54 protein-coding genes, 1 other RNA gene and 1 riboswitch are annotated in these 51,782 nt (G+C 63.5%); of the genes, 34 read left to right on the top strand and 21 right to left on the bottom strand.

Annotation, left to right across the window (positions count from 1 at the left end; genetic code table 11):
• The 3 genes from pgk to tkt all read right to left on the bottom strand — a co-directional run.
• The coding region (gene pgk, locus ACKUUH_RS07340; protein ID WP_407949237.1) for a phosphoglycerate kinase at nucleotides 1–411 on the bottom strand (411 nt) is incomplete at its 3' end.
• Nucleotides 412–430: 19 nt separating this feature from the next.
• Complete coding sequence (gap, locus tag ACKUUH_RS07345; protein ID WP_407949238.1) at nucleotides 431–1,438, bottom strand: type I glyceraldehyde-3-phosphate dehydrogenase; 1,008 nt, start codon at nucleotides 1,436–1,438, stop codon at nucleotides 431–433.
• A 23-nt stretch (nucleotides 1,439–1,461) separates the two neighbouring features.
• Nucleotides 1,462–3,495 (bottom strand): transketolase, encoded by a 2,034-nt coding sequence (gene tkt / locus ACKUUH_RS07350; protein ID WP_407949239.1) that lies wholly within the window; start codon nucleotides 3,493–3,495, stop codon nucleotides 1,462–1,464.
• A 322-nt stretch (nucleotides 3,496–3,817) separates the two neighbouring features.
• On the opposite strand from tkt, the gene ACKUUH_RS07355 reads away from it, so the two are divergent.
• From ACKUUH_RS07355 to ftsH, 19 genes are all read left to right on the top strand, one after another.
• Nucleotides 3,818–4,084: a DUF4164 family protein gene (locus ACKUUH_RS07355; RefSeq protein WP_407949240.1), complete on the top strand. Its 267-nt coding sequence runs from the start codon at nucleotides 3,818–3,820 to the stop codon at nucleotides 4,082–4,084.
• A 25-nt stretch (nucleotides 4,085–4,109) separates the two neighbouring features.
• Nucleotides 4,110–4,469 (top strand): cell division protein ZapA, encoded by a 360-nt coding sequence (locus tag ACKUUH_RS07360; RefSeq protein ID WP_407949241.1) that lies wholly within the window; start codon nucleotides 4,110–4,112, stop codon nucleotides 4,467–4,469.
• Between the two features lie 69 nt (nucleotides 4,470–4,538).
• A non-coding RNA gene (ssrS, locus tag ACKUUH_RS07365) (6S RNA) lies at nucleotides 4,539–4,695 on the top strand.
• 18 nt (nucleotides 4,696–4,713) lie between these two features.
• Complete coding sequence (locus tag ACKUUH_RS07370) at nucleotides 4,714–5,310, top strand: 5-formyltetrahydrofolate cyclo-ligase (protein ID WP_407949242.1); 597 nt, start codon at nucleotides 4,714–4,716, stop codon at nucleotides 5,308–5,310.
• The gene (locus tag ACKUUH_RS07375) at nucleotides 5,307–6,119 is read left to right on the top strand and encodes a YmdB family metallophosphoesterase (protein ID WP_407949243.1); all 813 of its coding nucleotides are present in this window, start codon (nucleotides 5,307–5,309) and stop codon (nucleotides 6,117–6,119) included. Before ACKUUH_RS07370 ends, ACKUUH_RS07375 begins: the two co-directional genes overlap by 4 nt.
• A 4-nt stretch (nucleotides 6,120–6,123) precedes the next feature.
• Entirely contained in the window at nucleotides 6,124–7,149 is a 1,026-nt protein-coding gene (locus ACKUUH_RS07380) for a glycosyltransferase (RefSeq protein ID WP_407949244.1), read from the top strand.
• A 361-nt stretch (nucleotides 7,150–7,510) separates the two neighbouring features.
• Entirely contained in the window at nucleotides 7,511–8,257 is a 747-nt protein-coding gene (locus ACKUUH_RS07385; protein WP_407949245.1) for a YebC/PmpR family DNA-binding transcriptional regulator, read from the top strand.
• 97 nt (nucleotides 8,258–8,354) lie between these two features.
• Nucleotides 8,355–8,882 carry a crossover junction endodeoxyribonuclease RuvC gene (gene ruvC, locus ACKUUH_RS07390; RefSeq protein ID WP_407949246.1) on the top strand — a complete coding sequence of 176 codons (528 nt, stop codon included), beginning with the start codon at nucleotides 8,355–8,357 and terminating at the stop codon, nucleotides 8,880–8,882.
• Nucleotides 8,879–9,493 (top strand): Holliday junction branch migration protein RuvA, encoded by a 615-nt coding sequence (ruvA, locus tag ACKUUH_RS07395; RefSeq protein ID WP_407949247.1) that lies wholly within the window; start codon nucleotides 8,879–8,881, stop codon nucleotides 9,491–9,493. The genes ruvC and ruvA overlap by 4 nt, the downstream gene beginning before the upstream one ends.
• On the top strand, nucleotides 9,490–10,539 hold the full coding sequence (gene ruvB / locus ACKUUH_RS07400) for a Holliday junction branch migration DNA helicase RuvB (RefSeq protein ID WP_407949248.1): 1,050 nt from the start codon (nucleotides 9,490–9,492) through the stop codon (nucleotides 10,537–10,539). Before ruvA ends, ruvB begins: the two co-directional genes overlap by 4 nt.
• The gene (locus tag ACKUUH_RS07405) at nucleotides 10,536–11,009 is read left to right on the top strand and encodes a YbgC/FadM family acyl-CoA thioesterase (RefSeq protein ID WP_407949249.1); all 474 of its coding nucleotides are present in this window, start codon (nucleotides 10,536–10,538) and stop codon (nucleotides 11,007–11,009) included. Before ruvB ends, ACKUUH_RS07405 begins: the two co-directional genes overlap by 4 nt.
• Nucleotides 11,010–11,246: 237 nt before the next feature.
• On the top strand, nucleotides 11,247–11,975 hold the full coding sequence (gene tolQ / locus ACKUUH_RS07410) for a protein TolQ (protein WP_407949250.1): 729 nt from the start codon (nucleotides 11,247–11,249) through the stop codon (nucleotides 11,973–11,975).
• A gap of 3 nt (nucleotides 11,976–11,978) precedes the next feature.
• Nucleotides 11,979–12,437, top strand: a complete 459-nt coding sequence (gene tolR, locus ACKUUH_RS07415; RefSeq protein WP_407949251.1) for a protein TolR — start codon at nucleotides 11,979–11,981, stop codon at nucleotides 12,435–12,437.
• A gap of 9 nt (nucleotides 12,438–12,446) precedes the next feature.
• The gene (locus tag ACKUUH_RS07420; RefSeq protein WP_407949252.1) at nucleotides 12,447–13,256 is read left to right on the top strand and encodes a hypothetical protein; all 810 of its coding nucleotides are present in this window, start codon (nucleotides 12,447–12,449) and stop codon (nucleotides 13,254–13,256) included.
• 140 nt (nucleotides 13,257–13,396) lie between these two features.
• Nucleotides 13,397–14,719: a Tol-Pal system beta propeller repeat protein TolB gene (tolB, locus tag ACKUUH_RS07425; protein WP_407949291.1), complete on the top strand. Its 1,323-nt coding sequence runs from the start codon at nucleotides 13,397–13,399 to the stop codon at nucleotides 14,717–14,719.
• 350 nt (nucleotides 14,720–15,069) lie between these two features.
• Nucleotides 15,070–15,567 carry a peptidoglycan-associated lipoprotein Pal gene (gene pal, locus ACKUUH_RS07430; protein ID WP_407949253.1) on the top strand — a complete coding sequence of 166 codons (498 nt, stop codon included), beginning with the start codon at nucleotides 15,070–15,072 and terminating at the stop codon, nucleotides 15,565–15,567.
• A gap of 186 nt (nucleotides 15,568–15,753) precedes the next feature.
• The gene (ybgF, locus tag ACKUUH_RS07435; protein WP_407949254.1) at nucleotides 15,754–16,647 is read left to right on the top strand and encodes a tol-pal system protein YbgF; all 894 of its coding nucleotides are present in this window, start codon (nucleotides 15,754–15,756) and stop codon (nucleotides 16,645–16,647) included.
• Between the two features lie 21 nt (nucleotides 16,648–16,668).
• Nucleotides 16,669–18,015, top strand: coding sequence for a tRNA lysidine(34) synthetase TilS (gene tilS / locus ACKUUH_RS07440; protein ID WP_407949255.1), 1,347 nt, complete (start codon nucleotides 16,669–16,671; stop codon nucleotides 18,013–18,015).
• 149 nt (nucleotides 18,016–18,164) lie between these two features.
• Nucleotides 18,165–20,090 (top strand): ATP-dependent zinc metalloprotease FtsH, encoded by a 1,926-nt coding sequence (gene ftsH / locus ACKUUH_RS07445; RefSeq protein WP_407949256.1) that lies wholly within the window; start codon nucleotides 18,165–18,167, stop codon nucleotides 20,088–20,090.
• An 86-nt stretch (nucleotides 20,091–20,176) separates the two neighbouring features.
• On the opposite strand, the gene ACKUUH_RS07450 is transcribed toward ftsH, so the two are convergent.
• A complete protein-coding gene (locus tag ACKUUH_RS07450; protein ID WP_407949257.1) occupies nucleotides 20,177–20,500 on the bottom strand; it encodes a 2Fe-2S iron-sulfur cluster-binding protein in 324 nt (107 codons plus the stop codon).
• A 23-nt stretch (nucleotides 20,501–20,523) separates the two neighbouring features.
• Nucleotides 20,524–21,792: a cytochrome P450 gene (locus tag ACKUUH_RS07455; RefSeq protein ID WP_407949258.1), complete on the bottom strand. Its 1,269-nt coding sequence runs from the start codon at nucleotides 21,790–21,792 to the stop codon at nucleotides 20,524–20,526.
• Nucleotides 21,793–21,963: 171 nt separating this feature from the next.
• Here ACKUUH_RS07455 and ACKUUH_RS07460 point away from each other — a divergent pair, with 171 nt between their 5' ends.
• The 3 genes from ACKUUH_RS07460 to glmM all read left to right on the top strand — a co-directional run bounded on the left by ACKUUH_RS07460 (nucleotide 21,964) and on the right by glmM (nucleotide 24,966).
• Nucleotides 21,964–22,596 (top strand): TetR/AcrR family transcriptional regulator, encoded by a 633-nt coding sequence (locus tag ACKUUH_RS07460; RefSeq protein ID WP_407949259.1) that lies wholly within the window; start codon nucleotides 21,964–21,966, stop codon nucleotides 22,594–22,596.
• A gap of 42 nt (nucleotides 22,597–22,638) precedes the next feature.
• Nucleotides 22,639–23,457 carry a dihydropteroate synthase gene (gene folP / locus ACKUUH_RS07465; protein WP_407949260.1) on the top strand — a complete coding sequence of 273 codons (819 nt, stop codon included), beginning with the start codon at nucleotides 22,639–22,641 and terminating at the stop codon, nucleotides 23,455–23,457.
• A 162-nt stretch (nucleotides 23,458–23,619) separates the two neighbouring features.
• Nucleotides 23,620–24,966 (top strand): phosphoglucosamine mutase, encoded by a 1,347-nt coding sequence (gene glmM / locus ACKUUH_RS07470; RefSeq protein ID WP_407949261.1) that lies wholly within the window; start codon nucleotides 23,620–23,622, stop codon nucleotides 24,964–24,966.
• 9 nt (nucleotides 24,967–24,975) lie between these two features.
• On the opposite strand, the gene ACKUUH_RS07475 is transcribed toward glmM, so the two are convergent.
• A complete protein-coding gene (locus tag ACKUUH_RS07475) occupies nucleotides 24,976–25,362 on the bottom strand; it encodes a hypothetical protein (RefSeq protein WP_407949262.1) in 387 nt (128 codons plus the stop codon).
• Nucleotides 25,363–25,427: 65 nt separating this feature from the next.
• Here ACKUUH_RS07475 and thiD point away from each other — a divergent pair, with 65 nt between their 5' ends.
• Nucleotides 25,428–26,243 carry a bifunctional hydroxymethylpyrimidine kinase/phosphomethylpyrimidine kinase gene (gene thiD, locus ACKUUH_RS07480; RefSeq protein WP_407949263.1) on the top strand — a complete coding sequence of 272 codons (816 nt, stop codon included), beginning with the start codon at nucleotides 25,428–25,430 and terminating at the stop codon, nucleotides 26,241–26,243.
• A gap of 3 nt (nucleotides 26,244–26,246) precedes the next feature.
• Here thiD and ACKUUH_RS07485 read toward each other — a convergent pair whose 3' ends face one another.
• Both ACKUUH_RS07485 and ACKUUH_RS07490 read right to left on the bottom strand, forming a co-directional pair.
• The gene (locus ACKUUH_RS07485) at nucleotides 26,247–26,720 is read right to left on the bottom strand and encodes a GNAT family N-acetyltransferase (RefSeq protein WP_407949264.1); all 474 of its coding nucleotides are present in this window, start codon (nucleotides 26,718–26,720) and stop codon (nucleotides 26,247–26,249) included.
• An 81-nt stretch (nucleotides 26,721–26,801) separates the two neighbouring features.
• Nucleotides 26,802–28,232, bottom strand: coding sequence for a PLP-dependent aminotransferase family protein (locus tag ACKUUH_RS07490; protein ID WP_407949265.1), 1,431 nt, complete (start codon nucleotides 28,230–28,232; stop codon nucleotides 26,802–26,804).
• A 142-nt stretch (nucleotides 28,233–28,374) separates the two neighbouring features.
• Here ACKUUH_RS07490 and ACKUUH_RS07495 point away from each other — a divergent pair, with 142 nt between their 5' ends.
• Nucleotides 28,375–29,166 carry a PhzF family phenazine biosynthesis protein gene (locus ACKUUH_RS07495; protein WP_407949266.1) on the top strand — a complete coding sequence of 264 codons (792 nt, stop codon included), beginning with the start codon at nucleotides 28,375–28,377 and terminating at the stop codon, nucleotides 29,164–29,166.
• Nucleotides 29,167–29,246: 80 nt separating this feature from the next.
• On the opposite strand, the gene ACKUUH_RS07500 is transcribed toward ACKUUH_RS07495, so the two are convergent.
• On the bottom strand, nucleotides 29,247–30,143 hold the full coding sequence (locus tag ACKUUH_RS07500; protein ID WP_407949267.1) for a DMT family transporter: 897 nt from the start codon (nucleotides 30,141–30,143) through the stop codon (nucleotides 29,247–29,249).
• A 218-nt stretch (nucleotides 30,144–30,361) separates the two neighbouring features.
• On the opposite strand from ACKUUH_RS07500, the gene ACKUUH_RS07505 reads away from it, so the two are divergent.
• Both ACKUUH_RS07505 and serA read left to right on the top strand, forming a co-directional pair.
• Nucleotides 30,362–31,537 (top strand): phosphoserine transaminase, encoded by a 1,176-nt coding sequence (locus ACKUUH_RS07505; RefSeq protein WP_407949268.1) that lies wholly within the window; start codon nucleotides 30,362–30,364, stop codon nucleotides 31,535–31,537.
• Between the two features lie 80 nt (nucleotides 31,538–31,617).
• Complete coding sequence (serA, locus tag ACKUUH_RS07510; RefSeq protein WP_407949269.1) at nucleotides 31,618–33,195, top strand: phosphoglycerate dehydrogenase; 1,578 nt, start codon at nucleotides 31,618–31,620, stop codon at nucleotides 33,193–33,195.
• Between the two features lie 49 nt (nucleotides 33,196–33,244).
• Here serA and ACKUUH_RS07515 read toward each other — a convergent pair whose 3' ends face one another.
• Entirely contained in the window at nucleotides 33,245–33,829 is a 585-nt protein-coding gene (locus ACKUUH_RS07515) for a hypothetical protein (RefSeq protein ID WP_407949270.1), read from the bottom strand.
• 167 nt (nucleotides 33,830–33,996) lie between these two features.
• Between ACKUUH_RS07515 and ACKUUH_RS07520 the strand changes: the two genes are divergently transcribed.
• Entirely contained in the window at nucleotides 33,997–34,494 is a 498-nt protein-coding gene (locus tag ACKUUH_RS07520; protein WP_407949271.1) for a PAS domain-containing protein, read from the top strand.
• Nucleotides 34,495–34,500: 6 nt separating this feature from the next.
• Here ACKUUH_RS07520 and ACKUUH_RS07525 read toward each other — a convergent pair whose 3' ends face one another.
• Genes ACKUUH_RS07525 through ACKUUH_RS07535 form a run of 3 tightly spaced genes read right to left on the bottom strand, consistent with a single transcriptional unit; the run spans nucleotide 34,501 to nucleotide 36,512 of the window.
• Nucleotides 34,501–35,166: a pentapeptide repeat-containing protein gene (locus tag ACKUUH_RS07525; protein WP_407949272.1), complete on the bottom strand. Its 666-nt coding sequence runs from the start codon at nucleotides 35,164–35,166 to the stop codon at nucleotides 34,501–34,503.
• Nucleotides 35,167–35,197: 31 nt separating this feature from the next.
• Nucleotides 35,198–35,587: an OsmC family protein gene (locus ACKUUH_RS07530; RefSeq protein ID WP_407949273.1), complete on the bottom strand. Its 390-nt coding sequence runs from the start codon at nucleotides 35,585–35,587 to the stop codon at nucleotides 35,198–35,200.
• A 7-nt stretch (nucleotides 35,588–35,594) separates the two neighbouring features.
• Nucleotides 35,595–36,512, bottom strand: coding sequence for a pirin family protein (locus ACKUUH_RS07535; protein ID WP_407949274.1), 918 nt, complete (start codon nucleotides 36,510–36,512; stop codon nucleotides 35,595–35,597).
• 188 nt (nucleotides 36,513–36,700) lie between these two features.
• Between ACKUUH_RS07535 and ACKUUH_RS07540 the strand changes: the two genes are divergently transcribed.
• Complete coding sequence (locus tag ACKUUH_RS07540; protein ID WP_407949275.1) at nucleotides 36,701–37,993, top strand: adenylosuccinate synthase; 1,293 nt, start codon at nucleotides 36,701–36,703, stop codon at nucleotides 37,991–37,993.
• A 197-nt stretch (nucleotides 37,994–38,190) separates the two neighbouring features.
• Here ACKUUH_RS07540 and ACKUUH_RS07545 read toward each other — a convergent pair whose 3' ends face one another.
• The 3 genes from ACKUUH_RS07545 to ACKUUH_RS07555 form a co-directional block, all read right to left on the bottom strand.
• Nucleotides 38,191–38,595, bottom strand: a complete 405-nt coding sequence (locus ACKUUH_RS07545) for an MAPEG family protein (RefSeq protein ID WP_407949276.1) — start codon at nucleotides 38,593–38,595, stop codon at nucleotides 38,191–38,193.
• Between the two features lie 121 nt (nucleotides 38,596–38,716).
• The gene (locus tag ACKUUH_RS07550) at nucleotides 38,717–39,133 is read right to left on the bottom strand and encodes an MAPEG family protein (protein ID WP_407949277.1); all 417 of its coding nucleotides are present in this window, start codon (nucleotides 39,131–39,133) and stop codon (nucleotides 38,717–38,719) included.
• Nucleotides 39,134–39,296: 163 nt separating this feature from the next.
• The gene (locus ACKUUH_RS07555; RefSeq protein ID WP_407949278.1) at nucleotides 39,297–40,361 is read right to left on the bottom strand and encodes an NAD(P)H-dependent flavin oxidoreductase; all 1,065 of its coding nucleotides are present in this window, start codon (nucleotides 40,359–40,361) and stop codon (nucleotides 39,297–39,299) included.
• 63 nt (nucleotides 40,362–40,424) lie between these two features.
• Nucleotides 40,425–40,536, top strand: a riboswitch (TPP riboswitch).
• 72 nt (nucleotides 40,537–40,608) lie between these two features.
• Here ACKUUH_RS07555 and thiC point away from each other — a divergent pair.
• From thiC to ACKUUH_RS07580, 5 genes are all read left to right on the top strand, one after another.
• Nucleotides 40,609–42,477 (top strand): phosphomethylpyrimidine synthase ThiC, encoded by a 1,869-nt coding sequence (gene thiC, locus ACKUUH_RS07560; RefSeq protein ID WP_407949292.1) that lies wholly within the window; start codon nucleotides 40,609–40,611, stop codon nucleotides 42,475–42,477.
• An 18-nt stretch (nucleotides 42,478–42,495) separates the two neighbouring features.
• Complete coding sequence (locus ACKUUH_RS07565) at nucleotides 42,496–43,467, top strand: hypothetical protein (protein WP_407949279.1); 972 nt, start codon at nucleotides 42,496–42,498, stop codon at nucleotides 43,465–43,467.
• Nucleotides 43,468–43,495: 28 nt separating this feature from the next.
• Nucleotides 43,496–43,870: a bleomycin resistance protein gene (locus ACKUUH_RS07570; protein ID WP_407949280.1), complete on the top strand. Its 375-nt coding sequence runs from the start codon at nucleotides 43,496–43,498 to the stop codon at nucleotides 43,868–43,870.
• Nucleotides 43,870–44,400, top strand: a complete 531-nt coding sequence (locus ACKUUH_RS07575; protein WP_407949281.1) for a mismatch-specific DNA-glycosylase — start codon at nucleotides 43,870–43,872, stop codon at nucleotides 44,398–44,400. The genes ACKUUH_RS07570 and ACKUUH_RS07575 overlap by 1 nt, the downstream gene beginning before the upstream one ends.
• A 190-nt stretch (nucleotides 44,401–44,590) precedes the next feature.
• Nucleotides 44,591–46,150 carry a phospholipase D family protein gene (locus tag ACKUUH_RS07580; protein ID WP_407949282.1) on the top strand — a complete coding sequence of 520 codons (1,560 nt, stop codon included), beginning with the start codon at nucleotides 44,591–44,593 and terminating at the stop codon, nucleotides 46,148–46,150.
• On the opposite strand, the gene ACKUUH_RS07585 is transcribed toward ACKUUH_RS07580, so the two are convergent.
• Nucleotides 46,147–46,917, bottom strand: a complete 771-nt coding sequence (locus ACKUUH_RS07585; RefSeq protein WP_407949283.1) for a sulfite exporter TauE/SafE family protein — start codon at nucleotides 46,915–46,917, stop codon at nucleotides 46,147–46,149. The genes ACKUUH_RS07580 and ACKUUH_RS07585 overlap by 4 nt on opposite strands.
• 68 nt (nucleotides 46,918–46,985) lie before the next feature.
• Entirely contained in the window at nucleotides 46,986–48,716 is a 1,731-nt protein-coding gene (locus ACKUUH_RS07590; protein WP_407949284.1) for an N-acyl-D-amino-acid deacylase family protein, read from the bottom strand.
• A gap of 169 nt (nucleotides 48,717–48,885) precedes the next feature.
• Here ACKUUH_RS07590 and msrA point away from each other — a divergent pair, with 169 nt between their 5' ends.
• Nucleotides 48,886–49,533, top strand: coding sequence for a peptide-methionine (S)-S-oxide reductase MsrA (gene msrA / locus ACKUUH_RS07595; RefSeq protein ID WP_407949285.1), 648 nt, complete (start codon nucleotides 48,886–48,888; stop codon nucleotides 49,531–49,533).
• Between the two features lie 54 nt (nucleotides 49,534–49,587).
• Here msrA and rpoH read toward each other — a convergent pair whose 3' ends face one another.
• The 3 genes from rpoH to ACKUUH_RS07610 form a co-directional block, all read right to left on the bottom strand.
• Nucleotides 49,588–50,529: an RNA polymerase sigma factor RpoH gene (rpoH, locus tag ACKUUH_RS07600; RefSeq protein ID WP_407949286.1), complete on the bottom strand. Its 942-nt coding sequence runs from the start codon at nucleotides 50,527–50,529 to the stop codon at nucleotides 49,588–49,590.
• Between the two features lie 350 nt (nucleotides 50,530–50,879).
• Complete coding sequence (locus ACKUUH_RS07605) at nucleotides 50,880–51,266, bottom strand: helix-turn-helix domain-containing protein (protein ID WP_407949287.1); 387 nt, start codon at nucleotides 51,264–51,266, stop codon at nucleotides 50,880–50,882.
• Complete coding sequence (locus tag ACKUUH_RS07610) at nucleotides 51,263–51,568, bottom strand: DUF6516 family protein (RefSeq protein ID WP_407949288.1); 306 nt, start codon at nucleotides 51,566–51,568, stop codon at nucleotides 51,263–51,265. Before ACKUUH_RS07610 ends, ACKUUH_RS07605 begins: the two co-directional genes overlap by 4 nt.
• Between the last annotated feature and the right edge of the window lie 214 nt (nucleotides 51,569–51,782).

Raw genomic sequence — 51,782 nt, forward strand, 5'->3', positions numbered from 1 at the left:
CTTGGCAAAGTCGGGATCGTTGTTTTCCTCGCCCTCATGGAAGCGGGTGTTCTCAAGAACGAGGATGGTGCCGGGGGCCATGGCGTCGCAGGCCTTCGCGGCCTTTTCGCCGATACAGTCCCCGGCGAAACCGACTTCGGTTCCCGTATAGGCGCCCAGCACGGCGGCCACGGGCTTCAGGGAATATTTCTCTTCCGGCTTGCCTTTCGGGCGGCCGAAATGGGACAGCACGATGACCCGCGCGCCCTTACCCGCGAGTTCCTTCAGGGTGGGAGCGACGCGCTCGATGCGCGTCGCATCCGACACCTTGCCGTCCTGCATGGGCACGTTGAGATCGGCCCGGACAAGAACCCTGAGGCCCTTCAAGCCGACAGCGGCAGCGAGATCGTCAAGCGTCTTGTGATCGGCCATTGATGTTCGCGGCTCCGGCTCAGAGCAGCTTGCCCATGGCGACTGCAGTGTCGCCCATGCGGTTGGAGAAGCCCCACTCATTGTCGTACCAGGAAAGCACGCGCACGAGCTTGCCTTCGATCACCTGCGTCTGCGTGAGGTCGAAGGTGGAGGAGGCGGGGTTGTGGTTGAAGTCGATCGAGACATTGGGCTCGTCGGTCGTCGCGAGGATGCCCTTGAGCGGGCCCTTCGAGGCGGCAATGATCGCGGCGTTCACTTCCTCGGCCGTGGTCTTCTTCTTCGCGGTGAAGACGAGATCGATGACCGAGACGTTCGGGGTGGGCACACGGATCGAGGTGCCGTCCAGCTTGCCCTTCAGTTCCGGCAGCACGAGACCGACGGCCTTCGCCGCGCCGGTCGAGGTCGGGATCATGGAGACGCCCGCGGCGCGCGCGCGGCGAGGATCCTTGTGCAGCGTGTCGACGGTGTTCTGATCGCCCGTATAGGCGTGGATCGTCGTCATGTAGCCCTGCTCGATGCCGCAGGCCTTGTACAGGACCTGCGCGACCGGCGCGAGGCAGTTCGTCGTGCAGGACGCGTTCGAGACGATCTTGTGGCTCTTCTTCAAAGCGCTGTGATTCACGCCGTAAACGACGGTGAGGTCCGAATCTTCGCCCGGAGCCGAGATCAGGACCTTTTTCGCGCCCGCAGTCAGGTGCGCGGCGGCCTTTTCGCGCGCGGTGAAGAGACCTGTGCATTCGAGCGCGATGTCGACGCCGAGGTCGCTCCAGGGAAGCTTCGCGGGATCACGCTCGGCGAGCACCTTGATGGGCCCGCGGCCGAGGTCCATTGAGGACTTCGTCGTCTTGATCTTGCCGGGGAAGCGGCCGTGGACGCTGTCGTATTTCAGCAGGAGCGCATTGGCATCGACCGATCCAAGGTCGTTGATCGCCACAACTTCAATATCCTTGCGGCCGGATTCCGCGATGGCGCGGAGCACCAGGCGCCCGATCCGACCGAATCCGTTAATCGCAACGCGCACTGCCATTTGCTTGTTCTCCTGAGCGTAAGTTAGGCCTTTTCCTCGAGGCGTGCCTTTGCCGCGGCCACTGCCGCCTCGGGGGTAATGTTGAAGTGCTTGTAAAGTTCCGGCGCCGGTCCGGAAGCGCCGAAGCCGGTCATGCCGATAAAGTCGCCATCCGCGCCGATATAGCGGTCCCAGCCGAAACGGACGCCGGCTTCGATCGCGATCTTCACCGTGCCTTCGCCAAGCATATCGGCCTGGAAATCCTTCGACTGCTGGTCGAAAAGATCGAGGCAGGGCATGGATACGACGCGCGCGGGTATACCGTCGCGCTCAAGCATCTGCTGAGCCGCAATCGCGATCTCGATTTCAGAGCCTGTTGCAAGCAGCGACACCTGCGCCTTGGAGGAGGCGGGGACAAGTTCATAGGCACCGCGAGCGCAGAGGTTCTTGTTCGTGTTCTCGGTGCGAACGGCGGGCAGGTTCTGGCGCGACAGAGCGAGGATCGACGGTGTGTTCTTCGCTTCGAGTGCGAGCTGCCAGCATTCCAGTGTCTCGACCGCGTCCGCCGGGCGGAATACATGGACGTTCGGCATGGCCCTGAGGCTCGCCAGATGTTCGACCGGCTGATGCGTCGGTCCGTCTTCGCCAAGGCCGATCGAGTCATGCGTCATCACATAGATGACGCGCTGCCCCATCAGCGCGGAAAGACGGATTGCCGGACGGCAGTAGTCCGTGAACACGAGGAAGGTGCCGGAATAGGGGATAAGTCCCTTGTGAAGCGCAATGCCGTTCATCGCGGCGGCCATGCCGTGTTCGCGGATGCCGTAGTGGATGAACGAGCCGGAGAAATCCTCCGCCGTCACCGCCCTCTGCTCGCGGGAGCGGGTATTGTTGGAACCGGTCAGGTCCGCCGATCCGCCGATGGTTTCGGGCAGTGCGGCGTTGATGACATTGAGCGCTTCTTCGGAGGATTTGCGGGTCGCCCATTTCGGCTTGTCGGCGACGAGTTTTTCCTTGAAGGCTTCGATCGCCTTGCCAAGACCGGCGGGAAGGTCGCCGGCAATGCGGCGCTCGAATTCCGTACGGGTCTCAACGGGGAGGGCAGCGAGTTTTTCTTCCCAGGCCTTGCGTGCCTTGACGTTACGAAGGCCGGCGATGCGCCAGGCGTCCAGCGTCTCGCTCGGCACCGTGAAGGGCTCGGCCTTCCAGTGCAGCGTCTCGCGGGCGAGTGCGATTTCCTCTGTGCCAAGCGGCGACCCGTGCGAGGACGATTTGCCCTGCTTGTTCGGCGAGCCATAGCCGATCACGGTGCGGCAGGCGATGAGGGTCGGCTTGTCGGACTTCTGCGCCTTTTCGATGGCTGCAGCGATCTCGTCCGGGTTGTGGCCGTCGATGCGGCTCGCATTCCAGCCCGCCGCCTCGAAACGTTTCAGCGCGTCGCCGGATTCCGAGAGCGACAGAGCGCCGTCGATGGTGATTTCGTTGTCGTCGTAGAGGACGATGAGCTTGGAGAGTTTCAGGTGCCCGGCAAGGCTGATTGCCTCGTGGCTGATGCCTTCCATGAGGTCGCCGTCGGAGGCAATCACATATGTATAGTGATCGACGATTTCCTTGCCGAAGCGGGCCGCCTGAAGACGTTCGGCAAGCGCCATGCCCACAGCCGTCGAGATGCCCTGACCGAGCGGACCCGTGGTCGTTTCGACGCCTTCGGCGTGGCCATATTCGGGGTGTCCGGCCGTGATCGAGCCAAGCTGGCGGAAGTTCCTGATCTGCTCGATCGTCATGTCCTCGTAGCCGAGCAGGTAGTTCACGGCATAAAGCAGCATCGAGCCATGGCCGGCCGACAGCACGAAACGGTCCCGGTCCGGCCAGCCGGGCTTCCGGGGGTCGATCTTCAAAAAGCGGGTAAAGAGCACCGTGGCCATGTCCGCCGTGCCCATCGGCATGCCGGGGTGACCGGAATTCGCCTGCTGCACTGCATCCATCGCCAGGGCGCGGATCGCATTGGCCATCGCATCGTGCGAGGCACCGGATGATTTCGCTTTTTCGGCGACGGCGGTTTTTTCAGTTGGCGTCATGTGTCACTCTATTGCCCAGACGGGCGCTGAGCGGGCAGGAGATTGCGGATTCTCCGCGCCGTGGGAGAGCCGCTCATTGCGCGTATCGGGGGCTCGTATCGGGGGCTCTTACCGGGGCCCTCCCGAGAGCGGCGCCACAATGACCACGGACCCCCCGGGAGTCAATGCCGGAATGGCCGGATTGAGCGGCGATTCAGCGCATATCGGATTGCCGTTTTGCGGGGGCCGGTTACCGGCAGCGTTGACCTCATTTCACAGGCCTGCCTATCTTGGCGTTGGATGTTCCGGCTGCTTCGGCCGGAACGGTCAGCCCGGGAACGACATGAGCAAACTCGATTCGTCTGTGGAGCGCTTTTCAGGCGCGCTGGACAGGCTGGAAGCGACCATCAACCGGCAGGTACAGCGGGCCCAGGCGGCCCGGCGGCTGCAGGAAGAGGTGGATACGCTGAAGGAGGACCGCTCGGAGCTTGCCGAGGAACTCGACCAGCTCAAGGCCGAGGCGCGGCGGCTGAACGAACTCAACGAGCGGGCCTCCGAAACGCTTGCCGACGCAATCGAAGGCATCAGGGAAGTTCTCGCCGAAGGCTGAAAGACCCGGCCGGAAAGGAAATTTCATGGGACAGGTCAAGGTCTCGATCAACGATCGCTCCTACACGGTTGCCTGCGGCGACGGCGAGGAGGATCACGTCCGCGAACTCGCTTCCTACATCAACAAGCACGTGACCGACCTTGCCCAGGCGGTCGGCCAGGTCGGCGATGCCCGGCTTCTCCTTATGGCGGGCCTCTTGGTCGCCGACGAGCTTTCCGAGGCCTATCAGAAGACGAAAATGCTGGAGCAGGAGATCGAGAATCTCAGCGGATCTCGCGCTTCGGCCCTCGAGCGCACGCGCGAAGCTGAGGATTCGCTTGCCGATGTGCTCGACGATGCCGCGCGCCGTATCGAGGATCTCGCCAAGCGGATCGAGGCGGCGTGACATTCTGCGCTCGCCCCTTTTCTTTATTTGCCTTGACCGGGGACCGTTTCGTCCCAGATAGAATGGGGTCGGGTACTGCCCTTCTCGTCAGGAATAATTACTCTCGGGGCCTTACGCTCCTCAAGGGAGCTGTCCCTGAGGGAGGCCGTGGCCTCCTTCAAACGGCGCCCACCTACGTTAGTAGGTCTCCGAGGAACGACATTCCGACGGTTGCGGTGGTCCCACTTTCCCCATCCTGTTTCGCATGAGTGCCGAAGCTAAACGGCGCGCGCGGGAAGCTGCGCGGCAACGGCGAGACAGTGCCCATGCGGCGCTAAGGGCGAGCGCGCCGGCGCTCATTGCATCCAATTTCCTCATTTCCATTCCCCTTGTGGAGGGAAGCTGCATAGCCGGATATGCGGCGATCGGCAGCGAGGCGGATCCCACCGAACTCCTTCTGCAGCTTTCAGGGCGCGGGCATCCATGCGTGTTGCCGCGCGTCGCGACGCGCGGCATGCCGCTCGTCTTCAATGTCTGGCGACCGGGCGACGAACTGGTGCCGGGCGATCACGGGACGCGCGAACCGAGTCCGGACGCGCCAGAAGCGCGGCCCGACGTCGTGCTGGTGCCGCTTCTGGCCTTCGACGCGCATGGACGGCGGCTCGGCTATGGTGGCGGATATTATGACCGGACGCTCGAAAGGCTCCGGAATGAGAGGCGCGGCGTCATCGCCGTCGGGGTTGCCTTTTCGGCGCAGGAAGCCCAAGACCTGCCGGAGGAGGACTTCGATGCCCGTCTCGACTGGGTCGTGACGGAAAAAGGCGCAAGGGCATTCGGTCCTGCGGCCGGAGGACAAGCATGAGACTGCTCTTCATGGGCGACATCGTAGGGCGGAGCGGGCGCGACGCGCTGGTTGCGGAACTCCCGGCCTTGCGGCGGGAACTCGGGCTCGATTTCGTCGTAGTGAATGGCGAGAACGCGGCAGGCGGTTTCGGTATTACCGGGGCGATCTGCGACGAGATTTTCGACGCAGGCGCCGACGTCATCACGCTTGGCAACCATTCCTGGGACCAGCGCGAGGCGCTGGTGCATATCGAGCGGGAGCCGCGTCTCGTGCGGCCGGCGAACTATCCGTCGGGTACGCCAGGCCGGGGTGCGGCGCTCGTGGAAGCAGCTTCGGGCGAGCGGGTTCTCGTCGTGAACGCGCTTGGCCGCGTTTTCATGGAAGCGCTGGACTGCCCCTTCGAGGCGATCGACCGGCAGATTTCAGCCTGCCCGCTCGGCGAGGCCGCCGACGCGATCATCGTCGACATGCATGCCGAGGCAACATCGGAAAAGATGGCGATGGGCCACTATTGCGATGGGCGTGTGTCGCTCGTGGTCGGCACGCATAGCCATGTGCCGACGGCCGACGCGCAGATCCTGCCCGGTGGCACGGCCTATCAGACGGATGCCGGCATGTGCGGCGACTACAACTCCGTTATCGGCATGGAGAAGGATGAGCCGCTGAACCGCTTCCTGACGCGCATCCCGAGCGGACGTTTCCAGCCCGCGCTCGGGCCGGCGACGCTTTGCGGCGTGTTCGTGGAAACGGACGGTTCCGGGCTTGCGCGCCGCGTGGAGCCGGTTCGGATCGGCGGCCGTCTCACCCAGGTTCTGCCGGAGGTCTGACGCCATGCGGATCGTGCTTGTCGGCAATTTCAACGAAAAGCGTGCTGGCGCGAATTTCTACGCAACGGTCCGCAAGCTTGCCAACGGCTTCATTCGAAACGGCCATCAGGTGATGACGTTCAGCGACCGCGACGTCGCGCGGGAAGTGCATAAGTGGGGCATCGGTCGCGGTGGCGATGCCCATGCGAACGAGCGGCTCGTCGAGCTCTGTTCGAACTTCCGCCCGGAGCTTCTCGTTCTTTTTCACGCAGACAAGATCGCCAACGATACGGTGCGTGAATTGCGCTCAATGCTGCCGTCGCTTCGTGTTTGCATGATTAACATCGACGCATTGTTCCTGACCGAGAACGTCGCGCGCATCCGTCGCTTTGCAGAGGTTGCGGATATGACTTTCATCACGACGGCGGGCGGCCGCCTCGACGAATTCGTCACGCCGACGCATTCGCTTGCCTTCATCCCGAACCCTGCCGATCCCTCGATCGATACGTTGCAATGCTTTGCAGGTAGCGACCAGCCTTTCGACTTTCTTTGCGCGGTCGGTGCCGAGACGTCGTCCACGTCTCGTGGGCGATTCCTGCGCGAGATCGAGGCACGCGTGCCTGAAGCGCGATGTGCCTTTTACGGGCTTGATGAGCGGCCCGCCTTGCAGGGCATGGCCTATTACGATGCCATCGCCTCCACCCGGATGGGGCTCAATCTCAACCGTGAAGAGGGATACCCTCTCTATTCCTCCGACCGCCTCGCGCAATATGCGGGCAATGGATTGCTCGTCTTCGTCGCGCGGTCGACCGGATATGACGAGATATTTTTGGACGAGGAATTCGCCTTCTACCGCGATCAGGACGAACTCGCGGACAAGCTTCGCCATTTTCTGAAGAACGATGGCGAACGTCGGCGGATCGCTCGCAATGGCCATGAGCGCTACCACGCCTTTTTCAGCGAGCGGCTCGTCGCGCGTTACATAGAGGACGTGATGGCGGGCGGCGCGCTTTCGCATGCCTATGCCTGGCCGACGGAACTCCACAAATAGAGCGGAAAGCAGAACCGCCCCGTCTTCCTTGCCGGCCGAGGTGGGTGAGGCGGACAGGAGGGCGGGGCGGTGTGCCTTCGCGTGGATTGCGTTGGCTTTTCCGGCTCGGGCTGGGCGGGGGCCGCGAGCCGGTCTTCTGCAAGTGCCGCCGTCTTCTAGAGAAAGCTGGGCAAACCATCCCGTCCGGCGACAGGGGAAGTCTGGCCGGGCAAATGTTAAATGCACGTTAAACGAGCATAAAAAAGTTAAAAACACGTTATGCGTGTATTTGGTTGTGTGCCCTGCGCTATGGATTTTGCTCGGGGCGCCTTCTATAAAGGCGCAAATTTCAAGAGCTATTCGAAAGGCTTTCGGAGGCGGAATGGCCGGCCACTCACAATTCAAGAACATCATGTATCGCAAGGGCGCGCAGGATAAGAAGCGCGCCAAGCTTTTCGCCAAGCTCGCCAAGGAAATCACCGTGGCGGCGAAAATGGGCTTGCCCGACCCCGAATATAATCCACGCCTGCGGGCCGCTATCCAGGCGGCGCGCGTGGAAAACATGCCGAAAGACAATATCGAGCGCGCGATCAAGAAGAGCACCGATCAGGGCGGCGAAAACTACGAAGAAGTGCGGTACGAGGGCTTCGGCCCCGGCGGCATCGGCGTTCTCGTCGAAACGCTGACCGACAACCGCAACCGGACGGCCGGCGAAGTCCGCTCCATCTTCTCAAAGAATGGCGGCAATCTGGGCGAGACGGGCTCGGTTTCGTTCATGTTCGACCGGCTCGGCCTGATCGAATACCCCGCCGATGTGGCGAGCGCCGACGATATGCTCGAAGCGGCGATCGATGCCGGCGCCGACGACTGCCAGTCGGGTGCGGAAGCGCATGAACTCTATTGCGCGCCGGATGCACTGCATGAGGTTGCCTCGGCTCTTGAGACGAAGTTTGGCGAACCGCGCGCGGCGCGAATCGTCTGGAAGCCGCAGAACACCATCGCTCTCGACGACGAGAAGGCGGAGACCGTCTTCAAGATGCTCGAAGCGCTGGACGACAATGACGATGTGCAGCAGGTTTATGCGAACTTCGAAATGTCCGATTCGGTCCTGGAGAAGATGTCCGCCTGACGGGCTGGCGCGGATATCGCTCTCCCGGCGGCGCGGGCATAAACCGGGCGGTTTCGGCCTTGTTCAGGGCGGGGCCGGGCACAAGGACTTCCCGCTCATGCCGGCATCGTTCAGATATCTCGGCATCGATCCCGGCCTCACAGCAACGGGATGGGGCGTGATCGGCGTGCAGGGGGCGAAACTCATCCATATTGCGAATGGCACGATTTCGTCCAATGCGCGGTTGAGCATTGCCGAGCGTCTGGTCGAGATCGAGGCGGGGCTTGTGCGTGTCGTCGCCGAACACTTGCCGGATGCCGCCGCTGTCGAACAGGCTTTCGTCGCGCGCGATGCGTCGGCGGCGCTGAAGCTTGGGCAGGCACGCGCCATTGCACTCCTCGTTGCCGCTCGGGCGGGCCTCGCCGTTGCAGAATATGCTCCCAATCACGTGAAGAAATCCGTCGTCGGTGCGGGCCATGCCGACAAGGCGCAGATAAGGCTCATGGTCGAAATGCTGCTGCCGGGCTCGAAAGCCGCCACCGAACACGCGGCCGACGCGCTCGCCATCGCCATCGCCCATGCGCATTCTGGGGCTGCGAATGAAAGGCTTGCGGCGGCGGTTGCGCGCGCCGGAGCGGGCCGATGATCGGGAAGCTCAAAGGCATTGTCGATTCTTCGGGCGAGGACTGGGTCGTCATCGATGTCGGCGGTGTCGGCTATCACGTCACGTGCTCGCGCCGAACCTTGCAGAACCTCCCTGCTTCCGGCGGTGCGGTCACGCTTTCCATCGAGACGAAGGTGAGCGACGAGGCGATCCGCCTCATAGGTTTCGAGAGCGATGCCGAGCGCGACTGGTTCCGCCTGCTGCTGGGTGTGCAGGGGGTCGGTACGCGCGTGGCGCTTGGCGTGCTCGGCACACTCGCGCCCGCCGATCTTGCCCGCGCCATTGCGCTCGACGACAGGAAGGCGATTTCCGCGGCGCCGGGTGTCGGCGCCAAGGTCGCTGCTCGCATCGCTGCCGAATTAAAGGACAAGGCGCCGGAAGGCGCCTCGCTTGCCGCCATGCTGGAGACGCCGGTCAACGGGACGCCCGTGCCGTCGGCAGCGCCGATGCGCGATGCGGTCTCCGCGCTCGTCAATCTCGGTTATCCGCAGGCGCAAGCCGCGGGGGCGGTTGCGGCGGCGGCGAAGGGACTCGATGAGGCGGCAACAGCCGAGCAGCTCATCCGGCAGGGCCTCAAGGAGCTTGCGCGATGACGGACAGGCTGATCGGTGCCGCAAAGCGCGAGGAAGACGAGCTGGAGCGCACGCTTCGGCCGCAGCTTCTTTCCGATTTTACCGGCCAGGCACGGGCGCGTGAAAATCTTGCCGTTTTCATCGAGGCGGCCCGCCAGCGCGGCGAGGCGCTCGACCATGTGCTCTTCGCCGGCCCGCCCGGTCTCGGCAAAACGACGCTCGCGCAGATTGTGGCGCGCGAGCTCGGCGTGAATTTCCGTTCGACGTCGGGGCCTGTGATTTCAAAGGCGGGCGACCTTGCTGCCCTGCTCACCAATCTCGAGCCGCGCGATGTGCTCTTCATCGACGAAATCCATCGTCTCTCGCCGGCAGTCGAGGAAATCCTCTATCCGGCGATGGAAGACTTCCAGCTCGACCTCATCATCGGTGAAGGCCCGGGTGCTCGTTCCGTGCGCATCGAGCTTGCGCCTTTCACGCTTGTGGGCGCGACGACGCGCACGGGGCTTCTCACAACGCCGCTTCGCGACCGGTTCGGCATTCCGGTGCGGCTCAATTTCTACGAGATCGGCGAACTCGAGAGCATCGTGCGGCGCGGCGCCCGCGTGCTCGGCATCTCGATGACGGCGGATGGGGCGCACGAGATCGCGCGCCGCGCTCGCGGAACGCCGCGTGTTGCCGGACGGCTGCTTCGCCGCGTGCGGGATTTTGCCGCCGTGGAAGGCGTGGGGTCCATCGATGCGAAGGCGGCCGACAAGGCTCTGCAGCGGCTTGAGGTCGACGAACTCGGGCTCGATGCGCTCGATCATCGTTATCTGCGCTGCATCGCCGTCAGCTTTTCCGGAGGGCCGGTCGGCGTCGAGACCATCGCCGCGTCGCTTTCCGAACCACGCGATGCGATCGAGGAGATCATCGAGCCCTATCTGATCCAGCAGGGGCTGGTGAACCGGACGCCTCGGGGCCGCGTTCTCACCGCTGCGGCCTTTGCCCATATCGGCGTGTCGCCGCCTGCCGCCGCGGCGGCAAACCAGTCCACGCTTTTCGGCGGAGAGGAAGAAGACGAGGCATGAGCGAGTGGCCAGACCTTTCCGGCCGGATCGAGGGCCGGACGCACAAGCTGCCCATCCGCGTCTATTATGAGGACACGGATTTTTCCGGCATCGTCTATCACGCGAATTATCTGCGCTTCGCCGAGCGGGGCCGCTCCGATTTCCTGCGGCTCGCGGGCGTTCACCATACGGATCTCTTCGATACGGAGGACCCCGTGGCCTTCGCCATTCACCGGATGGAAATGGATTTCCTTCAGCCTGCCCGGATCGACGACCGGCTTGAGGTCCATACCGTCTATGTCCGGGCGAGCGGCGCGCGGATCGAGGCAGAGCAATCGATCTGGCGTCTCGACCCGACGGGGACGTCCACGGACGAACTCTGGCGGGCGAAGGTCTTTGCAGCGGTCATCGACGGTCAGGGCCGTCCGCGCCGGCTTCCGGCGGCGGTGAGGGATGCGCTCGCGCCCTATGTCGCCGGACCGGGAGGCTGAGGCGTTGCGGACCGCCGCGCTGTGACCGGGCCGCAACATTCGTCCGCTAACCTCTTGAGTACACGACTCGAATCCCGCCAGACGCCACGGTAATGACATAATTGAAAGACTAACTTCAGCCGCAATTTGGGGGCACACATACATAAGCGGGGCGCAACGGGCACAGCCCGACTGCGCGAGCTGCGTCTGTCATGTGCCGCTCCCTGCAATGAGCCCGAGAGCACGGAGAGGCACCGAATGGATCCCGTCACCACCAGTCAGGTGATTACTCAAGCTACAGCCGTCGATGCAGTCCCACTGGACTTTTCCATCTGGGGCCTGTTCATGCGCGCTGACGTCGTCGTCAAGCTCGTGATGATGGGGCTTTTCTTCGCCTCCGTCTGGTCCTGGGCGATCATTTTCGACAAGTGGTGGCGCTTTGCACGCGTCGAACGGCGCGCGGATCAGTTCGAGCGCATCTTCTGGTCCGGCCGCTCGCTGGACGACCTTTACCAGGAAATGGGGCACCGCCCGCAGCATCCGCTTTCCGCCCTCTTCATCGCTGCCATGCGCGAATGGCGCCGCTCGCAAGACGTCGTGACGAGTTCCTTCGTCGGGCTCAAGGAGCGCGTCGACAAGGTCATGCAGGTGACCATCAGCCGCGAGATGATGGCACTCGAGAGCCGTCTTCTTTTCCTCGCGACAGTCGGTTCCGTCGCGCCCTTCGTCGGCCTGTTCGGCACGGTCTGGGGCATCATGAATTCGTTCCAGTCGATTGCGATCAGCCGCGACACGAACCTTGCGGTCGTGGCGCCGGGTATTGCCGAAGCGCTCTTTGCGACCGCGCTTGGCCTCGTCGCCGCCATCCCGGCGGTCGTCGCCTATAACCGCTTCTCCAACCAGACGTCGCGCATCGGCGCGCGGATGGAGAGCTTCGCCGATGAGTTCTCCGCGATCCTGTCGCGCCAGCTCGACGAGCGAGGCTGAACCATGGCGATGTCGGTCGGCAAGAAGGGATCGGGTCGCGGGCGTTTTACGCGCCAGCCCATGGCGGAGATCAACGTGACGCCGGTCGTCGACGTGATGCTGGTGCTGCTCATCGTCTTTATGGTTGCCGCACCGCTTCTCACCGTCGGTGTGCCGGTCGATCTGCCGAAGACGCAGGCGGCACCGCTTTCCGGCGATACCGAGCCGCTGACCATCACGATCAACGGCAAGGGCGAGATCTATGTGCAGGAAACGCTGACCGAACCGGACGCGCTTATCCCGCAACTTACCGCGATTGCGGAAAACGGATACGAGCAGCGCATTTTCGTGCGCGCGGACAACTCGATCAATTACGGCGCGGTGATGGACGTGATGGGCCGGCTCAGCGCCGCAGGCTTTTCGAAGGTCGGTCTCGTGACGGAGACGGATACGTCGCCGGCAAAGAAGCCGGGGACAAAGTAAGCGGCGAGAATGCGTAACCCGGTTCTCATTTCCGCCGCGGCGCATGTAGTGATCGTGGCGCTTGCGCTTGTGGCGTTCCCGTCGCCCGAGGAACTTCCCTCGGTGCCGACGCGCGCCTTGCCAGTCGAGCTCGTGACGATCGATCAGGTGACGAACCTGAAGAGCACGAAGAAGGTCGATAAGCCGAAGCCCGTCGAGAAGCCCGAACCGCCGAAACCGGAAGAGCAGGTGAAGGTGAAGGCCGAGCCGAAGCCGGAACCGAAGCCGACGCCCCCTCCGCCCCCGGAGGAAAAGGCCGAGGTCATTCCGGAGAAGAAAGAAGAGAAGCCGAAGCCGGTCGAGAAGAAGGAAGACAAAAAGCCGACTCCGCCGAAGAAGGAGCCGGAGAAGAAATTCGATCCGAGCAATATCGCGGCGCTGCTCGACAAGGCGCCCGACAAGGCGCCGAAGTCCACACCGCTTGAGTCGACGGAGGATTTCGAGGCGCCTGCGACGGACGATCCTGCGGCGGCGCTGACCATGAGCGAGACGGATGCGCTTCGGCAGCGCGTGGAGCGATGCTGGAATGTCAGTGGTTTGACCGGCACAGCGGATGCCGAGAAGTTGCGAGCCACGGTCCGTTTCGGGCTCAACCCGGATGGGTCGCTGGCGGGGCGTCCGACGATCGTGCGGAGCAGCGGCGGTTCCCTGTCGCGCCTCCTGGCGGAACGGGCGATTCAGGCCGTTCAGAGCTGCGCGCCCTACGATTTTTTGCCGGCGGACAAGTACACGAGCTGGCGCGACAACACATTCAACTTCGATCTGGGAGGAATGATGTGATCGCGCAGGTTGTTCAGTTAACGGATTTTGCCACGCAATAGACACATAAAAAGGGTATCCGGATTTACCTTGAGCGGGTGTCAGGCCTTTAGGCAGGAGAGACCATGATGTCGGAAACGTACAACGTGCAGAGCAACGCCATGGTGAGGCTGTCGAGACGAGCGGCCGGGGCGGTGGCTGTTTTCTGTGTCGCCCTGCTTTCGTTTCTGCCGGCGCATGCGGTGGAGATCGATATCAACCGGGGCACCGTCGATCCGCTGCCCATCGCGATCACCGACTTTGTCGGCGGCGAGGGGCAGGAGGCGAAGGTTGGTGCCGATATATCCTCCGTCATCACCAACAATCTCGAACGCTCTGGGCTTTTTCGTCCGCTGCCGAAGGCATCCTTCATCGAGAAGATTTCGGACATCAACGTGCAGCCGCGCTTCGGTGACTGGCGCGTTATCAGCTCGCAGGCGCTCGTGACGGGGCAGACGCGGCTCGAATCCGACGGCAGGCTTCGCGTCGAGTTCCGCCTGTGGGACGTGCTTGGCGAACAGCAGATGACGGGGCTTCAATTCTTCACGACGCCGGACAACTGGCGCCGCGTCGCGCATCTCATTTCCGATGCGATCTACAAGCGGCTGACCGGTGAGGAAGGCTACTTCGACACGCGCGTCGTCTATGTGTCCGAAACGGGTCCGAAGAATGCGCGCGTGAAGCGCCTCGCGATCATGGACCAGGACGGCCACAATCCGCGCATGCTGACGAATGGCAGCGACCTCGTGCTGACGCCCCGCTTCAGCCCGAACTCGCAGGAGATCACCTATCTCGCTTACCGCAACAATCGCCCGCGCGTCTATGTGCTCGACATCGAGACCGGACAGCAGGAAGTGGTCGGCGAGTTTCCGGGCATGACCTTCGCGCCGCGCTTCTCGCCGGACGGCCAGAAGATCATCATGAGCCTCCAGCGCGGCGGCAACTCGGACATCTACACGATGGACCTTCGCAGCCGCCAGGTGACGCGCCTCACCAATACGGCCGCGATCGACACGGCGCCGAGCTATTCGCCGGATGGACGCCAGATCACTTTCGAATCGGATCGTGGCGGCTCGCAGCAGATCTATGTCATGAACACGGATGGCTCGAACCAGCGGCGCATCAGCTTCGGTCAGGGCAGCTATGCGACGCCGGTCTGGTCGCCGCGCGGCGATCTGATTGCCTTCACCAAGATGACGGGCGGCCGCTTCGTCATCGGCGTAATGCGGCCCGATGGCACCGGCGAGCGGGTGCTGACAGAGGGCTATCACAATGAAGGGCCGACATGGGCGCCGAACGGACGTGTGCTGATGTTCTTCCGCGAGACGCGCGGTGCGCAGGGCGGCCCCGGTCTCTGGTCGGTTGACGTCACCGGCTACAACGAGCGCCCGGTACCGGCCGCGACCATGGCCTCCGACCCGGCCTGGTCTCCCCGCATCCAGTAGGACAGCAGGTATTGGGCATGGGTCTGGAGGGCGACTGCCTGGATGAATGATGTAAAAATGTCACTCAACCTTGACTGAAAAGTCGCATGATATTTGTTGCATCTTGCCTGATACTCGGTTGCTGGCTAGTATCGTGTTGCGGTACAGCAACCCCAGCGTCGGCCAATTGCGGGCGACGTAAGCTTCGGTTCGGAACGATGCCGGTCCGAATAGGTTCTCTAAATACAGCACTGCCTCCGGGTAAGTTGGGTTTTGGCCTGATTTTACTGCGGGGGCTGCTCGTGCGAGACTGTCTAATCAATTGAGCGCTGAGGCGCCATGGCCGCTGAGATCAAAAGGAGATCACCCGAATGAAGTCCCCGAATGCTGGCCTGCGGTTTGCTGCCGTGGCTGCTGCTTTCCTGATGCTCGCCGCTTGCTCCTCGACTGACGATGCGGCTGGCGGTTCCTCCTCTTCGACGTCCGGCCAGATCGCGCCGGGCTCGCAGGAAGACCTGGTGGCCAATGTTGGCGACCGCGTTTTCTTCGATACCGACAAGTCGTCGCTCAGCGATGAAGCTCGCGCAACCCTGCAGCGCCAGGCTGCGTGGATGGAGCTCTATCCGAACCTGACCTTCACGCTCGAAGGTCATGCCGACGAGCGCGGCACGCGCGAATACAACCTTGCGCTCGGTGGCCGTCGTGCCAACGCCGCGAAGGATTATCTCGTGAGCCTCGGTGTCAATGGCGGCCGTCTCAATACCGTGTCCTACGGTAAGGAGCGCCCGGTCTGCCTCGAGTCCAACGAGAACTGCTGGGCCCAGAACCGTCGCGCCGTGACGGTCATCGCCTCCGGCGCCGCGAGCTAACCGGGTTCGAACGAATCCGGATTCGCGAAAAGAAAGAATGAAAGCGCTCTTCCGCTTTGCGGGAGGGCGCTTTTTTCATCCGATTGCGGCGTGTTCGATGCCGCAATTTGGTCGTGTTTGACTTTAAGATAGCGTCCTGATTTGACATCCGAACGGGAGGTTCGATTGCGGCCCGATCGTCGACCCATGAAATCTGTCTTTGCCTGCGTTGCCGCTGTGGCGCTTGTTGGCGTTCCTTTGATTGTCGCGGGAACTGCGCTCGCCCAATCCGGCGACATGGACCCGCGCGCGGTCGCGAACCGTCTCGACCGGATCGAACGCGAAATTTCCGATCTTCAGCGCCAGACCTATAGCGGCGGCGGTTCCTCCGGCGCGCCGGTCGTCATGGATAGCGGTGCCAGCACCGCCGACCTCCAGGCGCGCGTGGTCGAACTGGAAGAGCAGGTCCGCACGCTTAACGGCCGCCTCGAAGAGGCGAACCACCGCACCGAGACGCTTCGGCAAAATCTCGAAGCCTTCCAGCAGGATGTCGATCTTCGCTTCCGGGACGCGGCTGGCGGCTCTTCAGCCGCCGGTTCGGGCGACGGGGCCGGCGCACAATCGTCAGTTGCCACGGGCTCATCTGCCGCGGCCGCACCTGCCGCTGGCGAAGCGTCTGGTGCTCCGGCCGGTTCCGTGCCTTCCGTGCTGCCGAACGGCACCCCCGAGACGCAGTACGAATTCGCGATCGACCTGATGAAGCGTGGCCAGTACGACAAGGCGCGCGCCGCTTTTCAGGAATTCCTGCAGGTCCATCCGAAGAACGCCCTGGCGGGCAATGCGCAATACTGGCTCGGCGAAACCTACTACGCGCAGAACGACTACAAGCGCGCGGGTGATGCCTTTCTGACGGGCTATACGACCTATGCGTCGAGCAGCAAGGCGCCGGACAGTCTTCTGAAACTCGGCATGAGCCTCGCCGCGCTCGACAACAAGGATGCAGCCTGCACGGTCTGGGGCGAACTTGGTTCGAAGTTTCCGCAGGCGTCGCCGTCCGTGGTTGCGCGCGCGAAGCTCGAGCGGCAGAAGGCCGGCTGCTGATCCTTTGACATGGGGGACAACATGAACGCGCAGGACGATACCGCGCGATCTCCGTCTCCCGTTTCCGCCAAAGAGTTTGCCGCGCGCCTTTCGTCTCTCCATCCGGGCCGGTCGGTCGCGGTCGCCTTTTCGGGCGGACCGGATTCATTGGCGCTTCTCGTTCTTGCCGCGCAGTGGGCGGCCAGGCGGAAGAACACCGCGCTCCATGCCTTCACCGTCGATCATGGACTTCGTGCCGCCTCGGCCGGCGAGGCGAAGGAAGCGGCACGCCTGTCGGCGGCACTCGGCGTGCCCCACCGCATCCTGAAGTGGAAGGGCGAGAAGCCTGCCACAGGCATTCAGGCCGCCGCGCGCGAGGCGCGATACGGTCTGCTGCTTGAGGCCTGCCGCAATGTGGGCGCGAGCGATCTTCTTGTCGCGCATCATCTGGAAGACCAGGCGGAGACTTTTCTCCTGCGGCTCTCACGTGGCAGTGGCATTGACGGTCTCTCCGCCATGCCTGCATCGCGCCCGCTCTCGGAAGACGGCATGGCGGTGCGCCTGCTGCGCCCGCTTCTCGACCTGCCGAGGGAGAGGCTGCTGGCGACGGTTGCGAAAGCGCGTCTCACGCCGATTCAGGATCCGAGCAACGAGAACGAACGCTTCGACAGGGTGAAGGCGCGGAAGGCGCTTTCGCTCCTCGCGCCGCTTGGGCTCGATGCGGCTCGCCTTGCCCGCACGGCAGCGCAGATGGGGCGGGCGAGGGAAGCGCTCGAAACGGAGACAGCGCGGCTTCTTGCCGGGCATACAAGCCATTCACCTCTGGGTTTCGTGGAAATGAAGGCCGAGGCTCTTGTCGGAGCGCCTGCCGAAATCGGTCTTCGCGCCCTTGCCGCGCTCATCCGCGCCGTGGGCGGCGGCCAGTATGCGCCGCGCCTCGCTGCGCTCGAAGCCGTCTATGCGGCGATCAGCGAGGATTCGCTCGGGCGCGGGCGGACGCTTGGGGGGGTGAAGCTCGCGTTGAAGGGCGGCATTCTCCTCGTCTCGCGGGAAGTGGCCGCGGCACAGGCCGCCGCGCCGCTCTTGCTGAGGCAGGGGGAGGAAGGGGTGTGGGACGGGCGGTTCCGCCTCCGGCTCGACAAAGCGCCGCGCGGGCGGCGGTTCGAGGTGCGGGCGCTCGGTTCCGAGGGCCTTGCTGCGCTGCGTGCGGCGGAAACAGGCCTCCCCGAGGTGCCAAGTGCCCTGCTGCAGGCTCTGCCCGGATTATGGGACGAAGGCAGGCTCGTCGCCGCGCCCCATTTGGGTACACTCCGGCATGGTGTGCAGGTGCATGTGGCGCTCCGCCGCATGTCCTGGCCGGATCCCGCAAAAGAGGCGGAAAAAGCCTGAAAGACCGGCAATCGCACCGGCGCTGGCACTTGGTAAACCTTTCTATGGTCACTATCTTCTCTTAGATTAGAAACACTCGAGAAGCGGGAGGCGGTTTGGCACGTCCCCTGCAAATCAGCGCCTGTCGTCAGGTAAAAAGGTAAAAGCCCTTGTCCAATTTCAAGAATTTCGCCGTCTGGGTGTTGGGTGCGCTGCTTCTGGTGGCGTTGTTCAATCTCTTCCAGAGCCCCTCGCCCCAGAGCGGAGGGGGCACGGAGATCACCTTCTCGCGCCTCCTGTCGGATGTCGATTCCGGCAATGTGAGCGAGGTCACCATCCAGGGCGACAAGATTTCCGGGACCTATTCGGACGGACGCAAGTTCTCCACCTACGCGCCGCAGGACCCCTCGCTGGTCGATCGCCTCTACAACAAGGGCGTGGCGATTACCGCGAAGCCGAACGAAGACAACGTGCCTTCGCTGCTCGGCATTCTCGTCTCCTGGTTCCCGATGCTGCTGCTCATCGCGGTGTGGATTTTCTTCATGCGCCAGATGCAGGGCGGTGGCGGCAAGGCCATGGGCTTCGGCAAGTCCAAGGCAAAGTTGCTCACCGAGCGTCATGGCCGCGTGATGTTCGACGACGTCGCGGGTATCGATGAAGCGAAAGACGATCTCACCGAGATCGTCGACTTCCTGCGCGATCCGGCGAAGTTCCAGCGGCTTGGCGGCCGCATCCCGAAGGGCGTGCTGCTTGTCGGTCCTCCCGGCACGGGCAAGACGCTGCTCGCGCGCGCCATCGCGGGCGAGGCGAACGTGCCCTTCTTCACGATTTCCGGTTCCGACTTCGTCGAGATGTTCGTCGGCGTCGGCGCATCCCGCGTGCGCGACATGTTCGAGCAGGCAAAGAAGAACGCGCCCTGCATCATCTTCATCGACGAAATCGATGCGGTCGGCCGTCATCGCGGCGCCGGTCTCGGCGGCGGCAATGACGAACGCGAGCAGACGCTGAACCAGTTGCTCGTCGAGATGGACGGTTTCGAGCCGAACGAGGGCATTATCCTCATTGCGGCGACGAACCGGCCGGACGTGCTCGATCCCGCGCTGCTGCGCCCGGGCCGCTTCGACCGTCAGGTCGTGGTGCCAAACCCGGATGTCGTGGGCCGCGAGAAGATCCTGAAAGTCCACATGAAGAAGGTGCCGCTCGCGCCGGATGTCGAGCCGCGCACGATCGCGCGCGGCACGCCGGGCTTCTCGGGCGCCGATCTTGCGAACCTCGTCAACGAGGCCGCGCTCATGGCCGCGCGCCGCGGCAAACGCCTCGTCACCATGGCGGAGTTCGAGGATGCGAAGGACAAGGTGATGATGGGCGCGGAACGCCGCTCCATGGTCATGACGGAAGAAGAGAAGAAGCTGACCGCTTATCACGAAGGCGGGCACGCGCTGGTGGCGCTGCACATGCCGGCTTCCGATCCGATCCACAAGGCGACGATCATTCCGCGCGGACGTGCGCTCGGCATGGTGATGCGTCTGCCGGAACGCGACCAGATTTCGGTGACGCGCGCCAAGCTCCAGGCCGACCTCGCGGTTGCCATGGGCGGACGCCTCGCGGAAGAAATCATCTTTGGCCACGACAAGGTCACATCGGGTGCGTCCTCCGATATCGCGATGGCGACGAAGATGGCGAAGGCCATGGTCACGCGCTGGGGCATGAGCGACAAGCTCGGGCCGCTCGCCTATGGCGAGAACGAGGAGGAAGTATTCCTCGGCCATTCCGTTGCGCGGACCCAGAACATGTCGGAAGAGACACAGCGCGTCATCGACTCTGAAGTGCGCCGCATCGTCGACGAAGGTTACGACACCGCGAAGCAGATCCTTGTCGATCACATCGACGAGCTGCACACCATCGCCAAGGGTCTCCTCGAATACGAGACGCTGTCGGGCGATGAAATCCAGAACCTGCTCAAGGGCGAGCCGCCCATGCGAGATCGCGGGGAACCGGCGAAGCCCGTGGAGGGCCCCACTTCCGCCGTGCCGGTTACCGGAGCCAAGCCGAGCGACGGTCCGATGGGCGTTCCGCCCGCCCCGCAGGGAACGTAAGGTTCCGCAGGGAACATAAGGTCATGCGATAGCGAATAAAAAAGGGAGGCTCGAAGCCTCCCTTTTCTTTTTGTCTTTTGGGTGCGTCAGTGCTGCCGGTCGGGCAGGCGGAGGACGAGGCCGTCGAGTGCATCGCTCAGCGTGATCTGGCAGGCGAGGCGGCTCGCCTCGGTCACGTCCTCGGCGAATTCCAGCATGCTCTTCTCAAGCCCTTCGCCGGCGGGGCCCGTCTTCGCGATCCATGCGGGGTCGACATAGACATGGCAAGTCGCGCAGGCGGCCGCGCCGCCGCAGTCGCCATCGATGCCCGGAACGCCGTTCTTCACCGCCGCTTCCATCGCCGTGATGCCGGCTTCGGCCTCGACCGCATGGACCGTTCCACTCGCTTCGACGTAGTTCACTTTCGTCATTCTTGTTTTTCCTTCTTGTTTTATCACGCGTGGAGCCGCACCGGCATCGACGCATAGCCGCGCACGAAGTTCGAACGAACGCGCACGGGTTCGTCCATCACCTCGATGCGGGAGAAGCGTTTCAAAATCTCTTCCCAGAGAATTTTCAACTGCATCTCGGCAAGACGGTTGCCGACGCAGCGATGGATGCCGAAGCCGAAAGAGAGATGCTGGCGCGGGCGTGCGCGATCGATGATGAAATCCTCCGGCTGGCTGATGACCTCGTCATCGCGATTGCCCGAGAGATACCACATGACGACCTTGTCGCCCTTTTTGATGGTCTTGCCGCCGAGTTCCGTATCGGCGACAGCGGTGCGGCGCATATGCGGCAATGGTGTCTGCCAGCGGATGATTTCAGGAACGGCGCTTTCGATCAGGGCGGGATTGGACTTGAGCTTTTCAAGCTGGTCGGGATTTTGGTGCATGGCAAGCACGCCACCCGTCATGGAATTGCGCGTCGTGTCGTTGCCGCCGACGATAAGCAGAAGCACATTCGCCAGATATTCCACCTGGGTCATGTTCCGCGTGGCTGGCGAATGGGCGAGCATGGAGATGAGGTCGTTACCGGGTTCGCGGGTATTGACGCGCTCATTCCAGAGGTTCTGGAAATAGCTTCCGCACTCCATGAGTTCTTGCGTTCGCTGCTCCCAGCTATCGACGATCCCGCTCCCGGGGGCGGCCGTGGCGACGTCGGACCAGCGCGTCAGCTTGCGCCGTTCCGCAAAGGGAAAGTCCATCAGCGTCGCGAGCATCTGCGTCGTCAGCTCGATCGAGACGCGGTCGACCCAGTCAAACTCTTCCTCTGTCGGCAGGTTGTCGAGAACGCGGCAGACGCGCTCGCGAATGGTGCCTTCGAGCTTTGCCAGATTTGCCGGCGCCACGATGGGGCTGACTGCCTTGCGCTGTTCGTCGTGGCGCGGCGGGTCCATGGCAATGAAGTTGGGCAGATCGACGCCGCCTTCCTCTGCGATCGCAAGCGCGTTGTCGATCGTGATGCCACCGAGACTCGCTTCAGAGGAGTAGATCTGGTGATTGGTATCGACATGCATGATGTCGTTGTATTTCGTGATCGACCAATAAGGGCCGTAGGCGCTCTCGGCGCAATAGTGCACGGGGTCGTCCCGGCGCAGGCGGCGGAAATATTCGCCAACAGTGTCGTTCAGATAAAAATCCGGATTGCTGACGTCGATCCGGTCGAGCGGCAGGCGCTCGGCCTCGGACGTTGCCGCGATGGCGGATGCGATTGCGGTCATGGCGTTTCCTCCCAGATATGCCCGGTCCCACTATTGAGTAATATATCAATAGGTATTGAGCGGAGAGTCAATATGGGTTGGAATGGCCTGGGGGGCGGCGCTGCCGGCCGCCCGGCGTGCCGTTTATACTTGCCGCGGAAATCCGCCGATTCTCGAGGGAAAGCCCTGCCCGTGACCATAGCCGCCAGAACCGCCCGCACGAGGCTCACGCCTCAGGCTCGCCGCGCCCAGCTTCTCGATTGCGCGCTGGCCGCCTTTGCCGAACACGGCGTCGCGCGGGCGACCCATTCTCATGTCGCGGAGCGGGCGGGCGTTTCGGTGCCTGCGGTCCATTCCTATTTCCGCACGCGCGACGATCTCGTCGCTGCCGTGCTCGGCGAAGTCGAGGTCTATCTCATCGAGATCGTGTCGCGCTCCCTTGGCGGCCCCAAAGCGGTTCATGAGGCGCTCGAAGCGCTCGCGGTCAACTTCTCGCGCGATGCGAAGGAGAAGCCGGACATGATGAAGGTCTGGCTCGACTGGAGCACGGGCGTGCGCGCCGATGTCTGGCCGCGTTACATGGATGTGCTGGAGCGGCTGCACGCGATCGCGCAGAAGGTGCTGGAGCGCGGCATGGGGGAGGGCGTCATTCCGCCTGACCTGAGCGTGAAGGCGGCCGCCCGCGTCTATCTCGGCGGCGGGCACACCGTGGCGCTGATGCAGTTCTCCGGTGCGACGCCGCCCGAGATCGACGCCGTCATCGGCCATCTCGTGCGAACCGCCATGGGGATCGGACCCGGTGCGCCTCTTCCCGCTGCGGGTTGAGCCGTGCTCGCCGTCCGCGGGGGCCCGTGCTAGAAACCGGTCATGAGCGCGCGGCCCCTCATCTTCGGTATTCTCAACATCACGCCGGACTCCTTCTCCGACGGCGAAAAGTACTTTGCCGCCGATGCGGCCATCGCTCATGGACGCCAACTCGCTGCCAACGGCGCCGATGTCATCGATATCGGTCCAGCCTCGTCCCATCCCGATGCGGCGCCGGTTTCGGCCGAGGAGGAGATCCGCCGTCTCGCACCCGTCATGGAGGCGCTGGCGGGAGATCACATCCCGGTGTCGGTCGACAGCTTCCGGCAGGAAACGCAGGCCTTCGCGCTTGCGCATGGTGCGCAGTGGCTGAACGACATTCGCGGTTTCGCGGACGAAGCCTTCTATCCCTCGCTCGCGGCATCAGATGCCCGGCTCGTCGTGATGCACTCGATCCAGCGCGACGGGAATGCGGACCGCCGCGCGACGCCTGATGGCGATATCGTCGAGCAGATTTGTGCCTTCTTCGAGGCCCGGATCGCGGCGCTTACGGCGGCAGGCATCGCCCGCGACCGGCTCATCCTCGATCCCGGCATGGGTTTCTTTCTCGGTCCGAAGCCCGAAACCTCCTTCGAGGTTCTGTCGAGGACGGGCGATATCCGGGACCGCTTTGGCCTGCCGGTCTTCATTTCGGTGTCCCGGAAGTCCTTCCTCCGGGCCGTGACGGGGCGAAGCCCGGGCGAGGCGGGGGCGGCGACGCTTGCGGCCGAGATCCTTGCGGTCGAGCGGGGGGCAGGCTGCATCCGGACCCATGAGCCGCGGCCCCTTGTGGACGCTCTTGCCGTTCTGGCTCGCTTCGGCACGGTTTCGGGCCAAGGCTGAAAGAATTCGCAAGAAATATTTAACTGCAATTGGCGCATAGATTCCTATATTCGCCACATATGTTCGCATGAATGTGTCGTGGGGGCGTGCCGGGGCCGTGGGGGCTATTGGCTGGCCAGAGTGAGACACAGACCGAGACAAGGCGCGAGGACCGTTCAATTCATGGCCCGCAAATATTTTGGCACGGATGGAATCCGGGGCACCGCCAATACCGGAAACATGACCGCCGAAACGGCGTTGCGTGTCGGCATGGCGGCTGGCCGCGTCTTCCGTCGTGGCGAGCATCGCCACCGTGTCGTGATCGGCAAGGATACGCGGCTTTCGGGCTACATGCTGGAGCCCGCGCTCACGGCCGGTTTCACCTCGATGGGCATGGATGTTTTCCTTTTCGGGCCGCTGCCGACGCCCGCCGTCGCCATGCTCACGCGGTCGCTGCGCGCGGACCTCGGCGTGATGATCTCCGCTTCGCATAATTCCTTCCAGGACAACGGCATCAAGCTGTTCGGCCCGGATGGCTTCAAGCTTTCCGACGAGGTGGAGCTTGCGATCGAACACCACATGGACAATGGCCTCGCCGACAATCTGGCGGGTCCGCGCGAACTTGGCCGCGCCAAGCGTATCGACGACGCGCAGGCGCGCTACATCGAGCATGTGAAGCACACATTTCCCCGGCAGCAGACGCTTGAGGGCCTGCGCATCGTCATCGATTGCGCGAACGGCGCCGCCTACAAGGTTGCGCCCGCCGTTCTCTGGGAACTCGGCGCCGAAGTCGTCACCGTCGGCACGGATCCGAATGGTTTCAACATCAACGAGGAGTGCGGCTCGACCGCGACCGACCGCATGTGCGCGACGGTGCGCGAGCGCCGTGCCGATATCGGCATCGCGCTCGACGGCGATGCCGACCGCGTCATCATTGCGGACGAGCACGGCAAGGTCGTCGATGGCGATCAGATCATGGGCCTGATCGCCCGGCACTGGAAGGAGATGGACAAGCTCTCCGCGCCTGGTGTCGTTGCGACCGTCATGTCCAATCTCGGCCTCGAGCGCTATCTCCGCACGCTCGATCTCGATCTCGTGCGCACGCAGGTCGGGGACCGCTATGTCGTCGAGCATATGCGCCAGCATGGATTTAATGTGGGCGGCGAGCAGTCCGGCCACATCGTGCTCAAGGATTTCTCGACGACCGGGGACGGGCTCATCGCCGCGTTGCAGGTGCTTGCCGTTCTCAAGGCGGAAGACAGGCCGGTGAGCGAACTCACCAACGTCTTCGAGCCGCTGCCGCAACTCCTGAAGAATGTTCGCTTCAAACGGGGCGAACCGCTGAAGGACAAGGATGTGCAGGACGCGATCCGCGAGGGCGAAAGCAGGCTCGGCGCGGGCGGCCGCCTCGTCATCCGCAAGTCGGGCACGGAACCGCTCATTCGCGTGATGGCGGAAGGCGACGACGAAAAGCTCGTCGCTGCCGTCGTCAACGACATCGCCGCCGTGATCGAACACAACGCCGCTTGATACCTTCTCTCAGGGCGCGAAGCTCGAGCGGGCCTTCACACCCCAATGGCCGTTTTCCAGCGTGACCACATAGATCGAGTCGAAATGACCGATCACGCTGCCGTCCGCGCGGTAGCGTGCGAAGCGCGTGTCGAAATGCACCTTGCCGGGGCCGGCATGGATCACCTCCCGCCGCTCCCAATCGGAATGATCCCATTCCGCAAGCGCCCCGCGCTCGAAAGTGTCCTTCGGATGCCAGCCGGGCTTGTCGATGATGGCGAGCGTGCCCGACGCGAGCCGGATGCTCGGAAAGTTGAATGTTGCCTCCCATGCTTCAAGGTCGCGCGCATTGAACGCGGTCATGAAGTCGTCCAGGCAGTTCCTTGCCCCGGCAATTGCATCGGTGTGGTCCGTCATGGCCTGTATCCCCTCCCGTCAAGATGTGTTTTTCTATTCCTCCACGCTTACAAGAGAAACATCAAATGCAGATCGGCAAACAGGGCCGCGTGCTTATTGTCGCAGGATCGGATTCGGGCGGCGGGGCGGGCATCCAGGCGGACATAAAAGCCGTCACCGTCATGGGCGGCTTTGCCACGACAGCCGTCACCGCGATCACCGTGCAGAACACGCTCGGCGTTCATGGCATCCATGAAGTCCCGGCCGATATCGTTGCGGCGCAAATGCGCGCCGTGCTTGACGATATCGGCACCGACGCGGTCAAGACCGGCATGTTGCACAGCGCTGCGATTGTCGAAGCCGTGGCGGAGGAACTTTCCCGCCTCGACGAACTGCCGCCCCTCGTCGCCGATCCGGTGATGGTGGCAAAAGGCGGCGCATCGCTTCTCGAGGACGCGGCCGTCGCCGCGCTTCGCGAGGTGCTGATCCCGCTTTCGGCCCTCGTCACGCCCAATGTCCCGGAGGCCGAAATTCTCTCGGGCCGCAAGATTGTCGATGTGGAGGGGCAAAAGGCTGCTGCCGATGCGCTGCTCGGTCTCGGCGCCGAGGCCGTTCTCGTCAAGGGCGGCCACCTTTCGGGCGATCTCATCTTCGACGTGCTGGCGACGCAGGAGACGATCCAGATTTTCTCCTCGCCGCGCATCGACACGCGCCACACCCATGGGACGGGCTGCACGCTTGCCTCCGCCATCGCCGCGCTTCTCGCGCAGGGCGTGGACCTCACCGCCGCCGTCGCCGCGTCGCGCGACTATGTGCATGAAGCCATTCGCACCGCGCCCGGTTTCGGCAAAGGCCACGGGCCGCTCAATTTTCTCGCCGTGCTCGATGACGACGACGAATAGCGGTCAGATTTTCCGTTCCATCAGCGGCAACTTGCGTCCGGGTATCGAACCGGAAGGTGCTTCGCCGCATATGTTGAAGCCTTCGCTTTCGTAGAAGCCGGTGGCGTTCGGGTCGGCTTCCACTCTCACGTGGTGGACGCCGTGGCGGCGCGCATGGTCCAGCATGTCCTGCATCAGCCGGTGGCCGATGCCCGTGCCGATGTAGCGCGGTGCAACGAAGAACTCCTCCACATCGGCCGCGCCGTCATGGTAGCTCGCGGCGGAAAAGCCGGCGATCTCTCGGCCTGCCTGTGCCACCCGCATGCGGAAGCGCGCGATCTTTTCCGGTGTTACCCGGAGTTCCTCGCGACAGTTCTTCATGAACTCTTCGTCATAGCCCCAATGGGCTTTCGACGCCTGCGCGAGTTCGGATAGCACCTCGCACTCGTCGGGCAGGACGGGGCGTATGAGCAGCGGCTGATGTTTCCGTGCGGTCATGGCGGCTCCTCCAAGGCGAGGAGCGTAGCAACAAGCTGCCGCGCCTTAAAGACGATTGAGTCGTAAAAAACTCAGGCGGGATCACGCAGGCTCGACGATCCCGATATGGGATTCCGAAAGCAGTGAGGCGATGACGGCGAGCCCGCGCGCAAGTTCCTCGCGTGTTTGCGGCTGGCCGATCGCGAGGCGTACATGGCGCGCGGCGCGGTCTGTCCGTCCGACCATAAAATCCTCGCCCGCTGCGATGGCGACGCCGCGCGCGCGTGCCGCTTCCACGAAACCATGCGCGCGCCATGTGTCGGGCAATTCAAGCCACACATAAAGGGCAGCGGAATCCGCCGTCAGCCGATAGCTGCCGAGAGCGTCCGCCGTCATCTTGTGACGCGACGCCATTTCGGTGCGGATGCGCGCGCAAAGTGCCGCCGCATCGCCGGTTTCGATCAGGCGGCTGCCAAGTTCCGCCATGAGCGGCGGCACCGTCTGGCCGAAACCGTTCTGGATCGCGCGGGCCCGTTCCAGCAATCGTGGCGGAGGTTTCAGGAAGCCGATGCGCAATCCGCAGCCGACGGTTTTCGCGAGGCTCGTCGCATACCAGGTGCGCTCGGGTGCGAATTGCGCGATGGGAAGAGGACGCTCTCCGGCAAGCGCGCCATATATGTCGTCCTCGATGATCGACATGTCGTGCCTTGCCGCGAGTTCCGCGATCTGCCTGCGCCGTGTCTCGCTCATGGTGGCGCCTGTCGGGTTTTGCAGCGTCGGCACGATGAAGAGTGCGGCGGGGTGCTGTTCGCGAATGGCGCGCTCGAGTGCGTCCGGCACCATGCCTTCCGCATCGATGTCGACAGGGGCGACGCGCCGGCCCATGAGGCCCGCCTGTTGCACCATGGCGTGATAGGTCAGCTCTTCGGTAAGGATGAGGTCGCCGGGCTCGGTCGCCGCGAGAATGGATGTGAGGATCGCCTGTTGCGTGCCCGAGCAGACGAGAACGTCGCCGGGCTGCAGGACGAAGTCTCCGTAGGACAGCCATTGCGCCGCCGCGCGGCGATGCCGTTCCTCGCCGCCCGGTGCCAGATAGGTATTGAAGGGGGAGGGGACGCCCAGCGCTTGCCTTTCGGCGAGCAGGGCTGTCATGGCCGCTCCCACGATCTCCGTCTGTCCGGCGGGCGGGGCAAGCGCCGCCTTCATCGCGGCCACGGTTGCCTCCGGCATGGTGAGGAAGGCGGCAGAGCCGACGCCCGTTCCGCCATGCGCGTGCAGCCCTTGTCCGAGCACATATGTGCCCCGGCCGACTTCGCCCGCCACCTCGCCCCGGCTCGCCGCGAGCGCGTAGGCGCGCGAAACGGTGCCGACGGTTACGCCGAGTTCACAGGCAAGGTCGCGAAGCGGCGGCAGTCTCGTGCCGGGCGGCACCGCCCCGGACCGGATGGTATCGCGCAACCGGTCGGCGATGGCGCGGTAGCGCGGGCCTGGCCGGCCGGCAATGTCTTCGCGGTCGAAGATTGAAATTGTCATGGTAACAATAAACTCATTGAATCCATTTTTGGAGTCAATCATGTTCTAAGTACGATGACAATCACGGATTTTCCACAATCTCTGAACCAAATCTGATTACATTGTACTAATACAATTTGACGACGAGAAGGGACGAAGGACGATGAAAGCGGTTCTCTATCAGGTCGATGCCTTTGCCGATCTTGTCTTCGAGGGCAATCCGGCGGCCATTGTTCCGCTGTCCGCATGGCCGTCCGATGACGTCATGCAGGCGGTCGCGGCGGAGAACAATCTCGCCGAGACCGCTTTCTTCGCGCCGGAAGGAGAGGGCTACCGGCTGCGCTGGTTCACGCCGGCCGTTGAGGTCGATCTCTGCGGCCATGCAACGCTCGCTTCCGCGCACGTCCTTTTCGCGCATCTGGAATATGCGAAGCCTGAAATCCACTTCGAGACGCGAAGCGGCACGCTCGTCGTGACGCGTGAGGGCGACCGGCTCTCCATGAATTTCCCCGCCGCCAGGCCGAAGCCTTATCCCGCTCCCGAAGCGATCGCGGAGGCACTTGGCGGCAAGGCGCGCGTCTGGCTCAAGACGTCGAACCTCATGGCCGTTTTCGACACGGCGGAGGAGGTTGTCGACCTCACGCCCGACTTTCCCGCGCTCGGCCGTCTGCTCACGCCGCTCAATGCAGGGCTCATCGCCACGGCGCCGGGAAGCGGCGGTATCGATTTCGTGTCGCGTTTCTTCGCGCCCTCTCACGGCATCGACGAAGACCCGGTCACGGGGTCGGCGCATTGCACCAGCGTGCCCTACTGGGCGAGGAAGCTCGGCAAGGCCGATCTCGTCGCGCGGCAGGTTTCGAAGCGCGGCGGCACGCTCTGGTGCACCGATGCGGGCGAGCGCGTGATCCTGCGCGGGCGATGCGCCGACTACATGAAGGCCGAAATTTCGTTCTGACCTCTTTCATGACGGTGCCGTAATGCACGACCAGGCCCTCGCACCCGGCGCGCGCGTCGTCATTGCCGCTGGCGCGGCGCTCATTCTTTGAACGTCGCTCGCCATTCGCTCACCGCAATCCCGGCAAGGATGAGGGAGAGTCCCGTCAGTATGCGGAAATTGAGTTCCTCGCCGAAAACGAAGAAGCCCGCGAGTGACGCAAAGACGGGCACGAGATAGTTGGTGAGCGAAACGAAGGCCGGTCCCGCGCGATCGACGAGGCGGAAGAAAACGAGGGCGGCGAGTCCCGTCGAAAAAATGCCGAGCCCCGCCACACCGAAAAGCGAGGCCGCACTTGCCGAGGCGAGCGCCGCGGGCGGTGTGACGGCGCCCGCGATCGCGGTGCCCGCCACCGCGCCGGCCACCATCACGCCGGATGATTTCACCAGCAGCGGCATCTCCGGGGCAAGCCGCGCCATCACGTTGTTGCAGGCGAAGAAGAAGGCGCCGGCCAGCACGGCGAGTTGCCCGAGCAGCCTGTCGCCGCCCGATGCCATATCGGCAAGCGCAGACGGTCCGAGCACGATCACGAGGCCCGCGAAGCCGGTTGCAAATCCCGTCAGGCGCAGGCGCGTGATGCGTTCCTCGGCCAGCAGGAAATGGGCGATGACCAGCGTTGCAAGCGGCGTGAAGCCGATCAGGATGCCTGCGAGCGCGGAGGGCACGTGCTGCTGGCCCCAGCTGATGACGAAGAAGGGCGCAATGTTGCCGACAAGGGCGAGGCCCACGAGCCAGCGCCAATGGCCGCCTTCACGGGGCAGCATCTTGCCGGCGCCGAGGGCGAGCGGCAGCAACAGCGCCGCGCCCATGATCAGCCGTCCGGCCATGGTCCATTCGGGGGCCACGCTTTCGACGGCGATCCTCGCAAAGGCGAAAGCCGACCCCCACAGCGCGACCAGCAGGCCGAGCATCAGCCAGTTCGTGCTTCTGTGCGGCAAGGGCGATTCCCCGGTTCGGCGCAAACGCGCCCGCTTTTCGATACAGGCGTCTTACCATACTCAATGCCGCAGGGTTTCGCGGGTTCCCGGGGCTGCGCCGTTCCGTCGCCCCCAATGTCGCCCAGCCGTCATTTGACTTGGCATCGGCGGAAGCCTATATGCGGCGGCGGGACACCCCTCCCCACCGAGGGGCAGCTATCTGAAAGGGTAGGTTGCAAATGACCGCCACTGAGCGTCCGGCTGTGCGTCCGGCCAATCCGCACTTCTCTTCCGGCCCCTGCGCCAAACGGCCGGGCTGGACCGCCAAAAACCTCGAAAACGCCCTTGTCGGCCGCAGCCATCGCTCGAAGCCGGGCAAGGTGCGCCTCGTCGACTCCATCGAAAAAACCCGCAGCGTGCTCGGCATTCCCGCCGGCTACCGCATCGGCATCGTGCCCGCCTCCGACACCGGCGCCGTCGAAATGGCGCTCTGGTCGATGCTCGGCGCGCGCGGCGTCGACATGCTCGCCTGGGAAAGCTTCGGCGAAGGCTGGATCACGGATGTCGTGAAGCAGCTCAAGCTCAAGGACACACGCGTCCTCAAGGCTCCCTACGGCGAACTCCCGAATCTCGCCGAGGTCAATTTCGACAACGATGTCGTCTTCACCTGGAACGGCACCACGTCGGGCGTTCGCGTGCCGAATGGCGACTGGATCCCCGAGGACCGCGCCGGCCTCACCATCTGCGATGCGACGTCTGCCGCCTTTGCGCAGGACCTCGCATGGAGCAAGCTCGACGTCGTCACCTTCTCCTGGCAGAAGGCGCTTGGCGGCGAGGCTGCGCATGGCATGCTGATCCTTTCCCCGCGCGCCGTCGAACGGCTCGAGAGCTACACGCCGGCCTGGCCGCTGCCGAAGATCTTCCGCATGACGAAGGGCGGCAAGCTCATCGAAGGCATCTTCAAGGGCGAGACGATCAACACACCGTCCATGATCTGCGTCGAGGATTATCTCGATGCGCTCAACTGGGCGGAATCGATCGGCGGTCTTCGTTCGCTCATCGGCCGCGCCGATGCCAACACCGCCGTCATCGCCGAATGGGTCGAGCGTACGCCCTGGGCCGAATTCCTCGCAAAAGAGATCGACACGCGGTCCAACACCTCTGTCTGTCTGAGGATCGTCGATCCGCGCGTCACCGCCTTGTCGGAGGACGACCAGGTCGCCTTCGCCAAGAAGATCGCCGATCTTCTCGACAAGGAAGGTGTGGCGAACGACATCGCGGGCTATCGCGACGCCCCCGCGGGCCTTCGCATCTGGGCGGGCGCGACGGTCGAGACGACCGACATGCGCGCGCTGATGCCTTGGCTCGACTGGGCCTTCGCGGAAGCGATCTCCTCGCTCAAGGCAGCGGCGTAAGAATTTCCATTCGTATTCGGTCCCGATCCGGTGGGCATCGCGTCCCGCCGGACAGGTACCTATCCAACCAGGAGGCGTGAATGCCCAAGGTTCTGATTTCCGACAGTCTCTCCCCCGCCGCCGTGCAGATCTTCAAGGATCGCGGCGTCGAGGTGGACGTGAAAACCGGTCTCGATCGGGACGAGCTCATCAAGATCATTGGCGAGTATGACGGTCTGGCCATCCGCTCGGCGACGAAGGTCACGCCGCAGGTGCTCGCGGCGGCGAAGAAACTCAAAGTCGTCGGCCGCGCCGGCATCGGCGTCGACAATGTCGATCTCCCGGCCGCGACTGCCGCCGGCGTCATCGTCATGAATACGCCCTTCGGCAACTCCATCACCACCGCCGAACACGCCATCGCCATGATGCTGTCGCTGGCGCGCGACATTCCGCAGGCGAATGCTTCCACCCATGCGGGCAAGTGGGAGAAGTCGAAATTCATGGGCGTCGAAGTGACCGGCAAGGTGCTTGGCGTCATCGGCTGCGGCAATATCGGTTCCATCGTCGCCGATCGCGGCCTTGGCCTGCGCATGAAGGTCGTCGCCTTCGATCCGTTCCTCACGCCCGAGCGCGCGCAGGACCTTGGCGTCGAGAAAGTCGAGCTCGACGAACTCCTGAAGCGTGCCGACTTCATTACGCTGCACACGCCGCTCACCGACAAGACGCGCAACATCCTGAATGCGGAAAGCATCGCCAGGTGCAAGAAGGGTGTCCGCATCGTCAATTGCGCGCGCGGCGGCCTCATCGTGGAAGCCGACCTCAAGGCAGCGATCGAAGCCGGTCATGTCGCCGGTGCGGCGCTCGACGTCTTCGAGGAGGAGCCCGCCAAGGCAAACCCGCTCTTCGGCATGGAGCAGGTCATCTGCACGCCGCATCTGGGCGCCTCCACCAACGAAGCGCAGGAGAACGTGGCTCTCCAGGTTGCCGAGCAGATGGCGGATTATCTCCTCACTGGCGCGATCACCAATTCGATCAACGTGCCATCCGTTTCCGCGGAAGAAGCGCCGAAGCTCACGCCGTTCCTCACGCTTGCCCAGCAGCTCGGCTCCTTCGCGGGCCAGCTCACGGAGACGGGCATTTCCGCCGTCACCATCGAATATGCGGGCGATGTCGCGGAGATGAACACCCGCGTGCTCACCAATGCCGCGCTCACCGGCCTTCTCAAGCCGCAGCTTGAGGACGTGAACATGGTCTCCGCGCCGGTGATCGCGAAGGAACGCGACATCAAGGTGTCCGAGGTGAAGACCGAGCAGGAAGGTGCCTACGAAACCTATATCCGTCTCACGGTGAAGACGGAGCGGCAGGAACGGTCCGTTGCAGGCACGGTCTTCTCCGGCGGCCTTCCGCGCATCATCCAGATCAAGAGAGTCAACATGGAAGCGACGCTCGGCCGCCACATGCTTTATGTGACGAACCAGGACAAGCCGGGCTTCATCGGCGCGCTCGGCTCGACGCTCGGCAAGGCGGGCATCAACATCGCCAACTTCAACCTCGGCCGCGAGGCGGCGGGCGGCGATGCGATCTGCCTCATCGAGGTCGATGGCGATGTCACGGCGGAAACGCTTGCCGAAATCCAGGCCCTGCCGCATGTCGTGCAGGTGAAGTCGCTCAGCTTCTGATCTCCCGCACGGGCCGAACCGGCAAAGGCGGCGCTCTCCGGGGCGCCGCCTATTTCTTTTTCGCGGCCTCCTCCAGCTCCTCGATTCTCCGCCGGTAGGCGTCGGCGTCGCCGAAGGCGACGAAGTCGAGATAATGTTCATGCGCGCCGATGGCCTTTTTTGCGTGCTTGATCGGGCACCAATAGGCTTCCGTGCGGCCCGCGATTTCGCGCACATAGGCAATGAGGCCGTTCGCATAGGAACAATAGGCGCAGTTCAGCTTTTCGAGCGCGTTGAGATAGGCAAGGTGGCCGCGGTCGAAGAGAAGATAGTCGCTCCGCTTCACCTTCTCGATGCCATAGGCCGGAAAGCAGACCGACTGATAGATCGACACACAGATGTCGAGAAACACCAGGGGCACAATCAGCGAATAGATGACGGGCGCCGTCAGAACCACCAGCGGCTTGGCGTTGAGGACGTAGCGTCCGAGCCGCGTCTGCAGTTCGCGGTGACGGCGCAGAACTTCCTCCTCGAAGACGGCGCGCCCATGTTCCAGCCCATAGCGCAGGGCTGCTGCCTGCCGGGCCACTTCCGCCTCCAGCTCCAGTTGCAGCACCTGAATGCGGGCGCTCAGCTCCCTTATCGTGTCGTTCATTCATCGCCCCTCGTTGTCCCGGCGGTCCGCTGAGTGCGGGTGCTCCTGCATGATCTGCCCAATCGGGCCGGCATGCCAGCATGCCGGGTGGACGAGCCGGTAACTCTTCCTTAACCGTCATATTGAGAGACTGACCTCGGGTTTGTTGAGTATTGCCGGGGGGCAAAATGGATATAGGGGCGAACGGGTTCCGTGACCCGCGGCTGGACTGGCTTTATGGCTACTGGCTGCAAAAGAGGGGCGACCGGCGCGCTGCGTCGCGTGGCGATCTCGCTCCGTCCGAGATAAAATCCGTCTTGCCGATCCTGAATCTCATCGATGTGCGGCGCGAGCCGCTGGGCTTCCGGCATCGTCTCGTCGGCACGGAAATCGTGGAGCGCCTGGGGCGCGATGCGACGGGCTGCTGGGTCGGATCGGCGCTTTATGGCCCCGCATGGCAGGACATCTTCGACGGGCTCCGCACCGTCATGGAGGAAGTCCGTCCCTATCGGCGCCTCACCCGCCTCGACTGGCATGCGCGGCACTGGCTCTCGATGGAGTCGCTGGAACTTCCCCTTGTCGACGACGAGGGCGAGGTCAACATGATCGTGCGCGCGGCGAGTTACTTCACCGATCCGCAGTCGGCAACGCGCGAACGGTGCATCGTCTCGCCGCTCGTGGCCTGAAGGTCTTCAGTTCTTCTTGCTGCAATCCGGAATGGCGAGGCCCTGCGGCAATATCGTCGTGCCGTCTCCGCAGGCGCGGGCGAGCTGCTCGTTCGTCAGCCCCATGGAGCGGGTGAAATCCGCGCCGGACAGATCGGCGCCGGTGAAATCCACGCGCGTCAGATAGGCGTGGCGGAAAATGGCGTTGCGCGCATTCACGTTCGTGAATTTCGTCCCCTTCACATATTCGAGCATGCGCAAATTGGCGCCCGAGAGGTTCGCGCCCGTGAAGTCGGCGCCCGACATGCGCACGGCATCGAGCCGCGTGTTGGAAAGATCGGCGCCTCTCAATGTGGCGCCCGTCAGCACGGCGCCTGCCATGTTGGAGCCGCTGAAATTCGCGCCGTCGAGTTTCGCGCGGTTGAGATGGATGCCGGTGAGGTCGGCGCCGCGAAGCCGCGCGCCGGTCAGGTCCACGCGCTGGAAGGCGGCAAGGCGGAGAAACTGCCCGTCGAAATTCGCTTCCCGGAGGTCGCAGCGCTCGCAATTGATAATGGTCTTGAACTGGTCCGAGACGATTTTGGCGGCAAGCGCCTGAACCTCGGGGGTCGGTTCGGCGCGCGCGGGCGCAACATTCATTGCGATGGCGGCGAGCAGAAGAACCGCGTATCGCCTGGTCCTGGTGTTTTTCAATCTTTTCAATCCGTTTACACGAAAGTGTGGTTCACGCGAAATGCGTGGCTATCGGCGTACCGCGTTTCAGCGTCTTCGTCACCGGGGTTTTCTCGATGATGTCGCGAATGCGTGCCATCTGCTCCTCGCTCAGCGTCTCGCTGAAGGAGATCGTTCGCTCGATGCTTTCATTGCCTTCCGGGTCGCGCTTGAACCGGAGATCCGCCGTGATCGTGCCAAGCTGCCACCCCTTGCGGTCGGCATACATGCGCAGCGTCGCCGAGGAGCAGGCCGCGAGCGAGGCAAGCAGCAGCTCGTAAGGCGCCGGGCCTTTGTCGGTGCCGTGATTGTTCTCCGGTTCGTCCGCCGTCAGGCGGTGCTGGCGCGCTTCCATTTCCTGGAAGACGCCCGCCTTGCTCACGAGATGTACGCTTGTCGCCATACTGTCCTCACCGTTCGGGCAGGGGAATGAACTCGGTTTCGCCGGGCACGTCCCTGAAGCGCTTCTGTACCCAGTCTTCCTTTGCCTGCTCGATCCGCTCCTTGCTCGACGAGACGAAATTCCACCAGATATGCCTCGGGCCGTCCATCGTCGCGCCGCCGAGCAGCATCATGCGCGCGGGGCGCACCGCCGTCACCGTGATGCGGTCGCCGGGGCGGAAGATCAGGAGCTGCGGTCCCTCGAAGCTTTCGCCTGCTATCTCCACGCTCCCGTCGGCCACATAGATGGCGCGTTCCTCGTAGTGCGCATCGAGAGGCACGCTCTTTCCCGCTTCGAGCGACACATCCACATAGAACCAGTCCGACAGTGTTGTCACAGGGGAGCGCTCGCCGAAAGCATGGCCCGCGATCACGCGCGCGCTCACGCCCTTGTCCGTCACCACCGGCAGCTCCGATTGCGGATAGTGCTGGAAGCCGGGGTCCGTTTCTTCCAGCGCCTTCGGCAGGGCTACCCAGCTCTGCATGCCGGAAAGGCGCTGGCCGCTCTTTCGCTGTGCGTCGGGTGTCCTCTCCGAATGCGCAATGCCGCGCCCCGCCGTCATCAGGTTCATGGCGCCGGGCAGGATTTCGAGCGCGTTGCCCTCGCTGTCGCGATGCATGATCGCGCCCTCGAAGAGATAGGTGACGGTCGACAGGCCGATATGCGGGTGCGGCCGCACATCCATGCCGATGCCGGCCGGCATCGCGGCCGGGCCCATCTGGTCCAGAAAGATGAAAGGCCCCACCATCTGCCGCTTCGCTTGGGGCAGGGCGCGACGGACCTCGAAGTTCCCGATATCGCGCGCTCGCGGCACGATCGCGAATTCCAGCGCATCGCAGGACTTGCGATCGCCCGGTTCGGGGTCCTTGTCGGGTAACCAGCTCATCGCAACTCCATTTTACGGCGGGCAGGATAACGCCAGAGGCAGCCAAAGTCCCTTCCCATCGGCCTCCTGATCGGATAGACAATGCCAAAGCCCCCGGCCCAAAAGGCCAAGGGGGCTTTCGGCTTGTCTGGGGGTCCGCGTGGACGCCTCGCGCAGGCGGGCACCCACTTCCTAAGGCATTGAATCAAATGGCAAATGTGGCGGTAGTCGGCTCCCAGTGGGGAGACGAGGGCAAGGGCAAGATCGTGGACTGGCTCAGCGAGCGCGCCGATGTCGTGGTGCGTTTTCAAGGTGGCCATAATGCGGGCCACACGCTCGTCATCGACGGCGTCACCTACAAGCTCTCGCTGCTGCCGTCGGGCATCGTGCGGCCGGGCAAGCTCTCCATTCTTGGCAATGGCGTCGTGCTCGACCCCTGGGCCTTTGCGAAGGAAGTGGACGAGATCGCCGCCAAGGGCGTGAAGGTCACGCCCGAGAACCTCAAGATCGCCGAAAATGCCGTCCTGATCCTGCCGGTTCACCGCGAACTCGACGAGATGCGCGAAGGCTCGAATTCGGGCGTGAAGATCGGCACGACGAAGCGCGGCATCGGGCCTGCCTATGAAGACAAGGCGGGCCGCCGCGCCATCCGTGTGATCGATCTTGCCGATCCCTCGACGCTTCCGATCAAGGTCGAGGGGCTGCTCGCCCATCACAACGCGCTTCGCCGCGGCAACAATCTCGAAGAGCTTGCGGCCGGTCCCATCGTCGAGGGGCTGCTCGCCATCGCGCCGCGCGTGCTCCCCTATGTCGCGCCCGTCTGGCGTGTGCTCGACGAGGCGAAGCGCAAGGGAGAGCGCATCCTCTTCGAGGGCGCGCAGGGCACCATGCTCGACGTCGATCACGGCACCTATCCTTTCGTCACCTCGTCGAACACCGTTGCCGGTCAGGCGGCGGGCGGTTCGGGCGTCGGTCCTGGCGCCATCGGTTACGTGCTCGGCATCACCAAGGCCTATACGACGCGCGTCGGCGAGGGTCCGTTCCCGACCGAGCTCACCGGCGAGACGGGCCAGCGGCTCGGCGAGCGCGGCCACGAGTTCGGCACGGTCACGGGGCGCAAGCGCCGCTGCGGCTGGTTCGACGCCGTCATGGTGCGCCAGGCGATCAAGACCGGCGGCATCACCGGCATCGCGCTGACGAAGCTCGACGTGCTCGACGGTTTCGACGAGATCAAGGTCTGCGTCGCTTACGAAGTCGACGGCAAGCGCCTCGATCATTTCCCGGCCGGTATGGACGCGCAGGCGAAAGTGACGCCCATCTACGAAACGCTCGAAGGCTGGCAGGACAGCACGCAGGGCGCGCGCTCATGGGCGCAGTTGCCTGCCGCCGCCGTCAAATATGTGCGCTACGTGGAAGAGCTGATCGAGGCGCCGGTGGCGCTTCTCTCCACCTCGCCCGACCGCGAGGATACGATCCTGATGACCGATCCCTTCGCGGATTGAACCAGTATGTCATTGCCGGGCCGGACGAAGTCCGTGACCCGGCAATCCAGTAGCCGCGAAGCGGCGTCGGGAAAGACTCTTCGCAATATCGACAATCTTTCTGGACCCCCGAGTCAAGCCCGGGGGTGACATAAAAAAGAGAAAACAAAAAAGGCGCCGGACATCCCGGCGCCTTTTCTTCTGAAAGCCGAAGCGTTCTACATCGCGCCTTGCAGCAGCGCGACGAAGACCATGCCGCAACCGATCACACCGGCGAGCCAGAGCAGGGTGCGGAGGCCCGCCACCGTGATGCCTGCAACATAGACGATCGCATAAAGCACGCGTGCGGCGATGAAGATCTGCGCGCCGAGCACGCTTGTCGAGGTGCTCAGCCCCGTCATCGCCAACGGAATGGCGAACGAGGCGTAGATCAGAAGGTTTTCGAGGTGGTTGAGATAGGCGCGGCGCGCGCGGGCGCCCCATCCCGTCGTTGCCGCCGCCTCGTCGCGATTGCCGATGCCCCAGCCAAGTCCCATCGCGGAAACATTCGCATTGGCCGACATGAGGATCAGGATGAAAAGCAGAAGGCCGCCCCAGACGAGCGACCAGAGTTCCACGGACATGGGTTTCCTCCCCGGTTGATTGCCACCGCGCGAAGCTTAGGCGCGATTCGGCTCGTCCGCACGCGGAACTTCCTGCGCGGACGCAAACGAATCGCATTCGGCTCAAACGAATCGTTCCGGTCTATTCCATCAGCACGGCGAGAAGCGCCCGGTCGAAGAGCGGCACCATGCAGAGAACGATGCCGATGGTGGCGATCTGCCAGATGACGGTGCGCAGCCAGGGAAGGCCCACCGCATAGGCGGGGAGATAGGCGAGGCGTGCCCAGAAATAGACCTGCGCGCCGATCTCGCTCCACATATCCGTGCGCTCGGTCGCGTAGACGGCGAGGATCACCGCCGCGAAAATGGGGAAGGTCTCGAGATAATTGCGCAGCGCGCGCTCCATGCGCCCGGCAAGGCCGCTCGCTGGCCGGTGTTCGTCGCGCGCGCTCACCGTGTAGGCATTTCCCTCCTGCGCCGTGTAGGCGAAGCTCTGCGCGCCCACCTGCACAAGCCCCAGCACGGCGGCCCAGAACAGCATCGCGATTTCAACGGTCATGGAAACCCTCCCCGAGCGTCAGATAATTTCTCTACTCTAGACGTCATGGCCCGGCTTGTCCGGGCCATCCACGTCTTGGCCGCTCCCGCAGAAAGAAGACGTAGATGACCCGCCCTCCTTTGTAATCAAGGCGGGCGGGTCATGACGAGAAGGGGGTTACGGTTCACCGCCCCAGCATCTTCTCCGCCTCGCGCATCAGCCGCGCCGTCTTCTCCGCCGCCGGTTCCGCCTTCGACAGCGCCGCTGCCTGTCCCGACCAGAGCTGCATGAATTCCGCGCGGCCGGATTTCGCGCCTGCCGAGGTCAGCGGCGCGATCATGGGGCGTTGCGCGGGGAAGGGCGCGGCGGCGTCCTCGTGCCAGCGCATTTCCTCCGTCAGGCGGTTGCGGATCGCGCGTGCAGGCCGCCCGGAAAAGATTTTCGTCACCACGGTCGAATGATCCGACGCTTCGAGAAGCGCCTTCCTGTGAACCGGATGCACCTTCGCCTCGGGGCAGGCGAGATAGGCCGTGCCGAGTTGCACGCCCGCCGCGCCCAGCATGAAGGCCGCCGCGATCCCGCGTGCATCGCCGATGCCGCCCGCTGCGATGACGGGCACCCGCACCGCGTCCACCACCTGCGGCACCAGCGCCATGGTGCCCACGGTTCCGAGATCGACATGATCGAGGAACGTGCCGCGATGCCCGCCCGCCTCGTGGCCTTGCGCGATCACCGCGTCGGCGCCGCCCGTTTCCAGCGCGCGCGCTTCCGCCGCCGTCGTGGCGCTGCCGATCACCGCCATGCCCGCTTCCTTCAGCCGCTCCACGATGGCGCGCGCGGGCAGGCCGAAATGAAAGCTCGCCACGCGCGGGCGCAGTTCCAGCAGCAATTCCAGCATCTCCTCGTTGAAGGCGGGCGCGGGCACGGAAGGTGGCGGCACTTCGCCGAGCCCGAACTCGGCGAAATAACCGGCGAGCGCCTTTTGCATTGGCTTCGCGTCGTAGCTCGCGACATCCGGCTCGTGGTGGACAAAGAAATTGAGGTTGAAGCTCTTGTTGGTGAGCCCGCGCAGGGCCGCCGTTTCCTTGCGCAGCTCCGCCGCGCTCATCATCGCGGAGCCGAGCGCGCCGAGGCCGCCCGCGTTCGATACGGCGGCTGCCAGTTCCGGCGTCGAGGCGCCCGCCATGGGGGCGAGCAGGATCGGAAGCTCGGTGCCGATGAGCCCCTTGAGGGCAGCTTGTCTGTCCATATCGCGTTTCTCCTCTGTCGCGCCCTCTTTCCCTTTACCTCTTAAATGGGACGAGTCACACTCCCGACAACCGAGGGGGGCCGGCAGCAGCCGGCTGAGATGAGTCTGAAGCGGCTCACCACCCTTAAAACCTGATCCGGGTCATGCCGGCGAAGGGACGGGCATTGGCCGAAGGATGGCCGCCACCTCCGCTACCTTCCCGGATTTCCACTCGTGGCCCCATAAGGGCAGGCAGAGGAGATCCATGATGAATGTTCACACGCCGAAAGGCGAGCTTCCGGAAGTCACCACCGGGCCGCTTCCCGCGAGCACCAAGATTTTCACGAGCCCGCAGGGCTTCCCGGACCTGAAAGTGCCGTTCCGCGAGATCGCGCTGCACCCGTCCGCCAATGAGCCGCCGGTCCGCGTCTACGACACGTCGGGCCCCTACACCGACCCGACGGCGAAGATCGATGTCGAGGCGGGCCTGCCGCGTCACCGCGAAGCCTGGATCGAGGCGCGTGGGCACACCGAGCTTTACGACGGCCGCGAGGTGAAGCCCGAAGACAATGGCAATGTCGGTGAAAAACATCTCGCCCGCGCCTTCCCGGTCGCCAACCGTCCGCGCCGCGGCCTGCCGGGCCATCCGGTCACGCAATATGAGTTCGCGAAGGCGGGCATCGTCACTGCCGAAATGGCTTATATAGCCGAGCGTGAGAACATGGGCCGCAAACAGGCCGCCGCCAATGCCGCGCATCGCATCGCCGAGGGCGAGAGCTTCGGTGCCGACATCCCCGAGTTCATCACGCCGGAATTCGTGCGCGACGAAGTTGCCGCCGGCCGCGCCATCATCCCGGCGAACATCAATCACCCGGAACTCGAGCCGATGATCATCGGCCGCAACTTCCTCGTGAAGATCAACGCCAATATCGGCAATTCCGCCGTTGCCTCATCGGTTGCGGAAGAAGTCGACAAGATGGTCTGGGCGATCCGCTGGGGCGCCGACAATGTCATGGACCTCTCGACGGGCCGCAACATCCACAACACGCGCGAATGGATCGTGCGCAATTCGCCGGTCCCCATCGGCACCGTGCCGATCTATCAGGCGCTCGAAAAAGTCGATGGCATCGCCGAGAACCTCACCTGGGAGGTTTACCGCGACACGCTGATCGAACAGGCGGAGCAGGGCGTCGACTATTTCACCATCCATGCGGGTGTGCGCCTCGCCTATGTCCCGCTCACGGCGAAGCGTGTCACCGGCATCGTCAGCCGTGGCGGCTCCATCATGGCGAAGTGGTGCCTCGCGCATCACAAGGAGAGTTTCCTCTACACGCATTTCGAGGACATCTGCGACATCATGCGCCAGTACGATGTCTCCTTCTCGCTGGGCGACGGTTTGCGTCCCGGCTCCATCGCGGACGCGAATGACGAAGCGCAATTCGCCGAACTCGAAACGCTGGGCGAACTCACGCAGATTGCGTGGAAGAAGGGCTGCCAGGTGATGATCGAGGGACCGGGTCATGTGCCGATGCACAAGATCAAGGTCAACATGGACAAGCAGTTGAAGCATTGCGGCGGCGCGCCCTTCTACACGCTCGGGCCGCTCACCACCGACATTGCGCCCGGCTACGACCACATTACGTCGGGCATCGGCGCCGCGATGATCGGCTGGTTCGGCTGCGCCATGCTCTGCTACGTCACGCCGAAGGAACATCTCGGCCTGCCGGACCGCGCCGACGTGAAGGAAGGCGTCATCACCTACAAGATCGCGGCCCATGCCGCCGACCTCGCGAAAGGCCACCCCGCCGCGCAACTGCGAGACGATGCGCTGTCGCGCGCGCGTTTCGAGTTCCGCTGGGAAGACCAGTTCAACCTCGCGCTCGACCCCGAACGCGCGAAGGAATTCCACGACCGCACCTTGCCGAAGGAAGCCCACAAGGTCGCGCATTTCTGCTCCATGTGCGGGCCGAAATTCTGCTCCATGAAAATCACGCAGGAAGTTCGCGACTATGCCGAGAGCGGCATGGCGGAAATGGCGTCCGAGTTCCGCAATTCCGGCGGCGAGATCTATCTGGAAGAGGAGCGAGCGGCGGCGAAGGAAGCGAACAAGTCGCTGTCGGGCAAGGCCGCGGAGTAAGTTCCAGCAAGAGAGGGTATGCAGGTTCTAAAAGTCATGGCCAGCGAACATTCTCTACCGGGTATTTGGATCCGCGCTTTTTGGGGTTTCGGGCCTTGGGAAGACGGATATGTAGGTTGGACCCGTGAATCTGATCGGGATCGTATCCTCGCGGAAGCGAACGCCGGAGATCTCATCTTAATTTACGGTGCGAGTTCGGCGGAAACGGATCGCGATGACCGAAGACAAGTGCTGGGTGTCCTGCAGATTGATTTGGAGCCGATTATGGATCGGGACAAATCTTCAGCGGTCGGCCTACAGCAAAAGATCGATAATGGGTGGACTCATCGGTGGACTTATGCAGTTCCCGTGCGCCGGGCTTGGCGGATTGATCGAAGGATCGAGCTGCGCCATCTTGCTCCGACAACCTACACACCAAATCAGGCGCGGGTCATCGCGAGCCAAGGTGCCAAGCTCACAGACGAAGAAGTTGAGACGGTGCTACAACTTCCCGTTACCGAAGTGGACGTATTCGGTGAGCCACCCGTGGGAGTCGGCGGAGCTAGCTCAGCTACTTTGAAGAGTATCTTTGCGCCCTCGAGAGGCCTGAGTCCCTCATTTGGAACGAGAACTAGCGAATACGAAGACGGAGAGCACTGGCTATACATGGCGAAGTTTGATGGGAATATCGCTGCTCTGCTAAACCGCCCCCCCGTCGAACTAGTCAATAAGTCACTCGTGAAAGTGGGATATTCGAATGCGCCTGACAGACGTTTGGCGGAGTTAAATGCCGGCTTGCCGCCGGCTTGCCTAAAGCGCTGGTCTCTCTGGTTGCAGTCTGCCGTATACCCCAATGGCGCATCCGCCAAACTCGCCGAAGATGAATTGAAGGCCATTTTCGCCAGTGAGTTCGAATCACTGGGCGGAGAATTCTACGTAGGTGATAAGGGGAGAATGCCGGTCAAGTTTTCTGCGGCACCCGCTGTTGCTTCTTTTACAATTAAAGCGTGATCTTAGTTTTGCTTGAGAGCTTGCTGCCATGACCGATCACGCCATCGCCATTCCCGTTCTCGCTTCGCTCGATCTCGCGCAGTCGAAACATTTCTACGAGGAGAAGCTCGGCTTCAAGGCGGAGCTTTTCGGCGACTACATGATCGCGAAGCGTGACGGCATGGAGATTCACTTCTGGCTCGCGAATGATCGCATCTATCCTGAAAGCACCTCCTGCTACATCCGTGGGCCACAGGTGCCCGCGCTCTACGAGGAGCTCTCGAAAAAGGGCATCGGCGTAAATCCCATCGACGGCGAGCGCATTTCGGACTTTCAGGTGCGGCCGTGGAATATGAAGGAATTCTACGTCTGGGATCCGCACGGTAACCTGCTGAAATTCGGCTGCGCGCCCGAAGAGGTCTGATGACCTTCCGGCGAAACACGCGCGGCGAGAAGCTGCCCGACGTTCTCGTGCCCGGTCTCGATGTCGTCTTCGTCGGCACGGCGCCATCGCGCCGCTCCGCCGCCGTCGGCGCCTATTATGCCCATCCCGGCAACCGTTTCTGGCCGACGCTGCACGAGACCGGCATCACGCCGCGCCTCTACGAGCCGCATGAATATGCGCAGCTCATCCATCTCGGTATCGGCTTCACCGACATGGCGAAGCGCGCCTCCGGCATGGATCACGAAATCGATCCGGCACTCTTCGAGGTGACACGCTTCGTGGAAGAGATGCGCCGCTGCCGCCCGTGCGCCGTCGCCTTCACATCGAAGAAGGCCGCAAGCGTCTGGATGGGTGTGCCGACCGCCCGCATCCTTTATGGCCACCAGCGCCGCATCGCGAACTTCCCCGAAGTCTTCGTCCTTTCCTCGCCATCGGGCGCCGGGCGGCGCGCCTGGACCATCGAGCCATGGGCGGAACTGGCACGGTTTCTCGGGCGGTCGCCGTCCTGAACGCCTTCAAGCGAATTCGAAAGTCAGCCATCTGGACCACCCTCCCTCTGTGGGAGGGTGGGGCCGATGAGTAAGGGGATTGCCCGCCGCGAGGGGTTGATGCACTGGCGCCGCGGCTAGCATCCCCATAGGTTTATCCAGCGGCCGGTTCCGCGCCACCCATGCGTGGTCATTCAGCAAGGGGAACAATTTGGCTTTCGTCCGCTTCCACTTTCTTCTTGGCCTGTTGTTGCCGCTCGGGCTTGCGGCCTGCGCGGGCGTGCCGATGCGCGAGGCGGGCGAGCCGAGTGCCGCGCTTGCGGTGCCGCAGGAAACCGGGCTATGGGCCTCGCTCGTCCGGCCGGAGGAGGCGGAGGAGGGGCGTTCCGGTTTCTTCTTTCTCGAAGGCGGGCCCGATGCCTATCTGACGCGGTTGACCGCCATCGAGGCGGCCGCCCGAACCATCGACATCCAGTACTACATATGGGATTTCGACGGCAGCGGCCGCGCCGTCAGCGAGGCGCTTCTGCGTGCGGCGGACAGGGGCGTGCGCGTGCGCGCGCTGGTTGACGGTTTCTCCGTCGGCAGCGATGCGACGCCGCTGCTGCGCATCGCTTCCCATCCGAATGTCGAGGTGCGCATCTACAACGCGTTCCGCACAACATTCCGGCCGGACTATCTGCGCTATGGCGAGCTCGCTCTCGATTTCTCCCGTCTCAACCAGCGCATGCACAACAAGATACTCGCCATCGACAACACGCTGGCCATCGTCGGGGGCCGCAATGTGAGCGATACCTACTTCGCCATCGATGAGAAACGGTATTTTCTCGATCGCGATGTCGTCATCGCCGGCCCGCTTGCGAGGGATGTTTCACGGAGCTTCGATGTCTTCTGGAACTCGCCTTACGCCGTGCCGGTCGGCGCTTTCGCGGAGGAGGAATTGCCGCCTTTCGCCCCTGCGGCCCTCTGGCAGGATGCGCCACCGCTCGACTGGAGCGGCTTTCCGCTTCCGCGCCGTGTCGAGCCGGAGGAAATGGAGCGGAGCATTGCCCGGCTTCGCGCCCGCCTCGTCTGGGCGTCCGCCATCTTGCTGTTCGCCTCGCCGGGGCCGGTTTTTGCCGTGCAGGTTCCGCTGCCCGAGCGGGGCATCGAGACGGTCCTTCTCCGGCATATCCGCGAATCCGAAAGGGAAATCGCGATCCAGATGCCTTATGTAATGCTCACGGAGGAACGCGCAGAGGCTTTCGCCGAGGCGCATCGGCGCGGTGTCTCCATTGTCCTCAACACCAACTCGCTCGCTTCGCACGAATCCGCCATCGTTCACTACGGATATGCGCGCGACAGGGTCCGTCTCATCAAACGTGGCGTCGCGCTCCATGAGTTGAAGGCGAGACCAGCCACAAGCACCGCTCTCCGGGGGCTCGGTGTCGAGCCCGAGCAGACGACGCTGCATTCAAAGACCATCGTGTTCGACGGGCGCTATGTGCTCATCGGGTCGTTCAACCTCGACCATCGGTCCATCTTCCACAATTCGGAGATCGGCGTCCTGATCGACAGCCCTGAACTTGCCTCGCGCGCTCTGGCCGCGATGCGCGAGGACATGGCGCCGCGCAACAGCTGGCGTGTCGTGCTGGAGCCGCCGCGCAGGCTTGTCTGGCTCGATGAATCCGCCGAGCCGGCGCGGCGCATTCTGAGTGAACCCGAGACGGGCCCGCTCTCGCAGATATTCACCTGGCTCGGCTACTTCCTGCCTATCGACGGCCTGATCTAGCTTCTCAGTGCGTCGGTCAGCATTACCACGGCAATGATAGCGAGAAGGCCGAGCGCGATGCGGCGGTAGAGCGTTTCATGCGTCCTGCCGAAGGCCCAGTGTCCGGCGATATTGCCAAGAAGGAGGGCGGGGCTCAGCAGCACCGAAAGCAGCAGCGTCTTCGCGATCACGATGCCCGTCGCATAGCCAGCCGCGATGGAGCCGATATCGGTGAAAAAGAAGAACATGAGGAGCGAGGCGCGGTTGACCGCCGCCTGTGTCGGCCGTGCAAGAAAATAGACCATCACCGGCGGTCCCGGCATCGCTGCGCCGCCGGAGAGAAGTCCCGCAAGGCCCCCGACACCGAGCACGGCGGGCTTCGGCAGATGTTCCGGCAGGCGTGCCCCTGTGGCCATCAGCGCCACGGTCGAAAGCAGGATCAGCGCGATGCCGAGCTTGAGCCCGTCGGCCGGCACGACATGCAGTGCATAGATGCCGAAGGGGATCGTCAGGAACGCCGCGGGCACGAGCAGTTTGAGCGAGCGCCAGTCCGCCTGTTTCCGCGCCCTGGGCACGAGTTGGGACGAGCCGATGAGGTCGAGCATCAACGCCATGGGCACCGCTTCCGCCGGATGCAGCACCAGCGAGAGGAGCGGCACGACGGCAAGCCCGAAGCCGAACCCTGCAAAGGCCTTCAGCGTGGTCGCGAAAAACACTGCCGCGAAAGCGAGCGCAAGGTCCGGCGCCGGGAGCAGCGCGTCGGCGAAGGCGGAAACCAGATTGTTCATGAAGGCTACTCAAGAAAACGCGGACCCCGAAGGGTCCGCGCGGGGCAAGGTCGTGTTGTGCGTCCGGGTCAGGCGGCGGATGCCGTCTGCACGCCTCGAATGAGCCGCCCCGGCAATTCCCCGGTCGGCTCGTCATTCTCCGCCACGACGACACCGGAAAGCACCGTCGCGCGGTAGCCCTTCGCGCCCTGCCAGAGGCGGCGGCCGCCAGCCGGCAGGTCGAAGCGCATTTCGGGATGCGTGAAGGTGAGGTTCTGGAAATCGATCACGTTCACATCGGCCTTCATGCCGGGTGCGAGCACGCCCCGGTCGTAGAGCCCGTATTGTTCCGCCGTGTCCTTCGTCTGGATGCGGACGATCTCCTCGATGGAGAGCTTCGGCCCCCGTGTGCGGTCGCGCGCCCAATGTGTCAGCATGAAGGTCGGCGTGCCGCCGTCGCAGATCGCGCCGACATGCGCGCCGCCATCGGCAAGGCTCAGCCCCGCCTGCGGGTGGCGCAGCGCCTCTTCGATGGCCGTGCAGTCATTGGTCGAATAGCCGAACAGCGGGAAATAGAGCATCGCCTGTCCCTCGTTCAGCATCATCGCGTCATAGGCGGCCTCGGCCGGCGTCTTGCCTTCGCGCTTCGCAACGGCGGCAATCGAATCCTCCGGCGCGGGCTCGTAATTCTCGCGCTCGCCCATCGGATACATCTTGTGGAAGGACGTGGTGATGAAGGTGCCGAAGGCGCCGAGCTTGTCGATATTCTTTCCGCCGGTGATTTCCGCGCGGACCTTCGGGTCCTTCAGCTTTTCGATCCGCTCGGCAAAGGGCAGCTTCGAATAGGGCTGGTATTCGGGGAAGCCGATAAAGGGATGCACCGATGTCTGCCAGCCCATGAGCAGGCCGACCGGCCGACCCGAATGCTGGCCGCGAATATTGGTCACGCCTTCGGCTCGCGCCTCGTCGAGATGGCCGAGCATCTTTTTATAAAGGTCCGGCGCCTCGTCGATCTGCTGCACCTGGAAGGTGACCATGCGGCCGGTCTCCTTCGCCATCCGCAGCATCCAGTCGAATTCCTTCTCCATCTCGCGATGCGTCGCCGCGATCTGGAAGACGCCCGAGCCATGCGCCTTCAGCGCGTCGGCGATGCCGAAGAGCTCGTCGGTCGCGGCCAGCGTGCCGGGCACGGGGTCGCCCTTCAGCGTGTTGTGCAAATCCGTGCGTGAGGTCGAGAAGCCGAGCGCGCCTGCCTTCATCGCCTCATAGGTGAGGTCGCGCATTTGCGCGATGTCGTCTGGCGTCGCCGGTTCGTTGTCGATGCCGCGCGCGCCCATCACATAGACGCGCAGCGCGCAATGCGGCATCTGCGTGCCGATATCGGCGGCGAAGCGGCGCTTGTCCAGCGCGTCGAGAAATTCCGGGAAGCTCTCCCATTCCCACTTGATGCCTTCATGCATCGCCGCGCCCGGAATGTCCTCCACCGCTTCCATGAGGTCGATCAGTTCGTTCCGCGCTTCCGGTTTCACCGGCGCGAAGCCGACGCCGCAATTGCCCATCACCACCGTCGTCACGCCATGCTGCGAGGAAGGCGTGAGCCAGGGATCCCAGGTCGCCTGCGCGTCGTAATGCGTGTGGATGTCGACGAAGCCCGGCGTCACCAGCAGCCCCTTCGCGTCGATCTCGCGGCGGCCCTCACCCTCCACCTTGCCGACCGCGCTGATCTTTCCATCGTCGATCGCGACATCGCCCGCGAAGGTCTTTGCGCCCGTGCCGTCCACAATCAAACCGCCGCGGATCACGAGATCATGCTCAGCCATGGCGCGAATTCTCCCTGAAATTTCCATCTTTTGCCGCAGTTTGCCCGCCGCCCGGCCCAAGGGCAAGGCGGACCCCCGGCCACACAGCGAAGTGAAGGCTGACAGGGCTTTTCGGCGGGCGTAATCTCCCTCACATCAGGGACAAGCGCTCGAACAAGGAGGCCAGCCGATGTTCAATCTCCGCCGCAAGACGCAGATGCCGTCGCCCGACGAGGCGCTGCCCGGCCGCGATTTCGAGATCCCGACCGCCGCCCGCCACTTCGTCAATGGCGCGACGCTCAAGGGGCCTTATCCCGCGGGCAGCGAGATCGCGCTTTTTGGGCTTGGCTGTTTCTGGGGCGCGGAGCGGAAGTTCTGGGAACTCCCCGGCGTCCTCGTCACCGCGGTCGGCTATGCCGCCGGCCTCACGCCCAACCCGACTTACGAGGAAGTCTGCTCCGGCCTCACCGGGCACAACGAGGTCGTGCGCGTCGTCTACGATCCGAAGCAGGTCAGCTACGAGACGCTGCTGAAAACCTTCTGGGAATCCCACAATCCCACGCAGGGCATGCGCCAGGGCAACGATACCGGCACGCAATACCGCTCCGGCATCTATGTGACGAGCGAGAGCCAGCGCGCCGCCGCCGAAGCCTCCAAAGCCGCCTATGAAGCCGAGCTTCGCAAACAGGGCTACGACGCCATCACCACGGAAATTCTCGACGCGCCGGAATTCTATTTCGCCGAGGACTACCACCAGCAATATCTGGCGAAAAACCCGAACGGCTATTGCGGCCTCGGCGGCACCGGCGTCTCCTGTCCGGTGGGCCTTTCCGTTTAAACAAAAACCCGCGTCCGGAGACGCGGGTTTTTCCGTTCGGCGCCGGTCGCGCGGTCAGAAATCCGCCAGCGCGTCCCGTCTTGCATCCGCCTGGTCGCGCATGGCGTTCTTCATCGCCTTTTGCAGCTTCTCGAAGGCGCGCACCTCGATCTGGCGCACGCGCTCGCGGCTGATGCCATATTCCTGGGAGAGGTCTTCCAGCGTCGCCGGCTCGTCCTTCAGCCTGCGCTCCGTCAGAATGTGCATCTCGCGCTCGTTCAGACTTTCCATGGCGGCCGCCAGCATTTCGCGGCGCAGCTCCATCTCTTCGGCCTCGCCGAGCGTCGCTTCCTGGTCGGCCGTGTCGTCCACCAGCCAGTCCTGCCACTCGCCGCTTTCCGAATCCTGCCGCAGCGGCGCGTTCAGCGAATTGTCCGGGCCCGACATGCGCCGGTTCATCGAGATCACTTCGTCCTCGGTCACGCCGAGGCGCTCGGAAATCTCCGCCACCTGTTCGGGGCGCAAATCGCCTTCTTCGATCGCCTGGATCTGGCCCTTCACCTTGCGCAGGTTGAAGAAGAGCTTCTTCTGCGCCGCCGTGGTGCCCATCTTCACCAGCGACCAGGAGCGCAGGATATATTCCTGGATCGAGGCGCGGATCCACCACATCGCATAGGTCGCAAGCCGGAAGCCCTTTTCCGGCTCGAAGCGCTTCACGGCCTGCATCAGGCCCACATTGCCTTCCGAGATCACCTCGCCGATGGGCAGCCCGTAGCCGCGATAGCCCATGGCGATCTTCGCCACGAGGCGCAGATGGCTCGTCACAAGCTGGTGCGCGGCTTCGGTGTCCTCATGTTCCTTCCAGCGCTTGGCCAGCATGTATTCCTGCTGCGGCTCCAGCATGGGGAACTTGCGGATTTCCTGCAGGTAGCGCGACAGCGACCCTTCCGGGTTCGGCGCGGGCGCCAGCTTCGCCACGGCTGTTTTCGCGGCAGGCTTTGCTTTCGTCTCGGCCATCTTGGCCCCCATTTCCGGCCCGGCCCTGCCCGAAGGCAGGCGGCCCTGTTCAATCTCTCGTATCCGGCACCCCGGCATAGACCCGGAACACCCCACGGGGGATATCCCGGCCAAATACCCGAGCAACTTTCTCAGTCTATCCAATACCCGAACGCAGGCGGAATCATGACAGTTCCGCTTGTCCTTGCGGCGCAAAATGTCGCGGGAAGAGCCTTCGGCCCCCCGAGCCGGCGATTTTCCATATAGGCGCGGGAAGGCGGCAGTTAAAGGGCGGGGGCGGGGAGGGGGCTTCCGCTCGCGACAAGGTGAAAAAATATTAGAATAATTCCAATAAGAGGGCAAGAGCTTCGTCATGCCGCCTTGTCGAGCGGCAGGTCGAGCGCCACCCGGTCGTACAGCACCTCCGGCACGACGCGCCGCCCCTCCGCCTTGTTCAGGCGGACGAAGCCATATTGCGCGAGCGTCTGGAGCGTGCGCGAGAGATTGCTCTCCGCCCGCCCCGAAAGCCCGGCGAGTTCCTTGAGCGACTGCGGTTCGTCCCGCCGGATCGTCTCCAGCAGCGCCTGGTTCTTCGTGGAGAGCACCTGCGCAAGGGATTCAAGCGAGGTGAACCAGACCTTCGGATCGGAAGGAGAGGGCTTCAACTCACCGCGCGCAACGGCCAGCGTCCGCGCGCGCATCTCGGCCCGCGAGGCAATGCCGATCCTCAATATCCGTTCGGCTTTGCGCTTCTTCATGCGATGCCTTCCTTCCTCAGATGTGCCTCGACTGCCGCCCAGAAATCCTCAAGCAGTGTCTCCGCGCTCGAATAGGCATAAGGCGTCACCTTTTCGCCCTCATGCCTGTGGTCGTTCCGCGTCTCCCGCTTCCGCGATGGCGGCCTGCCTGTCGTCACGGAATGCGCGTTGTCGAAGCCGACCACGCGCTCGCGTCCCGGCGTAAAGAGGCACAGGCTGTAATCGATGCCGAAGGGCTTCGCCTCCGTCGGCGGCACCTTCGTTGCCTCGATCTTCACGCTGAACCCGCCACCCACTTCCATGACAGTGCCATCGAGATCGAGCAGACGATCTAACGTATGATCCGCTAATAAATTATGATCTGGTGATAGTTTTGTCAAGAAAGCGCTCCTGCATATGGCGCGCAGGTTTACTGGCTAAACATGTCTCTCAGTATAGCTAGAGCGTTTTGTCGCGGCATTTTTGACCTGCGCCCCAAGTTTCATCCAGTCGGAAGTAGAGTCTCATGACCATTTG

The organism is Parvibaculum sp. (assembly GCF_045863935.1).
Classification (GTDB): domain Bacteria; phylum Pseudomonadota; class Alphaproteobacteria; order Parvibaculales; family Parvibaculaceae; genus Parvibaculum.

Coding starts and splice junctions, on each gene's coding strand:
- gap (WP_407949238.1), bottom strand. CDS start 1,438: ATGGCAGTGCGCGTTGCGATTAACGGATTCGGTCGGATCGGGCGCCTG.
- tkt (WP_407949239.1), bottom strand. CDS start 3,495: ATGACGCCAACTGAAAAAACCGCCGTCGCCGAAAAAGCGAAATCATCC.
- ACKUUH_RS07355 (WP_407949240.1), top strand. CDS start 3,818: ATGAGCAAACTCGATTCGTCTGTGGAGCGCTTTTCAGGCGCGCTGGAC.
- ACKUUH_RS07360 (WP_407949241.1), top strand. CDS start 4,110: ATGGGACAGGTCAAGGTCTCGATCAACGATCGCTCCTACACGGTTGCC.
- ACKUUH_RS07370 (WP_407949242.1), top strand. CDS start 4,714: ATGAGTGCCGAAGCTAAACGGCGCGCGCGGGAAGCTGCGCGGCAACGG.
- ACKUUH_RS07375 (WP_407949243.1), top strand. CDS start 5,307: ATGAGACTGCTCTTCATGGGCGACATCGTAGGGCGGAGCGGGCGCGAC.
- ACKUUH_RS07380 (WP_407949244.1), top strand. CDS start 6,124: ATGCGGATCGTGCTTGTCGGCAATTTCAACGAAAAGCGTGCTGGCGCG.
- ACKUUH_RS07385 (WP_407949245.1), top strand. CDS start 7,511: ATGGCCGGCCACTCACAATTCAAGAACATCATGTATCGCAAGGGCGCG.
- ruvC (WP_407949246.1), top strand. CDS start 8,355: ATGCCGGCATCGTTCAGATATCTCGGCATCGATCCCGGCCTCACAGCA.
- ruvA (WP_407949247.1), top strand. CDS start 8,879: ATGATCGGGAAGCTCAAAGGCATTGTCGATTCTTCGGGCGAGGACTGG.
- ruvB (WP_407949248.1), top strand. CDS start 9,490: ATGACGGACAGGCTGATCGGTGCCGCAAAGCGCGAGGAAGACGAGCTG.
- ACKUUH_RS07405 (WP_407949249.1), top strand. CDS start 10,536: ATGAGCGAGTGGCCAGACCTTTCCGGCCGGATCGAGGGCCGGACGCAC.
- tolQ (WP_407949250.1), top strand. CDS start 11,247: ATGGATCCCGTCACCACCAGTCAGGTGATTACTCAAGCTACAGCCGTC.
- tolR (WP_407949251.1), top strand. CDS start 11,979: ATGGCGATGTCGGTCGGCAAGAAGGGATCGGGTCGCGGGCGTTTTACG.
- ACKUUH_RS07420 (WP_407949252.1), top strand. CDS start 12,447: ATGCGTAACCCGGTTCTCATTTCCGCCGCGGCGCATGTAGTGATCGTG.
- tolB (WP_407949291.1), top strand. CDS start 13,397: ATGGTGAGGCTGTCGAGACGAGCGGCCGGGGCGGTGGCTGTTTTCTGT.
- pal (WP_407949253.1), top strand. CDS start 15,070: ATGAAGTCCCCGAATGCTGGCCTGCGGTTTGCTGCCGTGGCTGCTGCT.
- ybgF (WP_407949254.1), top strand. CDS start 15,754: ATGAAATCTGTCTTTGCCTGCGTTGCCGCTGTGGCGCTTGTTGGCGTT.
- tilS (WP_407949255.1), top strand. CDS start 16,669: ATGAACGCGCAGGACGATACCGCGCGATCTCCGTCTCCCGTTTCCGCC.
- ACKUUH_RS07450 (WP_407949257.1), bottom strand. CDS start 20,500: ATGACGAAAGTGAACTACGTCGAAGCGAGTGGAACGGTCCATGCGGTC.
- ACKUUH_RS07455 (WP_407949258.1), bottom strand. CDS start 21,792: ATGACCGCAATCGCATCCGCCATCGCGGCAACGTCCGAGGCCGAGCGC.
- folP (WP_407949260.1), top strand. CDS start 22,639: ATGAGCGCGCGGCCCCTCATCTTCGGTATTCTCAACATCACGCCGGAC.
- glmM (WP_407949261.1), top strand. CDS start 23,620: ATGGCCCGCAAATATTTTGGCACGGATGGAATCCGGGGCACCGCCAAT.
- ACKUUH_RS07475 (WP_407949262.1), bottom strand. CDS start 25,362: ATGACGGACCACACCGATGCAATTGCCGGGGCAAGGAACTGCCTGGAC.
- thiD (WP_407949263.1), top strand. CDS start 25,428: ATGCAGATCGGCAAACAGGGCCGCGTGCTTATTGTCGCAGGATCGGAT.
- ACKUUH_RS07485 (WP_407949264.1), bottom strand. CDS start 26,720: ATGACCGCACGGAAACATCAGCCGCTGCTCATACGCCCCGTCCTGCCC.
- ACKUUH_RS07490 (WP_407949265.1), bottom strand. CDS start 28,232: ATGACAATTTCAATCTTCGACCGCGAAGACATTGCCGGCCGGCCAGGC.
- ACKUUH_RS07495 (WP_407949266.1), top strand. CDS start 28,375: ATGAAAGCGGTTCTCTATCAGGTCGATGCCTTTGCCGATCTTGTCTTC.
- ACKUUH_RS07505 (WP_407949268.1), top strand. CDS start 30,362: ATGACCGCCACTGAGCGTCCGGCTGTGCGTCCGGCCAATCCGCACTTC.
- serA (WP_407949269.1), top strand. CDS start 31,618: ATGCCCAAGGTTCTGATTTCCGACAGTCTCTCCCCCGCCGCCGTGCAG.
- ACKUUH_RS07515 (WP_407949270.1), bottom strand. CDS start 33,829: ATGAACGACACGATAAGGGAGCTGAGCGCCCGCATTCAGGTGCTGCAA.
- ACKUUH_RS07520 (WP_407949271.1), top strand. CDS start 33,997: ATGGATATAGGGGCGAACGGGTTCCGTGACCCGCGGCTGGACTGGCTT.
- ACKUUH_RS07530 (WP_407949273.1), bottom strand. CDS start 35,587: ATGGCGACAAGCGTACATCTCGTGAGCAAGGCGGGCGTCTTCCAGGAA.
- ACKUUH_RS07535 (WP_407949274.1), bottom strand. CDS start 36,512: ATGAGCTGGTTACCCGACAAGGACCCCGAACCGGGCGATCGCAAGTCC.
- ACKUUH_RS07540 (WP_407949275.1), top strand. CDS start 36,701: ATGGCAAATGTGGCGGTAGTCGGCTCCCAGTGGGGAGACGAGGGCAAG.
- ACKUUH_RS07545 (WP_407949276.1), bottom strand. CDS start 38,595: ATGTCCGTGGAACTCTGGTCGCTCGTCTGGGGCGGCCTTCTGCTTTTC.
- ACKUUH_RS07550 (WP_407949277.1), bottom strand. CDS start 39,133: ATGACCGTTGAAATCGCGATGCTGTTCTGGGCCGCCGTGCTGGGGCTT.
- ACKUUH_RS07555 (WP_407949278.1), bottom strand. CDS start 40,361: ATGGACAGACAAGCTGCCCTCAAGGGGCTCATCGGCACCGAGCTTCCG.
- thiC (WP_407949292.1), top strand. CDS start 40,609: ATGAATGTTCACACGCCGAAAGGCGAGCTTCCGGAAGTCACCACCGGG.
- ACKUUH_RS07565 (WP_407949279.1), top strand. CDS start 42,496: ATGCAGGTTCTAAAAGTCATGGCCAGCGAACATTCTCTACCGGGTATT.
- ACKUUH_RS07570 (WP_407949280.1), top strand. CDS start 43,496: ATGACCGATCACGCCATCGCCATTCCCGTTCTCGCTTCGCTCGATCTC.
- ACKUUH_RS07575 (WP_407949281.1), top strand. CDS start 43,870: ATGACCTTCCGGCGAAACACGCGCGGCGAGAAGCTGCCCGACGTTCTC.
- ACKUUH_RS07585 (WP_407949283.1), bottom strand. CDS start 46,917: ATGAACAATCTGGTTTCCGCCTTCGCCGACGCGCTGCTCCCGGCGCCG.
- ACKUUH_RS07590 (WP_407949284.1), bottom strand. CDS start 48,716: ATGGCTGAGCATGATCTCGTGATCCGCGGCGGTTTGATTGTGGACGGC.
- msrA (WP_407949285.1), top strand. CDS start 48,886: ATGTTCAATCTCCGCCGCAAGACGCAGATGCCGTCGCCCGACGAGGCG.
- rpoH (WP_407949286.1), bottom strand. CDS start 50,529: ATGGCCGAGACGAAAGCAAAGCCTGCCGCGAAAACAGCCGTGGCGAAG.
- ACKUUH_RS07605 (WP_407949287.1), bottom strand. CDS start 51,266: ATGAAGAAGCGCAAAGCCGAACGGATATTGAGGATCGGCATTGCCTCG.
- ACKUUH_RS07610 (WP_407949288.1), bottom strand. CDS start 51,568: ATGGAAGTGGGTGGCGGGTTCAGCGTGAAGATCGAGGCAACGAAGGTG.